General features: G+C 64.4%; 57 protein-coding genes (2 of these 57 only partly in view). 25 read left to right on the forward strand and 32 right to left on the reverse strand.

Annotated features, from left to right (window positions below; genetic code table 11):
• Positions 1-204, reverse strand: the start of a protein-coding gene (locus EPO50_RS01745) for an ABC-F family ATP-binding cassette domain-containing protein (protein ID WP_296340916.1). 1,608 nt of this gene lie to the left of the window's left edge; only the first 204 of its 1,812 coding nucleotides appear in the window; its start codon is at positions 202-204; the stop codon falls past the left edge of the window.
• Between the two features lie 66 nt (positions 205-270).
• Here EPO50_RS01745 and EPO50_RS01750 point away from each other — a divergent pair, with 66 nt between their 5' ends.
• On the forward strand, positions 271-1,221 hold the full coding sequence (locus tag EPO50_RS01750) for a hypothetical protein (RefSeq protein WP_296340917.1): 951 nt from the start codon (positions 271-273) through the stop codon (positions 1,219-1,221).
• Complete coding sequence (locus tag EPO50_RS01755; RefSeq protein WP_296340918.1) at positions 1,193-1,564, forward strand: DUF1491 family protein; 372 nt, start codon at positions 1,193-1,195, stop codon at positions 1,562-1,564. Before EPO50_RS01750 ends, EPO50_RS01755 begins: the two co-directional genes overlap by 29 nt.
• A 6-nt stretch (positions 1,565-1,570) precedes the next feature.
• On the opposite strand, the gene EPO50_RS01760 is transcribed toward EPO50_RS01755, so the two are convergent.
• The 15 genes from EPO50_RS01760 to EPO50_RS01830 all read right to left on the reverse strand — a co-directional run bounded on the left by EPO50_RS01760 (position 1,571) and on the right by EPO50_RS01830 (position 15,223).
• The gene (locus tag EPO50_RS01760; protein WP_296340919.1) at positions 1,571-2,449 is read right to left on the reverse strand and encodes a M23 family metallopeptidase; all 879 of its coding nucleotides are present in this window, start codon (positions 2,447-2,449) and stop codon (positions 1,571-1,573) included.
• Between the two features lie 62 nt (positions 2,450-2,511).
• Positions 2,512-3,144 carry a protein-L-isoaspartate(D-aspartate) O-methyltransferase gene (locus EPO50_RS01765; protein ID WP_367268022.1) on the reverse strand — a complete coding sequence of 211 codons (633 nt, stop codon included), beginning with the start codon at positions 3,142-3,144 and terminating at the stop codon, positions 2,512-2,514.
• Between the two features lie 30 nt (positions 3,145-3,174).
• Complete coding sequence (gene surE, locus EPO50_RS01770) at positions 3,175-3,972, reverse strand: 5'/3'-nucleotidase SurE (RefSeq protein ID WP_296340921.1); 798 nt, start codon at positions 3,970-3,972, stop codon at positions 3,175-3,177.
• The gene (gene serS, locus EPO50_RS01775) at positions 3,969-5,255 is read right to left on the reverse strand and encodes a serine--tRNA ligase (protein WP_296340922.1); all 1,287 of its coding nucleotides are present in this window, start codon (positions 5,253-5,255) and stop codon (positions 3,969-3,971) included. The genes surE and serS overlap by 4 nt, the downstream gene beginning before the upstream one ends.
• A gap of 2 nt (positions 5,256-5,257) precedes the next feature.
• Positions 5,258-6,058 carry a twin-arginine translocase subunit TatC gene (gene tatC / locus EPO50_RS01780; RefSeq protein WP_367268019.1) on the reverse strand — a complete coding sequence of 267 codons (801 nt, stop codon included), beginning with the start codon at positions 6,056-6,058 and terminating at the stop codon, positions 5,258-5,260.
• Between the two features lie 70 nt (positions 6,059-6,128).
• Positions 6,129-6,566: a Sec-independent protein translocase protein TatB gene (tatB, locus tag EPO50_RS01785; RefSeq protein WP_296340923.1), complete on the reverse strand. Its 438-nt coding sequence runs from the start codon at positions 6,564-6,566 to the stop codon at positions 6,129-6,131.
• A gap of 53 nt (positions 6,567-6,619) precedes the next feature.
• Positions 6,620-6,877: a twin-arginine translocase TatA/TatE family subunit gene (locus EPO50_RS01790; protein ID WP_296340924.1), complete on the reverse strand. Its 258-nt coding sequence runs from the start codon at positions 6,875-6,877 to the stop codon at positions 6,620-6,622.
• A 111-nt stretch (positions 6,878-6,988) separates the two neighbouring features.
• On the reverse strand, positions 6,989-8,134 hold the full coding sequence (scpB, locus tag EPO50_RS31480; protein WP_367268020.1) for an SMC-Scp complex subunit ScpB: 1,146 nt from the start codon (positions 8,132-8,134) through the stop codon (positions 6,989-6,991).
• Complete coding sequence (locus tag EPO50_RS01800; RefSeq protein WP_296340925.1) at positions 8,131-8,991, reverse strand: ScpA family protein; 861 nt, start codon at positions 8,989-8,991, stop codon at positions 8,131-8,133. The genes scpB and EPO50_RS01800 overlap by 4 nt, the downstream gene beginning before the upstream one ends.
• A gap of 54 nt (positions 8,992-9,045) precedes the next feature.
• On the reverse strand, positions 9,046-10,077 hold the full coding sequence (gene nagZ / locus EPO50_RS01805; protein WP_296340926.1) for a beta-N-acetylhexosaminidase: 1,032 nt from the start codon (positions 10,075-10,077) through the stop codon (positions 9,046-9,048).
• 10 nt (positions 10,078-10,087) lie between these two features.
• A complete protein-coding gene (locus EPO50_RS01810; RefSeq protein ID WP_296340927.1) occupies positions 10,088-10,870 on the reverse strand; it encodes an SPOR domain-containing protein in 783 nt (260 codons plus the stop codon).
• Positions 10,871-11,017: 147 nt separating this feature from the next.
• Positions 11,018-12,760: an arginine--tRNA ligase gene (argS, locus tag EPO50_RS01815; RefSeq protein ID WP_296340928.1), complete on the reverse strand. Its 1,743-nt coding sequence runs from the start codon at positions 12,758-12,760 to the stop codon at positions 11,018-11,020.
• A gap of 58 nt (positions 12,761-12,818) precedes the next feature.
• Positions 12,819-13,994 (reverse strand): deoxyguanosinetriphosphate triphosphohydrolase, encoded by a 1,176-nt coding sequence (locus EPO50_RS01820; protein WP_296341007.1) that lies wholly within the window; start codon positions 13,992-13,994, stop codon positions 12,819-12,821.
• A 66-nt stretch (positions 13,995-14,060) separates the two neighbouring features.
• Positions 14,061-14,492, reverse strand: a complete 432-nt coding sequence (locus EPO50_RS01825) for a universal stress protein (protein WP_296340929.1) — start codon at positions 14,490-14,492, stop codon at positions 14,061-14,063.
• Between the two features lie 5 nt (positions 14,493-14,497).
• Positions 14,498-15,223 (reverse strand): TerC family protein, encoded by a 726-nt coding sequence (locus EPO50_RS01830; protein ID WP_296340930.1) that lies wholly within the window; start codon positions 15,221-15,223, stop codon positions 14,498-14,500.
• 121 nt (positions 15,224-15,344) lie between these two features.
• On the opposite strand from EPO50_RS01830, the gene gpt reads away from it, so the two are divergent.
• Genes gpt through EPO50_RS01855 form a run of 5 tightly spaced genes read left to right on the forward strand, consistent with a single transcriptional unit; the run spans position 15,345 to position 20,816 of the window.
• A complete protein-coding gene (gene gpt / locus EPO50_RS01835) occupies positions 15,345-15,848 on the forward strand; it encodes a xanthine phosphoribosyltransferase (protein WP_296340931.1) in 504 nt (167 codons plus the stop codon).
• The gene (locus EPO50_RS01840; protein WP_296340932.1) at positions 15,845-16,858 is read left to right on the forward strand and encodes an NAD(P)-dependent alcohol dehydrogenase; all 1,014 of its coding nucleotides are present in this window, start codon (positions 15,845-15,847) and stop codon (positions 16,856-16,858) included. The genes gpt and EPO50_RS01840 overlap by 4 nt, the downstream gene beginning before the upstream one ends.
• 15 nt (positions 16,859-16,873) lie before the next feature.
• The gene (locus tag EPO50_RS01845; protein ID WP_296340933.1) at positions 16,874-17,848 is read left to right on the forward strand and encodes a tripartite tricarboxylate transporter substrate binding protein; all 975 of its coding nucleotides are present in this window, start codon (positions 16,874-16,876) and stop codon (positions 17,846-17,848) included.
• Between the two features lie 9 nt (positions 17,849-17,857).
• Complete coding sequence (locus EPO50_RS01850) at positions 17,858-19,894, forward strand: bifunctional aldolase/short-chain dehydrogenase (RefSeq protein ID WP_296340934.1); 2,037 nt, start codon at positions 17,858-17,860, stop codon at positions 19,892-19,894.
• 37 nt (positions 19,895-19,931) lie between these two features.
• The gene (locus EPO50_RS01855) at positions 19,932-20,816 is read left to right on the forward strand and encodes a TauD/TfdA family dioxygenase (protein ID WP_296340935.1); all 885 of its coding nucleotides are present in this window, start codon (positions 19,932-19,934) and stop codon (positions 20,814-20,816) included.
• Between the two features lie 6 nt (positions 20,817-20,822).
• On the opposite strand, the gene EPO50_RS01860 is transcribed toward EPO50_RS01855, so the two are convergent.
• Together EPO50_RS01860 and EPO50_RS01865 are read right to left on the reverse strand one after the other, a co-directional pair.
• Positions 20,823-22,400 carry an FAD-dependent monooxygenase gene (locus EPO50_RS01860; protein WP_296340936.1) on the reverse strand — a complete coding sequence of 526 codons (1,578 nt, stop codon included), beginning with the start codon at positions 22,398-22,400 and terminating at the stop codon, positions 20,823-20,825.
• A gap of 11 nt (positions 22,401-22,411) precedes the next feature.
• Complete coding sequence (locus tag EPO50_RS01865; protein ID WP_296340937.1) at positions 22,412-23,053, reverse strand: glutathione S-transferase family protein; 642 nt, start codon at positions 23,051-23,053, stop codon at positions 22,412-22,414.
• Positions 23,054-23,117: 64 nt separating this feature from the next.
• On the opposite strand from EPO50_RS01865, the gene EPO50_RS01870 reads away from it, so the two are divergent.
• On the forward strand, positions 23,118-24,146 hold the full coding sequence (locus EPO50_RS01870) for an aldo/keto reductase (RefSeq protein ID WP_296340938.1): 1,029 nt from the start codon (positions 23,118-23,120) through the stop codon (positions 24,144-24,146).
• A gap of 10 nt (positions 24,147-24,156) precedes the next feature.
• Positions 24,157-24,993: an amidohydrolase gene (locus EPO50_RS01875; protein ID WP_296340939.1), complete on the forward strand. Its 837-nt coding sequence runs from the start codon at positions 24,157-24,159 to the stop codon at positions 24,991-24,993.
• On the opposite strand, the gene EPO50_RS01880 is transcribed toward EPO50_RS01875, so the two are convergent.
• Entirely contained in the window at positions 24,983-25,447 is a 465-nt protein-coding gene (locus tag EPO50_RS01880) for a CHRD domain-containing protein (protein ID WP_296340940.1), read from the reverse strand. The genes EPO50_RS01875 and EPO50_RS01880 overlap by 11 nt on opposite strands.
• Before the next feature lie 47 nt (positions 25,448-25,494).
• Positions 25,495-27,240, reverse strand: a complete 1,746-nt coding sequence (locus tag EPO50_RS01885; RefSeq protein ID WP_296340941.1) for an NAD(P)/FAD-dependent oxidoreductase — start codon at positions 27,238-27,240, stop codon at positions 25,495-25,497.
• A 66-nt stretch (positions 27,241-27,306) separates the two neighbouring features.
• On the opposite strand from EPO50_RS01885, the gene EPO50_RS01890 reads away from it, so the two are divergent.
• The 4 genes from EPO50_RS01890 to EPO50_RS01905 all read left to right on the forward strand — a co-directional run bounded on the left by EPO50_RS01890 (position 27,307) and on the right by EPO50_RS01905 (position 30,893).
• Positions 27,307-28,446 carry an amidohydrolase family protein gene (locus tag EPO50_RS01890; RefSeq protein ID WP_296340942.1) on the forward strand — a complete coding sequence of 380 codons (1,140 nt, stop codon included), beginning with the start codon at positions 27,307-27,309 and terminating at the stop codon, positions 28,444-28,446.
• A 1-nt stretch (position 28,447) separates the two neighbouring features.
• Complete coding sequence (locus EPO50_RS01895; protein WP_296340943.1) at positions 28,448-29,296, forward strand: DMT family transporter; 849 nt, start codon at positions 28,448-28,450, stop codon at positions 29,294-29,296.
• A gap of 11 nt (positions 29,297-29,307) precedes the next feature.
• Positions 29,308-30,510: a pyridoxal phosphate-dependent aminotransferase gene (locus tag EPO50_RS01900; protein ID WP_296340944.1), complete on the forward strand. Its 1,203-nt coding sequence runs from the start codon at positions 29,308-29,310 to the stop codon at positions 30,508-30,510.
• Between the two features lie 80 nt (positions 30,511-30,590).
• A complete protein-coding gene (locus EPO50_RS01905; RefSeq protein ID WP_296340945.1) occupies positions 30,591-30,893 on the forward strand; it encodes a plasmid stabilization protein in 303 nt (100 codons plus the stop codon).
• A gap of 11 nt (positions 30,894-30,904) precedes the next feature.
• Here the strand turns inward: EPO50_RS01905 and EPO50_RS01910 are convergent, their stop codons facing one another.
• On the reverse strand, positions 30,905-31,354 hold the full coding sequence (locus EPO50_RS01910) for a hypothetical protein (RefSeq protein ID WP_296340946.1): 450 nt from the start codon (positions 31,352-31,354) through the stop codon (positions 30,905-30,907).
• A 116-nt stretch (positions 31,355-31,470) separates the two neighbouring features.
• Here EPO50_RS01910 and EPO50_RS01915 point away from each other — a divergent pair, with 116 nt between their 5' ends.
• The gene (locus EPO50_RS01915; RefSeq protein ID WP_296340947.1) at positions 31,471-31,848 is read left to right on the forward strand and encodes a hypothetical protein; all 378 of its coding nucleotides are present in this window, start codon (positions 31,471-31,473) and stop codon (positions 31,846-31,848) included.
• Positions 31,849-31,857: 9 nt separating this feature from the next.
• Here the strand turns inward: EPO50_RS01915 and EPO50_RS01920 are convergent, their stop codons facing one another.
• Both EPO50_RS01920 and EPO50_RS01925 read right to left on the reverse strand, forming a co-directional pair.
• A complete protein-coding gene (locus EPO50_RS01920) occupies positions 31,858-33,384 on the reverse strand; it encodes an AMP-binding protein (protein WP_296341008.1) in 1,527 nt (508 codons plus the stop codon).
• Positions 33,385-33,494: 110 nt separating this feature from the next.
• Positions 33,495-34,130 (reverse strand): TetR/AcrR family transcriptional regulator, encoded by a 636-nt coding sequence (locus EPO50_RS01925; protein ID WP_296340948.1) that lies wholly within the window; start codon positions 34,128-34,130, stop codon positions 33,495-33,497.
• Positions 34,131-34,207: 77 nt separating this feature from the next.
• Between EPO50_RS01925 and EPO50_RS01930 the strand changes: the two genes are divergently transcribed.
• The 3 genes from EPO50_RS01930 to EPO50_RS01940 are packed head-to-tail and all read left to right on the forward strand — an operon-like array spanning position 34,208 to position 36,890.
• Positions 34,208-35,344, forward strand: coding sequence for an acyl-CoA dehydrogenase family protein (locus EPO50_RS01930; RefSeq protein WP_296340949.1), 1,137 nt, complete (start codon positions 34,208-34,210; stop codon positions 35,342-35,344).
• Between the two features lie 11 nt (positions 35,345-35,355).
• Positions 35,356-35,745 (forward strand): OB-fold domain-containing protein, encoded by a 390-nt coding sequence (locus tag EPO50_RS01935; RefSeq protein ID WP_296340950.1) that lies wholly within the window; start codon positions 35,356-35,358, stop codon positions 35,743-35,745.
• 2 nt (positions 35,746-35,747) lie between these two features.
• Entirely contained in the window at positions 35,748-36,890 is a 1,143-nt protein-coding gene (locus EPO50_RS01940; protein ID WP_296340951.1) for a thiolase family protein, read from the forward strand.
• A 9-nt stretch (positions 36,891-36,899) separates the two neighbouring features.
• On the opposite strand, the gene puuE is transcribed toward EPO50_RS01940, so the two are convergent.
• A complete protein-coding gene (puuE, locus tag EPO50_RS01945; protein WP_296340952.1) occupies positions 36,900-37,817 on the reverse strand; it encodes an allantoinase PuuE in 918 nt (305 codons plus the stop codon).
• 79 nt (positions 37,818-37,896) lie between these two features.
• Between puuE and EPO50_RS01950 the strand changes: the two genes are divergently transcribed.
• Positions 37,897-39,138 (forward strand): Zn-dependent hydrolase, encoded by a 1,242-nt coding sequence (locus EPO50_RS01950; RefSeq protein ID WP_296340953.1) that lies wholly within the window; start codon positions 37,897-37,899, stop codon positions 39,136-39,138.
• 10 nt (positions 39,139-39,148) lie between these two features.
• The gene (locus tag EPO50_RS01955) at positions 39,149-40,303 is read left to right on the forward strand and encodes a M20 family metallopeptidase (protein ID WP_296340954.1); all 1,155 of its coding nucleotides are present in this window, start codon (positions 39,149-39,151) and stop codon (positions 40,301-40,303) included.
• Between the two features lie 24 nt (positions 40,304-40,327).
• Here the strand turns inward: EPO50_RS01955 and EPO50_RS01960 are convergent, their stop codons facing one another.
• The 4 genes from EPO50_RS01960 to EPO50_RS01975 form a co-directional block, all read right to left on the reverse strand.
• On the reverse strand, positions 40,328-40,591 hold the full coding sequence (locus EPO50_RS01960) for a DUF2798 domain-containing protein (protein ID WP_296340955.1): 264 nt from the start codon (positions 40,589-40,591) through the stop codon (positions 40,328-40,330).
• Between the two features lie 174 nt (positions 40,592-40,765).
• Positions 40,766-41,683 carry a peptidoglycan-binding protein gene (locus tag EPO50_RS01965; RefSeq protein ID WP_296340956.1) on the reverse strand — a complete coding sequence of 306 codons (918 nt, stop codon included), beginning with the start codon at positions 41,681-41,683 and terminating at the stop codon, positions 40,766-40,768.
• A 121-nt stretch (positions 41,684-41,804) separates the two neighbouring features.
• Positions 41,805-43,472, reverse strand: a complete 1,668-nt coding sequence (locus EPO50_RS01970) for an AMP-binding protein (protein ID WP_296341009.1) — start codon at positions 43,470-43,472, stop codon at positions 41,805-41,807.
• Positions 43,473-43,523: 51 nt separating this feature from the next.
• Complete coding sequence (locus EPO50_RS01975; protein ID WP_296340957.1) at positions 43,524-44,381, reverse strand: crotonase/enoyl-CoA hydratase family protein; 858 nt, start codon at positions 44,379-44,381, stop codon at positions 43,524-43,526.
• 67 nt (positions 44,382-44,448) lie between these two features.
• On the opposite strand from EPO50_RS01975, the gene EPO50_RS01980 reads away from it, so the two are divergent.
• Positions 44,449-45,357 carry a PhzF family phenazine biosynthesis protein gene (locus EPO50_RS01980; RefSeq protein WP_296340958.1) on the forward strand — a complete coding sequence of 303 codons (909 nt, stop codon included), beginning with the start codon at positions 44,449-44,451 and terminating at the stop codon, positions 45,355-45,357.
• On the opposite strand, the gene EPO50_RS01985 is transcribed toward EPO50_RS01980, so the two are convergent.
• Both EPO50_RS01985 and EPO50_RS01990 read right to left on the reverse strand, forming a co-directional pair.
• Positions 45,354-46,325, reverse strand: coding sequence for a hypothetical protein (locus tag EPO50_RS01985; RefSeq protein WP_296340959.1), 972 nt, complete (start codon positions 46,323-46,325; stop codon positions 45,354-45,356). The two genes, EPO50_RS01980 and EPO50_RS01985, sit on opposite strands and share 4 nt — an antisense overlap.
• A 71-nt stretch (positions 46,326-46,396) precedes the next feature.
• The gene (locus tag EPO50_RS01990; protein ID WP_020694359.1) at positions 46,397-46,870 is read right to left on the reverse strand and encodes an Lrp/AsnC family transcriptional regulator; all 474 of its coding nucleotides are present in this window, start codon (positions 46,868-46,870) and stop codon (positions 46,397-46,399) included.
• A 94-nt stretch (positions 46,871-46,964) separates the two neighbouring features.
• On the opposite strand from EPO50_RS01990, the gene EPO50_RS01995 reads away from it, so the two are divergent.
• From EPO50_RS01995 to EPO50_RS02010, 4 genes are read left to right on the forward strand one after another with little or no spacing between them, the layout of a single operon-like run.
• On the forward strand, positions 46,965-49,310 hold the full coding sequence (locus EPO50_RS01995) for a transketolase (RefSeq protein WP_296340960.1): 2,346 nt from the start codon (positions 46,965-46,967) through the stop codon (positions 49,308-49,310).
• Between the two features lie 9 nt (positions 49,311-49,319).
• Positions 49,320-50,414 carry an S-methyl-5-thioribose-1-phosphate isomerase gene (mtnA, locus tag EPO50_RS02000; RefSeq protein WP_296340961.1) on the forward strand — a complete coding sequence of 365 codons (1,095 nt, stop codon included), beginning with the start codon at positions 49,320-49,322 and terminating at the stop codon, positions 50,412-50,414.
• Between the two features lie 11 nt (positions 50,415-50,425).
• Positions 50,426-51,211: an enoyl-CoA hydratase/isomerase family protein gene (locus EPO50_RS02005; RefSeq protein WP_296340962.1), complete on the forward strand. Its 786-nt coding sequence runs from the start codon at positions 50,426-50,428 to the stop codon at positions 51,209-51,211.
• Positions 51,212-51,243: 32 nt separating this feature from the next.
• Positions 51,244-52,119 (forward strand): PhzF family phenazine biosynthesis protein, encoded by an 876-nt coding sequence (locus EPO50_RS02010; RefSeq protein ID WP_296340963.1) that lies wholly within the window; start codon positions 51,244-51,246, stop codon positions 52,117-52,119.
• An 18-nt stretch (positions 52,120-52,137) separates the two neighbouring features.
• Here EPO50_RS02010 and EPO50_RS02015 read toward each other — a convergent pair whose 3' ends face one another.
• Positions 52,138-53,046: a LysR family transcriptional regulator gene (locus EPO50_RS02015; protein ID WP_296340964.1), complete on the reverse strand. Its 909-nt coding sequence runs from the start codon at positions 53,044-53,046 to the stop codon at positions 52,138-52,140.
• 109 nt (positions 53,047-53,155) lie between these two features.
• Between EPO50_RS02015 and EPO50_RS02020 the strand changes: the two genes are divergently transcribed.
• Positions 53,156-54,352 (forward strand): MFS transporter, encoded by a 1,197-nt coding sequence (locus EPO50_RS02020; protein ID WP_296340965.1) that lies wholly within the window; start codon positions 53,156-53,158, stop codon positions 54,350-54,352.
• Between the two features lie 30 nt (positions 54,353-54,382).
• Here the strand turns inward: EPO50_RS02020 and EPO50_RS02025 are convergent, their stop codons facing one another.
• On the reverse strand, positions 54,383-56,001 hold the 3' portion of the coding sequence (locus EPO50_RS02025; protein ID WP_296340966.1) for an adenylate/guanylate cyclase domain-containing protein. 190 nt of this gene lie beyond the right edge of the window; only the last 1,619 of its 1,809 coding nucleotides appear in the window; the start codon falls outside the window, past its right edge; it ends in the stop codon at positions 54,383-54,385.

Here is a 56,001-nt window from a genome sequence, read left to right on the forward strand (position 1 = left end):
GCCGGGTTGGGCGAAGCGCGTGCCCGAATCCGCAATCGGTTCGCCCGCCAGAATGCGCAGCAGAGTCGACTTGCCGGCGCCGTTGCGGCCGATCAGCGACAACCGCTCACCGGGCGCGATCGAAAGCTCGACGCCGTCGAGGATCGTCTGGCTGCCCAGCCGGTAGCGGATGTCCTGGAGTGCGAGAAGGGGCGGTTCGGCCATGAGGGTCGGTCTCTTGCCGGATGCCGACCGAGTGGGCAAGGGCAACCGGCAGCGGTAGGATCACGCATGCTGCGGGTCGTGGGGGAACCAAGACGTATCGACCGCGCCATCAAACGCCTGCAGGGCGCGTTGAAAGGCGTCCCTGCGCGCAGCGTGCGGCTCACCTGGCGTGGCGGAGAGCTACGCGCCACGATCCACTGGGCCCGTGACGATTCCTTCTGGTGGGCCATTGAGTCGCGACGGGCGAATGACGGCAATGCGGCCCGGCACGCGCTGCTCCTTGGGCATGCACCCGATCCGCCGACCAGGCGCGAAAGCATCACCTGCGAGATCAACCTGCCATGCGCCGGCGCCGACCGGAGGGTGGCGGGCATTGTCGTGGCGGACGACAGCGGCGCACTCTATCTCGCCCATTCCGGCCGTATGGGAGGCGCGCGGCCCGGCCAGCGCAAATCGGGTTTCCGCGACTTCCTGGACGATGGCGTGTGGCGGCAGGTCACCTGGCCGGACAGCAAGACCTCGGAGGCGTTGATCGTGGCGCCGCTCGCCAGCCCGCGACTGACCCGCCTGCTTGGCCAGTTCGTCGACTCGGTGCGCCGTTTCAAAGCCGGCGAGTCTTCCCGCGCTCACCTCAATCTTTGCGTCGAGCCGATGCAGGGCGATTCGACGATGACGGCCTGCGACCGCCGGCTGGTGGACGCAGCGCTACACGAAGAACTGGCCAAACGCGGCCTGTTCGGTGGTGCGCACGATCTCTTCTCACTGAAGGGCGAGCGGCCGCAGCCGCTGTTCGCCCTCGTGACCGATGGTCGGGCTGACGAGCTGGCGCTCGCGGTGGGCTCGTTATCGCTTGCCTCGGCGCGCAGCGGGCCCGATATCAGGCCCATCCTGATCGCACCGGCCGCGCTGGCCGACGGCGATGCGGCTCTCAACGCGCTCCCCTTCGCCTGTGTGCGCTTCCGCTGGCGCGGCGCGCGTGCTGTGTTCGATGGATTGGACGACGCGCTGGAAGGATGACGAGCCGATGGTGATGGGCCTGACGACCGGACTTTGGGTCAGCGCACAGGTGCGCCTGTGCGATCGTGCGTTCATTCCCGCGGCCGTCGTGCGGCGCGGTGACCCCGATGCCGGCACGGTGCTCCTGAAGATCAATCGCTTCGAAGCCGGCGTGACGGTCTACACCCAGGCCAGCACCTTCGACGACGAACCGGCCTGGAGCCGTGGCACTGGACTAGCGCCGGTCTCCGAACCAGACGCCGACGCCTACATCGCGCGCCAAGTGGCCCGCGATCCCGACCTCTGGGTCCTCGAAATCGAGGACCGCAAGGGTGAATACAAGATCGACGGAAAGGTCGTCTGACGCCGCTTATTGTGCCGGCAGCACCGTCGTGGGATCGATGGTCTTGCCGGAGCGGCGAACCTCGAAGTGCAGCTGAGGTTCGGCCGAACCACCGGAATTGCCGACCTTGGCGATCGCCTGGCCCTTCTTCACGGTGTCGCCCTTCTTGACCAGCAGCGCCTCGTTGTTGCCGTAGGCGGTGATGTAGCCGCCGGAATGCTCGACCAGCAGCAGATTGCCCATCTTGGCGACCTCGTTGCCGGCATAGATGACCTTGCCGCTATCGGCGGCCTTCACCGTCGTGCCCTTGGCGGCGGCGATGTCGATTCCGTCGTTCCTCTGGCCACCCGACGTGCCGTAGCTCGAGACGACCTTGCCGTTGACCGGCCAAGCCATCCGCTGCGGCGGGGTAGCCGGCACGGTGACGGAATGTGCCGCCGGCGCGAGCGGCGTCGGCTCGCCGGCGGGCGCTGCGGAGCGTGGTGCTTCGCTCCCGCCGGGCGCCGCCAAAGCCTCTCGCTTGACGGGTCCAGGCGCGCTGGGATTGGCCGCGGCGGTCTGGGTGGTGGCCGCAGTCCCGACATTGTCGGCCACGAAGCGAGCACCCGGCATCTGCAGGGTCTGGCCCGCCTTCAGCGTGTAGGGCTGCTTGAGATTGTTGCGGTCGATGATTGTCTGGCTCGACACGCCATAGCGCTGCGACAGGCTCTCGACCGTGTCCTTGTCCTTCACGACATAGACCGGGACGGCATTGGGACCGGCCGCTGAGCCGGGATACTCCATGGTGCCCTCACGGGCGCCCATGACGGTATTGCAAGCGCCGAGCGCGACAGACAGCACCGCCATTGTACCCAGCGTGCGCAGCCAGCCCGCCCATCGCGAGGGGAAGCGAGGGGCTCTTTTCATGAATCCAGTTTACTGCATCACGATTCCGGCGGGAATCGGGCCAATGACGATTTTCGGCCGCTTTATCCCTGCCCCAGCACCGGCAACGGACCGGTGACGAGCGGCACGAAACGCACCGGCATCAGCGTGTCGCGTTTCAAGCCGCTCTCGCTCTTGACGATGCGCTCGACGACCTGTGCGGTCGGATCGCGGCCCACCGGCACGATCAGAATGCCCCCCACGGCGAGCTGGTCGATCAGCGCTTGCGGCCGTTCCTCGGCAGCTGCCGTAACGATGATGCGGTCAAATGGCGCCTGGCCGGGCCAACCCTTGCTGCCGTCGTTGATGTCGACCACGACATTGTAGATGCCGAGATTGAGCAGCAGCCGCTCGGCTTCCTTCGAGAGCGGCTTGAAGCGCTCGATCGAGTAAACCCGCCGCGCCAGCTTGGCGAGCACGGCAGCCTGGTAGCCCGAGCCGGTCCCGATCTCGAGCACCTTCATGCGCGGGCCCACGCGCAACGCCTCGGTCATGGCGGCCACGACCAGCGGCTGGCTGATGGTCTGGCCGAAGGCAATGGGCAGCGCCGTGTTCTCCCAGGCGCGCTCGGCGAAGGTCGGCGATACGAAACGCTCGCGATCGACCGAGGCGATCGCCGTCAGCACGTTCTCGTCCGCGATGCCCGAGTTGCGCAGTTCGGCAATCAGGCGCTGCATGGCCGGGACGTTCACGGCGCCCGCCTCGCCCTACTCTGCCTTCGCGGGGGCCGGCTCGAACTCGGCGACGAGCTTACGGCGCATCGCCTCGTGGGTGAGGTCGAGGTAGAGCGGCGTCACGGAGACGTAACCGGCGCGAACGGCGGCGATGTCGCTCGCCTCGTCGATCTCGCGCTCCTGTGGCGTGTAGCCGATCCAGTAGTAGGACCCGCCGCGCGGATCGTGGCGCTCGATGATGTAGCCGCCGAAGCCGCGATTGCCCTGGTGCGTTGCCCGGATGCCCTTCACCGATCCTGCGACGACGTCGGGGAAGTTGATATTGACCAGCACGTTGCGTGGCCAGTCCATGGCGAGGACGCGGCGCGCCACGGCGGCGCCATGGGCGGTGGCGGTGCCCCACTTCACGGGATGGTCGTGCGTATAGGCCTGGCTGAAGGCAATCGACGGCAGGCCGAGCAGGCACCCTTCCATCGCAGCCGCGATCGTGCCGGAATAGGTCACGTCGTCGGCAATGTTGGTGCCACGATTGACGCCGGACAGGACGATGTCGGGCTTGCGATCCTTCAGCAGATGCTTGACCGCAAACAAGACGCAGTCGGTCGGCGTACCCTCGATCGCGTACTTGCCGTCGCTTACTTCGCGCGACCGGATCGGCCGCGACAAGGACAGCGAATGGCCGGCGCCGCTCTGATTGACCTCGGGCGCCACCACCCAGACATCGCTGGAAAGCTGCTCGGCGATCTCGATCAGGGCCTGTAGGCCGGGCGCGTGGATACCGTCGTCGTTGGTGACGAGGATACGCGCCTTGGCGAGATTGACCGCGTTCACTTCTTGGCCACGCCGGCGGCGATCGTCTCGACGCCGCGCATGTAGGGGCGCAGTGCGTCGGGGATCGTCACCGAGCCGTCCTCGTTCTGATAGTTCTCCAGCACGGCGATCAAGGTGCGGCCGACCGCAAGGCCCGAGCCGTTCAGAGTGTGCAGGAACCGCGTGCCCTTGCCTTCCTTGGGGCGGTAGCGGGCGTTCATGCGGCGCGCCTGGAAGTCACCGCAGTTCGAGCAGCTCGAAATCTCGCGATAGGCGTTCTGACCCGGCAACCAGACTTCGAGGTCGTAGGTCTTGCGCGCCGAAAAGCCCATGTCGCCGCTGCAGAGCGTCATCGTGCGATAGGCAAGGCCTAGCCGCTTCAGCACTTCCTCGGCCGATGCGGTCATGCGTTCGTGCTCGGCTTCGGAGTGCTCAGGCGTAGTGACGCTGACGAGCTCGACCTTGGGAAATTGATGCTGGCGGATCATGCCGCGCGTGTCCTTGCCGGCAGCGCCCGCCTCGGAGCGGAAGCAGGGCGTGAACGCGGTAAAGCGCAGCGGCAGGTCCTTCTCGTCCAGCACCATGTCGTTCACCAAGTTGGTGAGCGAGACCTCGGCCGTGGGGATCAGCCAGAAGCCGTTGTCGGTGCGGAACATGTCCTCCGCGAATTTCGGAAGCTGGCCGACGCCATAGACCGCGGCATCCTTCACCAGCATCGGCGGATCGATCTCGGTGTAGCCATTCACTTCGGTGTGCAGGTCGAGCATGAACTGCGCGATCGCCCGCTCGAGCCGCGCCAGCCGGTTCTTCAAAAAGACGAAGCGCGAACCGGAAATCTTGGCGGCCTGTGCGAAATCCATCTCGCCCAGCGCCTCGCCCAGCGCCACATGGTCCTTGGGCTGGAAGCTGAAATTGCGCTGGTTGCCATGACGGCGAACCTCGACATTGCCGTGCTCGTCGTTGCCCGTCGGCACCTCGTCGGCCGGTATATTGGGCAGGATCTCGAGATGGCGCTTCAATTCCTCGTCGAGATGCTGCGCCTCGGCCTCGCCTTTCTTCAGCCCCTCTTCCAGGCTGGCAACTTCGGCCATGAGGGTGTCGGCGGGCTCGCCCTTGCGCTTGGCGATGCCGATCTGCTGGCTGAGCGCCTTGCGCTTGGCCTGCACAGCCTCGCTCTCCGAAATGGCGGCGCGACGACGCTTGTCGATCTCCAGGATACCGGCCGAAGCCGGCACGAGACCACGGCGCTGCAGGCCCTTGTCGAAGGCGTCGGGATTCTCGCGGACGAAACGTATGTCGTGCATGACTAGGAGCTGGCCGCCTCGTCGGCTTTCTTCTTCTCGGCTTCCTCGGCTGCCTTTTCCTCTCTCGCGCGCTTCCGCTCGATCCAGCCGCCGATCAGGATGCTGATCTCGTAGAAGGCCATCAAGGGAATGGCGAGCGCGATCTGGCTCACCACATCGGGCGGAGCCAGGACGGCCGCGATGACGAAGGCGATGACGATGGCGTAGCGGCGCTTGGACTTGAGCCCTTCGCTGGTGGCGATCCCGACCTGGATCAGCAGGGTCAGGAGAACCGGCACCTCGAAGGCAAAGCCGAAGGCGAAGACGAGTTGCAGGATGCGCTCTAGATAGTCGGACGATCTCAGCGTCTTCTCGATGTCCGGCGGTGCGTACTGCGTGAGCATGAAATTGATCACGTAGGGCAGCACGACATAGTACATGAGCGCGCAGCCGGCATAGAACATGAACGGCGTGGCGACCAGGAAGGGCACGAAGGCGCGCTTCTCGTGCCGATAGAGGCCAGGCGCCACGAACAGCCAGATTTGAACCGCGATCAGCGGGAAGCCGACGATCAGCGCAACGAACGCCGACAGCTTCACGGTGACGAAGAAGAACTCGAAGATGTCGAGGACGACAACCTTGTAGCCGTCGGCAATCGCCGGCTGCATCAGGAACGAAAAGATCGGCTTGGCGAAGTAGAACGTGACGAAGAAGACGGCGAAGAAGCAGACAAGGGCATAGATCAGGCGTTTGCGCAGCTCGACCAGATGATCGAGCAGCGGCATCGGCTTGTCGTCTTCAGGTCCGTCGTATGCCTGGGTCACGGTACGCTTCGCAGCATGGGAGCCGCGTTATGCCGTCCTTTGGCACTCGATTCAAAGCGCTATTTGGCACTCAGCCGACCGCAGCGGCCTTCGCCGGCTTCTCTTCGACTGCAGGTACGGGCGCAAGTACGGGCGGCGCAGCAGGCTCAGCCGCGATTTGAGGCGCGGATTCGGGCTCGGCCAGGGGATTGTCGATCTGGGCCTTCACCTCGGCGATCGCCTTTTCACCTTCGGCGACACCTTCTTGAATGAGGCTCTTGATCTCCTTGGTGGGATCAAGCGACTGCAAATCGAGGCCGGGCGCCGACTCGAGCTGCTTCTTCACCTCGTCGAGCTCCGACTGGCGGACCATCTCATCGACGTGCCCACGGAATTCCGACGCCATGCCGCGCATCTTGGCCATCCACTGGCCCCAGCTGCGCAACAGCTTCGGAAGCTCCTTGGGGCCGATGACGACAAGCGCCACAACGGCAATGACCAAGAGCTCAGGACTGTCGATACCGAACATCGGCGTTCAGACCCTGCCGCAGCAACGCGCCGCGGCCCACTCCGGACGTGCTCTCAGACCTTCGCATCCTGGTGGACCTGGCCACCCGGCGGCGTAGTGGTGGCCTGAGCCGAGATCGGCTTGGCCGCGTCGCCTGGCTGCTGATTGGCTTGCGCCGGCGGCGTCTCTTCCTGCGCACCGACGCCCTTCTTGAAGGCCGACAGGCCCTTTCCGAAGTCGCCCATGAGCTGCGAGATCTTGCCGCGACCGCCGAACAGCAGCAGCACGACGGCCAGCACGATTAGCCAGTGCCATATGCTGAAGCTACCCATGTGAAAATGCTCCCAAGAATTTCTACGATCGGCGTGTCGTGTTCACGAGTGCCGATTATGGCACTCGCGTCGAAGTCCCGGCAACCGGTCGAATAAGGTTCTATTGGGGCGTTAGCGCCCCGTCTCCTCGGTGGCGAGAGGCTCGACAGCCTCCTCTTCCGTCGGTTCGAGCGGCAGATCCGGCTCCTCAGGACGGAATATGGGGGGCTGGGAGCGCGGGTCCAAGAGGCCAGCGGCCTTCAGCTCCTCCTGCCCCGGCAGGTCGTCGAGGCTCGGCAGGCCGAAATGTTCGAGGAAGAAGTCGGTGGTGCCCCAGGTCACGGGCTTGCCCGGCGCACGCCGGCGGCCCATCGGCTTGATCCAGTTCTGCTCGAACAGCAGGTCGAGCGTGCCCTTGCTCAGGCCAACACCACGAACCTGCTCGATCTCTGCACGAGTCACCGGCTGGTGATAGGCGATGATGGCCAATGTCTCGACCGAGGCGCGCGACAGTTTGCGCGTCACCGGCCGCTCGATCTTGAGCTTCTCGGCCAGGTCAGGCGCCGTACGGAAGGCATAGCCACCCGCCACCTTCACCAGATTGACACCCCGGTTGGCGTAGAGCTCGGCCAGATCGGCCAGGAGCCGAGCCACGTCGGCGTCGTTGGGCAGGCGTTCGACCAGATCCTTTTCATCAAGTGCCTGGGTGCCAGCAAAGAGCAGCGCCTCGAGCAGGCGCAGGTGCTGGGCATGGTCGGGTGAAACGACGTCGGTGACCTGGCCTGCGGCCGCGGCGGCTACGGCTGCACCCGCAGCGGCGGCAATCACGGTCTCGGCCTCTACAGGCGTGGTTTCCGTGGTTTCGGCTTCCGAGGCCTCCTCTACGACGGCCTTTTCGCCATCCTCTTCGTCCTCGTCCTCTTCTTCGTCCTCGTCATCATCGTCGTCATCGTCCGAGTCGTCATCGTCCGAGTCGTCATCATCCGACTCCTCGTCATCATCTTCATCGGAATCGTCGTCGTCCGACTCGTCTTCATCCTCGTCCGAGTCATCGTCTTCATCGTCCGACTCGTCATCGTCATCGTCGTCATCGTCGTCATCATCGTCTTCGTCGACGCCCTGCCGCTTCTTGGCAGCGGCCAACTCCTCGTCCTCGGGCAGATCGCCGGCGACGACTTCGGCCTCCGATGCAGGCTCGGCGATCACCGCCTCCTGTTCCTTCGGCTCTTCGACGGCGGTCGCTTTGTTTTCTTGATCTGACATATCGGGAACCGTCACCGTTGCTCGGTACGTTTACGCAAATGAATAGGGCCAAAGCGCTCGGTCTGTCGCAGCTCGATCTGGCCATCCTTGGCCAATTGCAGGCCTGCCACGAAAGTCGAAGCGAGGGCCGAGCGGCGCTTGTTCGGATCGGTAAGGCCGGCCGGGAGGAAGGCTTCGAGAGTCTGCCAGTCGATAGCGATGCCCAGCATCCGGCCCAGGCGCTCCGCGGCCTCCTCGACCGAGAAGAACTGCATCGGCGCGATCTGGTAGGTGTCGGCATCCTTGGGCCGCACCTGATGTCCGTAAGCCTGCAGTAGGTCGTAGAGCTTCACGTCCCACACGGCGCGACGGACGACGATGACGCCCTCGGGCTGACCGCGCGAGAAGATGTCCTTGCCTAGCTGAGGCCGCGCCATCAGGCGGGCGCCGGCTTCCTGCATCGCTTCCAGGCGGCGCAACTGCCACTGCAGGGCATCGGCCATCTCCTGGCCCGACGGTTCTTCGCCAGCCGGCGGCTCCGGCAGCAGCAGGCGCGACTTCAGGTAGGCAAGCCAGGCCGCCATCACGAGATAGTCGGCGGCCAGTTCCAGCCTGAGGCGGCGGGCCTGGGCCACGTGCGCCAGATACTGATCGACCAGCGCCACCATCGAGATGCGCCGCAGATCGACCTTCTGATCGCGCGCCAGGGTGAGGAGCAGATCGAGCGGGCCTTCGAAGCCCTCGAGATTGACGATCAGTTCGCCCTCGCCCGGCGCAATGACGTCGGGCCCGGCGGCGTTGAAGCCGTCGGTGGCCGGTGCCGTTTCAGCAGGCGCAGCGGGCGCGTCGGCGACCGGAACGTCTTCGGGGGGCGGGCTTGCAGGCTCGTTCATGTAGCCCCGGTTTAGTCTAGTGGGCCTGCCTGCCGCCACTGGATTTGGCCCGCCTTATCCCCATTCGGGCAGGAGTTCGGTGAGCCTTTTTGCAGCATCGGCGAGCCCTTGGCGGCCGGCCGGATCACTGTGGCGGGCGAGAAAGGCCCGGCCTGCGTCGACACGGCGCCGGGCGAGGTCGGTCATCGGCCCGATGCGACCAGCAATCTCGACCATTTCCGCCATTCGGCCATTGCAATGCAGGGCGATATCGCAGCCCGCAGCCAGCGCGCGGAAAGCCCGATCCCCCAACGAACCGCCCAGCGCCTGCATGGAAAGGTCGTCCGATAGCAGCAGCCCTTCGAAGCCGATATGGCCGCGGATGATATCCTTCACGCTGCGCGCCGATACCGTGACGCAGTCCTTGGCGTCGATCGCCTCGAAGAGGAGATGCCCGGTCATCGCCCAAGGCAGGTCGGACAGGAGCTTGAAGGGGACGAAGTCTGTGCGCTCCAGCTCCGCCCGCGAGGCCGTCACCGTCGGCAGCGCATCGTGGCTGTCGACCGTGGCGCGGCCGTGCCCCGGAATGTGCTTGATCACCGGCATCACGCCTTCGGCCAGCAGGCCTTCGGCGGCAGCGCGCCCCAGCGCCGCCACCGGCTCCGGGCGATCGGCATAGGCACGGTCGCCGATCACCGCATGGGTCTCGGGAAAGGCGATGTCCAGGACAGGCACACAATCGACGTCACAGCCGACCGACCTCACATCGGCGGCCAGCAGGCGCGAGTTGAGCTTCGTCGCCTCGAGCCCGCGCTCAGGGTCCCGCGCATAGAGTTCGCCCAAAAGACGGGCCGGTGGCGCCTTGCGCCAATGCGGCGGGCGCAGCCGCGCCACACGACCACCCTCCTGGTCGATCAGGATGGGCGCTTCTGCCCGCGCCACCGAGGACCGCAGGTCGTCAGCCAATCGGCGCGCGCGTTCCGGTGTGTCGAAATTGCGCGCAAAGAGGATGAAGCCCAACGGATCGGCGTCGCGGAAGAAGGCGCGCTCATCGGGCGTCAAATCGGGACCGGCGCAGCCGAAGATCGCGGCGCGCTGCGCACTCATGGGCAAGGTGTCACCGTGCGGGAGGAACGGAGACGCAGTCGGTCTTGCGCGACTTGAGGTTGGCGCAGACGCTGTGGGCCTGCTTCTCATCGAGCGGGCCTGCCTGGACGCGATACCAGACGCCCCTGTCGCCGAGATCGACCTTCACCGCCTGCATGCGCAGGTTGGACAGCACGTCGCCATGGGCGCTTTGCAGGCGTGCCCAGGTCGACTTGGCGACGTCTTCGCTCTTTACCGAAGCGATCTGCACCCGCCAGCCACCGGTCGGACCGGACATATTCTCGATCAGGCTCGCGATGCTGGGTCCGCTCTCGCTGGTCGGCGTTGTCGAGGCCGGTTGCACATTAGGCAGATTGTTTTGACCCTTAGCGTCAGCCGGCGGCGGCGTCGGCCCCATCACGGCTGAAGCCGGAGGATTGGGCTGCAATGGCGTCGGCGCCTTGGCGACCTCGGCTTCCGGCGGCTTGGGCGCAGCCGGGGTCGGCAGACCGTTGGCCGGCAGCCTGGGCGTCACCGCCACGGGGAGCAGCTTCTCGGGCTGGCTAGGCACCGCACCGGGGGCGATGCGGTTGAAGACTTCCTTGTCCTGGTTGGGCGGCACGAGGCCGCCGGCATTCTCAGGCTTGATCCGGGCCGGCGTGGTCGGCGCCTGCACGACCAACGGCTCCAGGCCCCGGCCACCGGCTTTGACGTCCTGATTATGCGCCCACCACACGACCGAGCCGAAACTCGCGATCGCGGCGACGGAAACCATGACCGTCAGGATCTGGCCGCGGCGTCTATTGACGCGCATGAGCAACGAGTCCCGCGGCGGCGGCGGAATCGAATCTGGTTCGTGCGCGACGGGCCGGGGCGGTGGATCGAGCCGCACGGCAACCGACTCACTCGGTCGGTAGATCGTAGGTCCGTCGCCGGAGGGGGACCGGCGGATGTGCATTCGTTATCTCATTTCCTCGACGGGTGTTACGCCGAAGACCTTTAATCCCGATCCTATCACAAATCCGATTCCCTGTACCAACGCCAGACGCGCCCGGGTGAGATCGGGATCACCCTCGACCACGAAACGCAGACCTGGCTCCTCACGACCGCGATTCCAATGGGCATGGAAAGCAGCAGCGAGGTCGTAGAGATAGAAGGCGATGCGGTGCGGCTCATGCGCCACCGCTGCGGCCTCCACCTGACGCGGCCACTGGGCGATCATACGGATCAGCGCCAGCTCGCTGGCATCAGCCAAACGGTCGAGCGGCGCAGTGCCCAACCCATCGACCGCAATGCCGGCAGCACCTGCCTGTCGCATGACAGAGCGCGTGCGCGCATGGCCATACTGGACATACCAAACCGGGTTGTCGCGTGACTGTTCGGTGGCCTTCACCAGATCGAAGTCGAAGGGCGCATCGTTCTTGCGGGTCAGCATCGTGAAGCGCACGACGTCGGGACCGACTTCATCCAAAAGATCGCGCAAGGTGACGAACGTGCCGGCACGCTTGGACATGCGCACGAGCTCGCCATTTCTCATGACACGCACGAGCTGGCAGAGCTTCACATCGAGCTCGCCCTGCTTCTCGGTGATGGCGCTGACCGCCGCCTTCATGCGCTTGACGTAGCCGCCATGGTCGGCGCCCCACACGTCGATCATGTCGCTGAAGCCGCGACGGAACTTGTCGTGATGGTAGGCGATATCGTTGGCGAAGTAGGTCCAGCTTCCGTCCGACTTCTTGAGCGGCCGGTCGACCTCATCGCCGAACTGCGTCGCACGAAAGAGCGTCTGCTCGCGATCCTCCCAGTCGTCCGGCTTCTTGCCCTTCGGCGGCTCGAGCTGCCCCTGATAGATCAGGTCCTGGCGGCTGAGTTCCTGAAAGGCGCGATCGACGGCGCCGCTTTCGACCAGAGCACGCTCCGACGAATAGACGTCGATGTTGACGCCCAGCGTCGCGAGATCGGTTTTGATCTCGGCCATCAAGGTCGCGATGGCGAAGGCGCGCATCTCCGGCAGCCAGTCCGCCTCGGGCTTGTCGATCCAGCGTGCGCCGTCACGCTTGGCGATCGCCGCGCCCACGTCCTTCAGGTACTCGCCGGGATAGAGGCCTTCGGGAATCGCCGTGATATGATCGCCCAACGCTTCCCGGTAACGCAGGTAGGTCGACTGGCCGAGCTTGTCGACCTGAGCACCGGCGTCGTTGATGTAATATTCCTTGGTGACGGCATAACCCGCCTTCGCCAACAGATTGGCCAGCGCGTCGCCCACGACGGCGCCACGCGCATGCGCCACGTGGAGCGGGCCGGTCGGATTGGCCGAGACATACTCGACGTTCACCTTGGCGCCCTGCCCCATCGTCGAGTCGCCATAGGCAACGCCTGCCTCGAGGCAATCGCGCAGGCGCTCCCGCCAGAAGCCGTCGGCGATCTTGAGATTGAGGAAGCCCGGCCCCGCCACGGCGCCGTCGACCACGTCCGGGTTGGCTTTGAGGCGGCCCAGCAACGCCTCCGCGATGTCACGCGGCTTCTTGCCCGCGGCCTTGGCCAGCACCATGGCGGCGTTGGTCGCGATATCGCCATGGGCGGCGTCGCGTGGCGGTTCGGCCGTAATGGCCGAAAAATCGAGCTTTTCCGGCAATTCGCCGGCGGCCTGCATGGATGTCAGCGCCGAGACGATTTCGCCGATGAAATGACGGTAGGGATTCATGGGGCGGGTATTGCCGAAACGGCGCCCCTTGTCATCCATCCCCTAGAGCCATCCGCCCTTACTCGTAGAGGTCGAACAGCCGCCGATGTTCATCCAGAGCGAAACGGTCGGTCATGCCGGCAATATAGTCCGCAACAACGCGGGCTTTTGCCTGAATCGAGGCCTGTTCGGCCTTCTCACGCCAGGGCGACGGAAGGCAGTTGGGCTCGGTAAACAGCAGTTCGAACAGATCGACGACGACCCGGCGCGCCTTGGAGTGCGAGCGGTTGAGCTTCCAATGCTCGTACATGCGCTTGTAGAGAAAGGCCTTCACCGTCTTGTCGGTCGCCGCCATTCGATCGGAGAAGGCCACCACAGGACGGCCGAGCATACGGATATCGGCCACCGACTTCGGCTGCGCTTCCTTCAGGCGCCGACGCGTCTCCGTCAGCACATCCTCGACCATGGCGTTGATCACGCGGCGTACCGCCTCGTGGATCAGCCGCGTCTGGTCGATAGCGGGATACTTTTGGCGGACAGTCGCGAACATCTCGCCGACCAGCGGTAGTTCGAGCAGATCCTTGACCTCGAACAGCCCGGCCCGCAGCCCGTCGTCGATGTCGTGGTTGTTGTAAGCGATGTCGTCGCTCAGCGCGGCGACTTGCGCCTCCGGCCCTGCATGGCCGTGAAGTTCGAGATCGTGGTCCCGGCAATATTCGACGATGGCGGCAGGCAGCTCCTCGAGCGCACGCCCCTGCTTCAGCAGGGGGCCATTGTGCTTCACCACCCCTTCCAGGGTCTCCCAGGTGAGGTTCAACCCGTTGAACTCGGCGTAGCGGTCCTCGAGCTTGGTGAGGATGCGCAGCGTCTGGGCGTTATGGTCGAAGCCGGCATAGGGCTTCATCACGCCATGCAGCGCTTCCTCGCCGGCATGACCAAAAGGCGTGTGCCCAAGATCGTGCGCAAGCGCCACCGCCTCGCCGAGGTCTTCATCGAAGCGCAGCACACGACAGATGGTGCGGGCGATCTGGGCCACTTCGAGCGAATGAGTGAGGCGCGTCCGATAATGGTCGCCCTCGTGATAGACGAAGACCTGGGTCTTGTGCTTCAGGCGCCGGAACGCCGTCGAATGGATGATGCGGTCGCGATCCCGTTGGAACGGGCTGCGGCTGGAAGACTCGGGCTCGGCATGCAGGCGGCCGCGACTCTGCCACGGCAGGGTCGCATAGGGCGCCAGCGCCTCGCGTCGCCACATCTCCTCGCCCACGCTTCGCGACCCTCCTTGTAGGGGCGCGTTTTTACGCCGTCCGGGCCCGGATGGCTACTTTACGAGGGTAACCGGCACCTTGGAGTGCGCGATCACATCCTGCGCCACAGAGCCCAGCAGGACGCCGGCGAGGCCGGTATGGCCGCGGGTACCGATGACGACCAGACCGGCGTCGAGCTTCTTGGCGAAGTCCGCCACGATTTCGCCCTGACGCCCGACACCAATATGGGTCTTTGCGGTGAGGGACGCCTTCTTGGCGATGGCGACGGCCGAGGCCACTGCTTTCTCGCCTTCCTCGCGGTGATGGGCGTCGATCTGGTCGCGCGAGACGAACGCCGACACCGCGCCGCTCACCCCATGCTGGACGTTGATCAGGTGCAGCTCCGCCGCGCAGCCGGCAGTGATCAGATCAATGGCATGCTGCGTGGCGCGATCGGAATAGGCCGAACCGTCGACCGCGACGAGGATTGCTTTCATCTTGGCCATGGCAGCTACTCCTTGCTCTTTTCAGTGGCGAGATCGACAGGCTCCGCGTGTCGGCGCTGTCTGGCTCGATGCTGCAGGAAATACCCAACGACAACGACGAGGATCGCGCAGCCAATCTCGAGAATGGTCTTGGCATGCGGGGTGAGCGCAGCGAGCTTGTCGGCATAACCCGGATCGGTCGCCAGCACTTCGCCAGCGATCCAGCCCAACAGAGCGCCGCCGGCCACGACGATGACCGGGAACCGGTTGAGCAGCGCCATGATCAGGGTAGCGCCGAAGATGATGAGCGGGATGCTGATCAGCAGGCCGAGCACGATGAGCGTCGTGTCGCCCTTGGCCGCCGCGGCAATGGCGATGGCATTGTCGAGGCTCATGACGGCATCGGCGATGATGATGGTACGGATGGCGCCCCAGACGGAACCCGCGCCCTTGACGCCGTCGCCATGCTCCTCTTCTCCCTGCACCAGCTTGATGCCGATCCAGAGCAGTAGGAGGCCGCCAGCCAACTTCAGGAAGGAAATCTGCAAGAGCTGATCGACGATCAGCACGAAGATGATACGCAGGATGATGGCGCCGGCGCTGCCGATCAGGATGGCCGGCTTCTGATGCTTCTTCTCGAGATTCCGGCAAGCGAGCGCGATGACCAGCGCGTTGTCACCAGACAGGACGATGTTCACCAGGATGATCTGGGTGAGGCCGCTCCAGAAAGCGGGCGTAAGCTCAAATCCCATTGTTCTGCAGTCTCCGTCCCGATTATCCCTATGGGGTATGCTTCTACGCGCCGGCCGAAGGTGTTAGTGCAGCGTCTGCCAGGGGGCAAGCCAAACCGGACACGGCCGAGGACGAAATCGCATGGCGAGCAGCGCAGGCTACAACAAGATGTTCCCCGTCTCATGGACGGAGCTGCATCGTGACGCACGTGCGCTCGCCTGGCGGCTGGCGGATCTGGGGCCCTTCAAGGGGCTAGTCGCCATCACCCGCGGCGGCCTCGTGCCGGCCGCCATCGTGGCCCGTGAACTCAATCTCCGGCTGATCGATACGGTTTGCTGTTCGACCTATGACCGTATGGAGCGCGGCGCCAAGGTCGAGCTCCTGAAAGGGACTTCGGCCGAGCAGGATAAGGGCAAGGACTGGCTGATCGTCGACGACCTCGTTGACACAGGCGTCACCGCACGGGCGGTACGGGCAATGCTGCCCGAGGCGCATTTTGCCACAGTCTATGCAAAGCCCGCCGGCCGGCCGACGGTCGACAGCTTCATCACCGAAGTCAGCCAGGACACGTGGATCCTGTTCCCCTGGGATCAGGAGGCCGTCATGGCGAAGACCATCATCGAGCTGAAAGGCAGTGGCCAATGAAGTGCTACGTGATCCCGGCCCCCAAAGGCATCGATTCGCTCACCCTCGTTGACCGGCCCGCCCCCACACCGGGTCCGCGCCAGGTGCTTGTCCGGGTGCGCGCGACCTCGCTCAACTACCGCGATCTCCTGACCATCGAGGCGCAGTACGCCCGCTCTGCCCCCAAGCCGGACCTTATTCCCTTGTCGGACGGGGCCGGCGAAGTGGTCGCCGTGGGTCCTGGCGTCAGCCGCGTGAAGGTGGGCGATCGCGTCGCCGGCTGCTTCATGCAGAAGTGGGTCGGCGGCAACATAGACGACTCAGCCATGGCCTCGGCCATGGGTGGCGCCATCGATGGCATGCTGACCGAGCTTGCAGTTCTGGAAGAGGACGGCGTGGTGAAGCTGCCGGCCGGCATGAGCTTCGAGGAAGGCGCCACCCTGCCCTGCGCCGGCCTCACTGCCTGGCATGCACTGGTCGAGATCGGCAATCTCAAGGCCGGTGACATCGTGCAGATCCAGGGCACCGGCGGTGTCTCCATCTTCGCCCTGCAGTTCGCCAGGATGTTCGGCGCGCGCGTGATCGGAACCTCGAGCTCAACGGCCAAGGCCGAGCGGCTGAAGAAGATGGGGGCCGAGGCGGTCATCGACTACAAGGCCACGCCTGATTGGGACAAGGAAACGCTGAAGCTGACCGGTGGACGCGGCGCCGACGTCACAGTCGAGGTCGGCGGTGCCGGCACGCTTCCCCGCTCCTTCATGGCAACGCGGCTCGGCGGCAGGATCGCTGTCATTGGCCTGCTCTCGGGCATGGCGACGCTCGATCCCATGCCGATCCTGCGTCGGAACCTGCGCGTGCAGGGCCTCTATGTCGGCAGCAAGCAGATGTTCGAGGCGATGAACCGCGCCATCGAGGCCAATGGTCTCAAGCCCGTCATCGACAAGGTGTTTCCTTTCGCCGAAGCGAAAGCGGCCTACCAGCATCTCAAGAGCCAAAACCACTTCGGCAAGATCGTCATCTCTCACGCCTAGGAAGCGCACGTCACCATGATCAAGCGTCGTCTGTTCAGCGCCAGCCTGCTCGCTGCGCCCTTCGCAAGGCCCGCGTTCGCGCAGACCTGGCAACCGTCCGGCCCCATCAAGATGATCGTGGCGTATCCGGCCGGCGGCCCGACCGACGTCATCGCGCGCATCGTCGCCGCCGACATCTCCGGCCCGCTGGGCCAGCAGGTCGTGGTCGAGAACATCTCGGGCGGCGCTGGCGCCATCGGCACGCGCACCGTCGCCAAGGCAAAGCCCGACGGACAGACGATCACGTTCGGCAACAACCAGACGCACGGCAACAACATGTTCATGTTGAAGGAGCCGGGCTACGACGCGGTGAAGGATTTCGCGCCGCTGGCCGGCGCCGGCGCCTTCGAACATGTCTTCGTCGTGCGCAACGACCTGCCGGCCAAGAACATTCAGGACGTGATCGCCCTGGCCAAGGCCAAGCCCGGCGAACTGAACTACGGCTCGACCGGTATCGGCTCGGGCTCGCACCTCTCGACCGAGCTCTTCATGGCGCGCACCGGCACCAAGATGACCCACGTTCCCTATCGCGGCGCGTCGCCGTTGGTGCAGGACCTGGTCGGCGGTCGCATCGACCTCTCCAATTCGACGCTCCCGAGTGTGCTGGCCCAGATCAAGTCCGGCCAGATTCGCGCCGTGGCGCTGGGCAGCCCCAAGCGCAACCCGCATCTTCCTGAGGTCGCGACGCTGGAGGAACAGGGTGTAAAGGGCGCCAACGCCGCCTCCTGGGCCGCCTTCTTCGCGCCGGCCGGCACGCCGCAGCCGATCCTCGACCGCCTGTCGGCCGAGATCCTGAAGAGCCTCAAGAAGCCCGAGACCATCGAGAAGATCGACAAGCTCGGCTTCACCGTCGAGCCGCGCGACCCTGCGCAGTTCAAGCCCTATCAGGCGCAGGAGATCGCGACCTGGGTGCAGATCGCCAAGGATGCCGGCATCCAGCCGGGGGAGTAAGGCTTCGGCATGGAAAACCTCTGGTCCGACGACGACGCAAAGGCAGCGATCGCACGGCACGCGGCGAAAGGCATCAACGAGGACCTGGCGTTGCGCGTCTACACAACGCGCCTGCTGGGCGGCGAGCCGCGGCTGGTGCTGCATGGCGGTGGCAACACCTCCGTCAAAACGCGCATGGCCGACATCACCGGCGCCCAGGTCGACGTGCTCTGCGTCAAGGGTAGCGGCTGGGACATGGGCACGATCGAAGCGCCCGGCCTGCCGGCGGTACGGCTCGGCCCACTCGGCGAGCTGAAGGGGCTGCAGGCGCTCTCCGACGAGGACATGGTGAATGTCCAGCGCACCAACCTGCTCGACAGCAAGGCGCCCAATCCGTCGGTCGAGACGCTGCTGCACGCCTTCCTGCCGCACAAGTTCATCGACCACACGCACTCCAACGCCGTGCTGTCGCTTACCGACCAGCCCGACGGCGAGGCGCTGGCAGCCGATGTGTTCGGCAAGCGCGCGGCACTGGTGCCGTACGTCATGCCGGGCTTCGCACTCGCCAAGAAGACCGACGAGATCGCGCGCGCGAACTCCGACGCAGAAGGTCTGGTGCTGTTGAAGCACGGCATCTTCTCGATGGGCGCGACGGCCGAAGAGGCCTACGTGCGCATGATCGACCTGGTGACTTTGGCCGAGAAGCGGCTCGCCAAGGAAACGCGCAAGATCTTCCCGGGCGTGACTCTGCCGAAGGAGATTGCCTCGGTCGCCGAGGTAACGCCGATCCTGCGCGGGCTCCTGTCGTTGCCGGCCAAAGACGGCGGCCGCGAGGCGGCACAGCGCTTCGTGTTCGAGTTCCGCACAGGTCCGGAAATCCTGGCCTATGTCGGCGGCAAGGAGATCACCCGCTACAGCCAACAGGGCCCTGTGACGCCCGACCATGCGATCCGCACCAAGGGCGTGCCGCTGATCGCGCCGGCGCCGCAGGCGGGCAAGCTCGATGTCTTCGCTACGGAAGCGAAGGCCGCACTCGACGCCTATGTTGCCGACTATCACGCTTACTTCGCGCGCCATAACGCCAAGCAGATGCCGCCGAAGAAGGAACTCGATCCGATCCCGCGCGTCGTGCTGGTGCCGGGCTTGGGCCTGTTCGGCGTCGGCAACAGCTCGAAGGATGCCAAGATCGCCGCCGACCTCGCGGAGACGACCGTGGCGGTCGTCGCCGATGCCGAGCGCCTTGGCCGCTACGAGTGCATCCCCGAGCCGGACATTTTCGACATCGAATATTGGTCGCTGGAGCAGGCCAAGCTGGGCGCTGCGGCAGAGAAGCCGTTGGCGCGGCGCATCGTGGCGGTGACGGGCGGCGGTTCGGGCATCGGCGCGGCCACGGCCGCTGCCTTCGCCCGCGAGGGCGCGGAAGTCGTCGTGCTCGACCGCGACGTCTCCAAGGTCAAAGGCTTCGCGATCGCCTGCGACGTGACCGATCTCAAGTCTGTGCGTGCCGCCTTCGACAAGATCGCCGCGACCTATGGCGGCGTCGACATCGTGGTGTCCAACGCGGGCGCCGCGTGGCAGGGCAAGATCGGTGAGGTCGACGAGGCGATCCTGCGTCAGAGTTTCGAACTCAACTTCTGGGCCCATCAGAGCGTGGCGCAGAACGCCGTTCGCATCATGAAGGCGCAGGGGCTGGGCGGTTGCCTGCTGTTCAACGCCTCCAAGCAAGCGGTCAACCCCGGCGCCGACTTCGGACCCTATGGGCTGCCGAAGGCCGCGACCCTGTTCCTCAGCCGCCAGTATGCACTCGACTACGGCGCCGATGGCATCCGCTCCAACGCCGTGAATGCCGATCGGATCCGGTCGGGTCTGCTAACCGACGAGATGATCGCACAGCGGTCCAAGGCACGCGGCCTCAGCGAAGCCGACTATATGGGCGGCAACCTGTTGGGCATCGAGGTGACCGCCGACGACGTGGCACAAGCCTTCGTTTCGCTGGCCAAAGCGGCGAAGACGACGGGCGCTGTCATCACCGTCGACGGTGGTAACATCGCGGCGGCTCTTCGCTAAGGCGGCCACTGGCGGGGAGCCCATATGGGAGGCTCCGTTGCCAATCGAGACACATCCCCTCCACCGCCACATCGGCGCGACGATGACCGGCGTCGACGTGCGCCGGCCGCAGACGGCCGACGACGTCGCCGCCATCGAGGCTGGCATGGACAGGCACGCCGTGCTCGTGCTGCCCGGCCAGGATATCGACGACCAGCAGCAGCTCGCATTCACGCGCAATTTCGGTCCCTTGCAGGAAGGTGCCAACACCACGCTGACGGCGACCACTCTGCGTCTCGGCGCTGCATTCGCTGACGTCTCCAATCTCGACAAGGACAACCAGCGCCTGGAGCGCAACGACCGTCGCCGCATGGCGGCGCTGGGCAATCGGTTGTGGCACTCCGATGCCACGTTCCGGATCGTTCCCGCGCGCTATTCGCTGCTGAGCGGCCGCATCACCACGACCAACGGCGGCAACACCGAGTTCGCCGACATGCGCGCGGCCTACGATGCACTCGACCCGGCAACCAAGGACGAGATCGAGGATCTCGTCTGCGAGCACTCCCTGATCTACTCGCGTGGTCAGCTCGGCTTCACCGACTTCACCGACGCGGAGCGCCACAGCATGCGGCCGGTGCTGCACCGTCTCGTGCGCACGCATCCCGTCACCGGGCGGAAGTCATTGCTGCTGTCGGCGCATATCGGCGCCATCGTCGGCTGGCCGCGGCCCGAAGCCATGTCCTTCATCCGTGACTTGATGGAACACGCCACACAGCCCGAGTTCGTCTACGCCCATCGCTGGACGCGGCACGACTTCGTGATCTGGGACAATCGCACGACCATGCACCGCGTGCGCCGCTTCGACGATCTCAACATCGTGCGCGATATGCGCCGCACCACGACCATGAGCGAAGGCCCGACGGTGGCGCAGCAAGCGGCGTAGCGGCAATCAGCCGGATATTCGATCGAGATATGTGACGAGGCCGGCGTCCCGGTACGACTTACCGCGCCAGCCGATGTATCCGTCGGGCCGGATGAGGAAGGCCGCTGCAACGGAACCATAAGTGTGTGCAACTGAGTTTTCGACGTCGCGGTAAAGGGCGATGCCCGCCTGCTCATTCACGCCTTCTTCCTGAACGATGCCGACGATCCGTAGGGGAATTCGGGAACGGCTGGAGATCTTGCGTGTGAACGCCGCAAGGTCCGGCGCCTCCTCGCGCCCAAGGTGAACGAGAAGGACATGCTCCGTGCCACGCAGGACATCGAACAGGCGCACGGGAAACCCAACGCCCTGACGCCTCAACCCGGTGCTATCGGGCGCGCGATCGCCGGCAACCGGACCAGCGTCGACAGGACCGGCATCGTCCTGAATCCAGGCAGTACCGTTGTAGGATATGCGGACCTGCGTATCGGCCAGACGATCCGGCTTCGCGTCGCGACCATGGCTCTCGTTCGCCGCGCGCGTGCGGGCGACGACATCGGCGCCGACGGGGCGGCGTTCGGCCTCGTAGCTGTCGAGCAGCTTTTCCGAAGCCGCGCCGCCAAGCACCAGCGCGAGCTTCCAGGCAAGGTTGTAGGCATCCTGAATGCCGGTGTTCATGCCCTGCCCGCCGGTCGGCGGATGGATGTGTGCCGCATCGCCCGCCAGGAAGGCACGGCCGCGGCGATACTGGGCGGCAAGCCGCATGCTGATGCGGAACATCGACGACCAGCGCAGATCCGACAGGCGGGGCTTGTCGGGAATCAGACTATCAGCAACGGCCTGGATGTCGCCGAGCCCGGGACCGCGAGCCTCCGACTGGATGCCGTGGTCGGAACCACCACTTTGCGCCAACTCCGACGGGGCGATCATCGACACCCGGTAACGGCCGGGCTCTGGCAGGGGAATGGCGACGAACATGTCCGGCGCCGCGTTATCGACGAGGCGCAACGCACGCAACGCCATCCCACGCGGCAAGTCCCAGGCGACGTGGACGTCGCCCAGCATGAACGTCATGGGCATCGCTTCGCCTTCGAAAGCAATGCCGAGCGCGTGACGCACCGTGCTGTGCGCGCCATCGCAGCCGATCACGTATCGGAAGGTCGCATTTTCCGTGCCACCGTCGAGGCGTTCGAGCCTGGCTGAGATGCCCTTCTCATCTTGCTGCAACGAGTGCAGGCCCGTGCCGCGCTCGACGGTAATGCCGAAGCGGCCGAGATGGCGAGCGAGCAGGCGTTCGGTCTCGTATTGCGGCAAGCCGAGCTGCGAATAAGGCAGATCCGACAGATCCTGATGGGCGTCGTTGGGCGGATGGCCATGAATGATCGACCGAAGGCCCTCGATCCAGAGTCCGGCGTCGATCATTTCGCGGGCGATACCCATGTCGTCCCACACTTCGAGCGTGCGCGGCGTAACGCCGATGGCGCGGCAATAGGGCGAAGGCTTTTCGAGACGATCGACAATGCGGCACCGCACACCATGCCGCGCGAGTTCGGCCGCCATCGTCAAACCAACCGGCCCGGCGCCAACGACCAGCACATCGACCATGGACCAGTCTCCTATCGTCCGTTGATCTCGGTATCCTTCTTCGGGATGAGATCGTAGGGCAGCGCAAAGCCTGGCATTGCCATCAAACGATCGCGCCAGGCGGCGAGGTTCGGGCGCGCGTCGAGCGACAGGCCGCCTTCCGCCGCGAACACCATGCGGCCCCAGCAGCCGATATCGGCGATCGAGCAGGCATCACCCACCAACCACTCGCGACCGGCGAGCGACTTGTCGGCGAAATCGAGCGCGGCTTCGGCCTGGGGCCGGAAGAAGTTCACGATCTCGGGTGAGACATCCGGGCGAAAGCGGGCGAAGTGACGAACGCGCGCCACGTTGGTGATCGCGTCGTTCTCCCAGGAGAGCCACTCGCGCGCCTGCCAGCGGTGCTGCTCCGTCTTCGGCTCGAAATGGCCCGTGGCGCGCGCGAGATAGTCGAGGATCACATTCGACATCACGATCGTCAGGCCACGGTGGCGCAACACCGGCACCTGGCCGTAGCGATTGATCGCGAGATGCGCGGCCTCCTTCTGCACGCCGTTCTTCAGGTTGACGGTGCGGAAGGAAAACGGCAGCCCCGAGAGCGCCAGGAAAAGCATCGGCTTGTAGCTCGAGCTGGACGTGAAACTGCCGTGCAGAACGAGACGGTCGTCGCTCATGGGGGCTCCTATGGCCTTGCCGGGGTGCCTTTCGTACTCTGTCGCGTCTGTGGAGGAAACGAACATGACAGCGCTCAAGCGCCGCAAGGTCGGACGGACAAATCTGGAAGTGACGGAACTTGGACTAGGCGGCGCGCCCATGGGTGGCTTCCGAGCGACCATATCCGATGCTGAAGCGGTGACACTCACCGACTCGGGCTACGACGCGGGCATCCGCTACTTCGACACTTCGCCCTTCTATGGCTATGGCCGCAGTGAGTTGCGCATGGGCGCCGCGCTGCGCGAGAAGCCGCGGGAGAGCTATGTGCTCTCGACCAAGATCGGCCGCATCCTGCACGTCCGTAAACCGGGCGAAGCGCTGCCCAAGGAATTCCGCGAGAACGGCCTGCCGGGCTTCGTGCCGCAGTTCGACTACACTTACGATGGCGTCATGCGCTCGCTGGAGCATTCGCATCTCCGGCTCGGCATCGATCGCATCGACATTGCCTTGATCCATGACGTCGACTTCTGGACCATCAAGGACCGGGCCATCCTCGACGAGCGCTTCAAGACGGTCATGGACTCCGGCTTTCGTGCCCTCGACGAGCTGCGCAAGGCCGGCATCATCTCGGCCATCGGCGTCGGCATCAACGAGGCCGACACCAGCACGCGGTTCGTCAAGGCTGGCGACTTCGACTGCATGCTGCTGGCCGGCCGCTACACCCTGCTCGAGCAGGGCGCCCTCGAAGAGTTCCTGCCGGAATGCCAGAAGCGCGGCGTCTCCGTGATCCTGGGTGGCCCGTACAATTCGGGCATCCTCACCGGAAACGTGCAGGCAGGCGCCACGCACGACTATGTGGCAGCACCGGCCCACCTGATCGAGAAAGCACAGAAGATCGAGGCGGTGTGCCAGCGCCACAAGGTACCGCTCGGCGCCGCGGCGATGCAGTTCCCACTCTTCCACCCCGCCTTTTGTTCGGTGATCCCCGGAGCGCTCAGCGTCGCGGAAGTGCAGCAGAACGTGGCGCACATGAGTGCGAAGATTCCCATCGAGCTGTGGTCGGAGCTGAAACGCGAGAAGCTGCTCGACCCCGCCGCCCCCACGCCGAACTGAGAGAGCCGCCATGAAGATCGTCGACGCGCAGGTCCATATCTGGTCGCAGACCATCACGCCGCCGAGCGGCCTGCATCGCAAGGTCTCCAGGTTCACCGCGGAGGAATGCCTCAAGGAAATGGACGAGGCCGGCGTCGATGCCGCGCTGATCCATCCCCCCTACAGTTGGGATCCGGACTCCGGTGCCGTGGCCCTCGCTGCCGCAAAGAAATACCCCGACCGTTTCGCCGTGATGGGCCAGTTCGCGCCCGACAAGCCGGAGAATCGCAAGCTGATCCAGGGTTGGCGCAACCAACCTGGCATGATGGGCCTGCGCTGGGCGCTGCTGTCGGATCAGGAGCAGAAGAAGCTGCACGACGGCTCGCTCGACTGGGTCTGGCCGGCCGCCGAAAAGGAAGGCCTGCCGGTCGCCATGCTGGGCGGCCTGTTCCTCGACACGTTCCGCGACATCGCGGAGCGCCATCCGAACCTCAAGCTGATCCTCGATCATTGCGGGCTCAACCGGCACGGCCAGGACGAGGCAGCCTTCATCCATCTCGACAAGCTCGTGGCGCTAGCCAAGCTGCCCAATGTCGCGATCAAGGCAACAGGTGCGCCCCACTATTCGACCAAGGGCTATCCCTTCCGGAACATTCAGGACGGACTGCACCGCATCTTCGACGCCTTCGGCCCGAAGCGCTTCTTCTGGGGTACCGACATCACCCGCATGCAATGCAGCTATCGCCAGTGCGTTACCTTCTTCACCGAAGAACTGCCATGGCTCAAAGGCCGCGACCTCGAAGATGTGATGGGGCGCGGTCTCTGCGACTGGATCGGCTGGAAGCTGGAGACGCGCGCTACTTCTTGAGCGGCACGATCTGCCCGCGGATCTCACCGTCGGGATATTTTTCCGTCATGACGTTGACGTACCAGCGGCCAGCCAGAACCTCGTCGGCCTGCTGCTTCGTCAACGTTACGCCATCGCTGATCGTCGAGCGGTCGGCGTAGAACGGCACGTTGATCGGCGCGACCTGCTGGGCGTTCTGCCCCACCGGCGCCGGACCGTGGAGATAGGCCATCGTCACCGGCCCACTCAGGCCCGCCACGTTGAGACGATATTCCAGCACCTTGGTCGAGGGTCGATAGACCGCCTCGAACCAGCCGCCGCCCTTGGTCTCGACCGGCGGCACTTGGCTGGCCCCGTTCAGGGTCGCGCGAAAGTCGGTCTTGGGGACTCTCGGCTCACCCAGATTGAGGGAGCAGCCTGAAGCGGTGAGCAGGAGGCCCAAGACCAGGGCCGAGCGGCGTAAGGAGCGATGCATGCGTCCTCAGTCTACGTCGCTCACGGCCCGAATATCTCCCCCGATAATCACGCTTTGTGATGGACCGGCGCGCGGCCATAGACCGGCGTCGGCAGCCCTTCCAGGCGGGCCTTGAGCTGCAGGCCGAGGAAAATAGAGTACAGCCGCGACTGCATCAGGTTGCCGCCATGGAACCAGAGGTTTTCCTGCGCCGTCGGCTTCCACATGTTGCGCAGCTCGCCTTCCCAGGGTCCGGGATCCTTGGCCGTACCCGATCCGAGGCCCCAGCATTTTCCGACCTTGTCGGCGACTTCCGGCGAGATCAGTTCAGCCGCCCACTGGTTCATCGAACCATAGCCCGTGGCGTAGACGACGAGATCGGCGTTGAGCGTGCTGCCATCGTTGAGAACGACCGAGTCCTCGGTCATGCGCGCGACCTCGACACCCGACCGGAGCTTGATGCGGCCGCTGGCGATCAGGTCGGAAGCGCCGACGTCGATGTAGTATCCAGAGCCGCGACGGAGATACATCGGCCCGATACCGGTGCCATCCTCGCCGAAGGTCAGCATGAAGCCCGCTGCTTCCAGCCGCGCGTAGAAGTCTGCATCCTCCCGCCGGATCTTCTCGACCGTCGCCTGGGAGAAAGTCGGCAAGGCTCCGTAGGGTACTGACGCCGTCGTGAGGTCGGCGATCTCTGTCGTGATCCCCGAGGCCACCGCCTCTTCGGAGTAGTACGGCCGATAACGTGCCAGGGTCTCGGCGCGCACGACCAGCGTTGGCGAGCGCTGCAGGAGCGTTACATCGGCGCCATGCTCCCAGAGATCGGCGGCAATATCGTGCGCCGAATTGTTCGAGCCCACGACAACGCACTTCTTGCCGCTCCAGCCCTCGCCGCCGGCATGGCGGCTGGAATGATGCTGCGTGCCTCGGAAGGTCTCGCGCCCCGGAAAGTTGGGAATTTCAGCAAAGCCTGACATGCCGGTCGCGATGACCAGATGCTTCGGCCGCAGGGTCACATCCTTGCCGTCGCGATCGACCACGACGGTCCACTCACGCTTGGCCTCGTCCCACGACGCGCTCCGGCACGGCGACTTCGACCAGTAATCGAGTTCCATGATCTTGGTGTAGGACTCGAGCCAGTCGCCCATCTTGTCCTTGGGTGTGTAGATCGGCCAATGGTCCGGGAACGGCAGGTACGGAAGATGGTCGTACCAAACGGGATCGTGCAGGCAGAGCGACTTGTACCGGCTACGCCAGGCATCGCCCGGCCTCGGATGACGATCGACGATGAGTGTCGGCACACCGAGCCTCTTCAGCCGCGCACCGAGCCCGATACCGCCCTGTCCGCCGCCGACGATCAGCACGAAGGGTTGGCGATCATAGCCCAGCTCGCTGGCATCGGCGTGGCGGCGGTCGGTCCATGTCACGCGGTTCTGGATGGCGCCATGCTCGGTCCCGATCTCGCGTGACGGACCGCGCTTCTCCTCGAATCCCTTCAGCTCGTTCAAGGCGGTGAGCAGCGTCCAGGCTTTGCCGTCCTTCAGCCGGACATGGCCCGTACCGCGGCCCTGCGCCGTTTCGAAGGTGAACCAGCCGCTCCGCTCACCGGCCTTGAACGATTCCGGCCGCACATCGGCCAGACGTGACTTGAGCATGTCAGCAATCGCAGAGCGGCTCTCGAGCGTGGTGATGTTCCAGGTGAAGGCCACGAGATCGCGCCAGTAGCACTCCCCGGCGAACAGAGACGCAACGCCCTCGATATCGGAACGGTTCAGCGCAGACGCAAACTCGGCAAGCCACTCGGTCTCGTTCATTGTCTTTCCATTGCAGCGGTTCTGACGGCGGCGCACTCTAGAACAATCGCCCGGGAGGAACGAACGATGAAGTACGACGTCATTTCCGCCGATGGACATGTCGACCTGATCTGGCTGCCGCCGGATCTCTTCACGAAGAATGCGTCCACCTCGATGAAGGAGCGCATGCCCTATGTCGTCGACGGACCCAAGGGACCGGAATGGACGAGCATCAAGGGTGCGAAGTTCGGTCTGGTGAACGGCATGGGGTCGGCGGGCCGCGAATATGTACCGGGCATCATCCATCGCTCCGACCGCATGGCGTCGACCGGTCTCTACGATGACGGCAAGAAGGGCCTCCGTCGTCTCACCGACGTCGAGCTTCGCCTGAAGGACCAGGAACGCGATGGCGTGCAGGCCGAAGTGCTGTACGGCATCCTGGGCGCCAGCGGCCGGTTGAACGATCCCGAAGCCGCGACCGAAGTGCTGCGAATCTACAACGACTGGCTGCACGATTTCTGCAGCGCCGCGCCCGACCGACTGGTCGGCCTCGCCAACATTCCCAATCACGACATGGGGGTCGCGGTTGCCGAGGCGAGCCGCAACGCCAAGCGTGGCGTCAAAGGGTTCGACGTCGCCAACAAGCCCGACATGACACCGCTATGGGATCCGTTCTGGGAACCGCTGTGGCAGCTCGCGCACGAAACCGGCATCCCGATCCATTTCCACACGATCGGCGGCCGTTCGCCCGACACGAGCAAGATGCCGGTCTTCGTGCAGCGTCGTGCCTTTGCCGCTCACATCACCAACTTCCAGATGCACATGGGCTACATGCTCATGTCGCTTATCTTCAGTGGCGCCCCCGAGCGTTATCCCAACCTCAAGATCGTGATCGGCGAAGCTGGGCTAGGCTGGATCCCCTACGTGCTGCAGCACATGGACCTCGAATGGGAGGACCAGTTCAAGGACCTCGACCTCAAGATGAAGCCATCGGAATACTGGCATCGTCAGTTCTATGCGACCTACCAGACCGATCCGGTCGGTGTGCGTCTGTTCGACCTGCTGGGCGTCGATAACGTGATGTGGGGATCGGACTTCCCTCATCCCGACGGCATCTGGCCCGACTCGCAGGAGTTCCTGGACAAGGAGTTGAGCGGCGTCAGCGCCGACGTGCGCCGCAAAGTGACCCGCGACAACGCCGTGAAGCTCTACCAATTGGCGGCGTGAAGTGGCCCTTCCGGATGGAGCGGCGCGCACAGCCCTCCTGACGACCCTGGCGATGCTGGCCTTCGCCGGCAACTCGCTGCTCTGTCGCATTGCCTTGCGCGATACGACGATCGATGCGGCGAGCTTCACATCGATCCGGCTGGCATCGGGCGCCCTGATCCTGTTGCTGATCCTGCGTCGCCGCGGCGTGCGGCCACTCGCCGCCGGAAGCTGGCCGATGGCCGCCGCCCTGTTCGCCTATGCGATCGCCTTCTCCTTTGCCTATCGCGACCTCACCGCGGCGACCGGCGCGCTGCTGCTCTTCGGCGGCGTGCAGCTTACGATGACGAGCTATGGACTCGCCTCGGGTGAGCGCCTGTCGGGTCTGCGGCTGGTCGGCGTGCTGGTGGCTGTCGGCGGCCTCGTCTGGCTGCTGCTGCCCGGCCTCGCCGCGCCATCCTATCTCGCAGCCGCTTTGATGCTGGCCGCAGGCGCCGCCTGGGGCGTCTATTCGGTTCTCGGTCGCAGTGCGGGTGATCCGACGACGGCGACCGGTGGCAATTTCGTGCGGGCCGTCCCGTTCGCCGCCGCGGTGAGCCTCGCCGCAGCAAGCCATGCCAGCCCCGATCCGACCGGCGTTTTCTATGCCGTGCTCTCCGGCGCGGTCACGTCCGGCCTGGGCTATGTCCTTTGGTACGCCGTGCTGCCGGCGCTCTCGGCAACATCGGCGGCGACAATCCAGCTTTGCGTGCCAGCCATTGCCGCGCTGGGCGGGGTGGTGCTACTCGCCGAACCGATCACGTCGAGGCTGTTGCTGGCGTCGGCCGCGATCCTGGGCGGCATTGCACTTACGATCACCAGGAAGAACTGAAAGCGGGGAACATGTTCGAGGTTGCGGAGCGTCTGAAGAACGTGAAGGTGTCGGCGTCGGCAGCAATGACCCGCAAGGTCCGCGAGCTGCGCGCCCAGGGCGTCAAGATCGTGGGTCTTTCCTCTGGCGAACCCGACTTCCCCACCCCGCCGCATGCCATCGAAGCGGCTCACAAGGCAGCCCTCGCCGGCGACACCAAGTATCCGCCGCAGGATGGCGTGAAGCCCCTGAAGGAAGCCATTCGCACCAAGTTCAAGCGCGACAACAATCTCGACTATGCGCTGGAGGAAATCATGGTCTCCAATGGCAGCAAGCAGATCATGTACGACGCGCTGATGGCGAGCGTGAACCCCGGCGACGAAGTGATCATCCCCGCGCCCGGCTGGATTTCCTATGCCGACCAGGCCGTGCTGGCGGGAGCGACGCCGGTGCCAGTGTCGTGCCCCGAGAACAATCAATTCAAGCTGCGCGCCGAGGATCTCGACGCCGTGATCACGGCAAAGACCAAGTGGGTCGTGCTGAACTTCCCCAACAATCCAACCGGGGCCGTCTGTTCACGCGCTGAGATGCGCCAGATCTGCGACGTGCTGCTGAAGCACAAGCAGGTCATGGTGATGGCCGACGATGTCTACGAGCACCTGGTCTATGACGGTTTCGAGTTCTGCACGGTCGCGGAAGTCGAACCGGCGTTGAAGGATCGCACGCTGACTGTGAATGGTGCGTCCAAGGCCTATGCCATGACCGGCTGGCGTGTCGGCTTTGCCGGTGGCCCGCGCGCCATGATCGCGGCCATGACCAACATGCAGGGCCAGATCGGCTCGGGCATCTCGACCATCAGTCAGGCGGCGGCAACGGCGGCGCTGAACGGACCGCAGGAACTGTTGAAGGAGCGCGCTGCCGATTATCGCAAGCGCCGGGACAAGGTAGTGAACATGTTGCGCGCCGCGCCGGGGCTTACCTGTCACATGCCGGAAGGCGCCTTCTATGTCTTTCCCAACATCGCAGGCTGCATCGGCAAGACGACCAAGGGCGGACGCAAGCTCACCAGCGATACCGATTTCGTGACGGCGCTTCTCGAGGAGAAGCATGTCGCCACGGTGCAGGGAGCTGCCTATGGCATGAGCCCCTACTTCCGCATCTCTTACGCAACGGACATGGCAAGCCTTCGCGACGGCTGCACCCGCATCCAGGAGTTCTGCGCCGAACTGCACTGAAGGGTCTGGCGACGCACGCCGCAACCGTCCGAAACGATGCGGCGTTCCTCCATCAGGGGTTTCCTAATGAGGAGGAATCCATGCCACGCGGCGACAAGTCGAAGTACACGGGCAAGCAGGATCGCAAAGCCGATCACATCGCGAAGGGCTACGAGAAACGCGGCGTCTCGCACAAGGAAGCGGAGCGACGCGCCTGGGCGACAGTCAACAAGGAAAGCGGCGGCGGCAACAAGAGTGGTTCCGGCCGCGGCAAGAAGGACACGAAGGTTTCTTCGCGCAAGGGCGGCAAGCTGGGTGGTCGCGCCGCAGCAGCTCGACCAAAGGCGGCACGATCGGCATCGGCACGCAAGGCCGCCGCAACACGCAAGCGGCGGGCGGCCTGAGATGGCAATGATCAGAGTGAGTTGATTTCCTGGACCTTGGCAGGAATTCCAAGCTTGCGCGAGCAGAGCGGCCAGTGCCAGGACTCGCCGAGTTCGAAGATCATGTATGAGGCCAGCTTCATGGCCTTGTCGTAATCCTGCGCGGCGTCGATCGCCTCGCGGGCCGTCAACACCGTTCCATCATGTCGCTGCTGGTAGGTCATGTAGGTGCGCGCGGTGAACTGAAAGCGGCCATGATAGGCGCCACGTCCGCCGTAGATCGGCTGCGACTGCGGCCCCCAGCTTCCACTCTCGCACGTCGCAAGCTGCTGCATCACCTGCTCCTTGCGCTCGTCGATATCCTGCTGACGCGGATCGACGGCCGGTGCCGTAGCAGCGACTTGATGTTTGTTGGTGGTGCACCCACAACCGCCGAAGGCAGCCGCGAGAAGAACCGAGCAGGTTGTAGCGCGCAGAGTCACAACCGTTCATTGTTCTCACGATTCGATGGCCCGGGTAAACCCATCAATCCCGTCTCACCACAAAGACACAGCAGGGCCGAAGCAGGAACACGTCGGGAACTTTTAGAGATCACAATATGCGCAACTCGAACAACAAATTGAAAGACGGTCCCTTCACTGCACACTTCAAGGACGGCTCAGTCTCGGTGACAGGGCAGTATCGCGACGGCATGAAGACAGGAGCCTGGAAGTATTTCCTGCTGAATGGACGCTTGAAGGCGACCGGACGCTATGAAAACGATCTCATGATCGGGAAATGGAAGTGGTATCGCGAGAATGGCGAACTGATGCAGACCGGCTCGTTCACGGCAGGAAACAAATCCGGCACCTGGACACGCTATCGGCCAAACGGCGTGCTGCTCGACGAAGGCACTTTCGCGAACAACAAGAAGACCGGTGAATGGCGAAGCTTCGACGCTAACGGGAAACCCGCCAAGACGACTCGCTTCAAATAGGTAAACCCGCTAGCCGACCTGCCGCGACTGTCCTGCCCAGTACCTCGCGCGCAGAACTTTCTTGTCGACCTTTCCGACAGCCGTGAGCGGCAAACTCTCGACGAACTCGACCTGCTTGGGCGCATGCGTGCCACCCTTGCGATCCTTCACCAACTGCATCAGCGCCTCGGCTGCAGGTTGCGTACCGGCTTTGGCGACGATCAACGCTGCAACAGCCTCACCCCATTTATCATGTGGCACGCCGATCACCGCGGCCATCGCGACATCGGGATGCGAGGAAAGGACATCTTCGACTTCGCGCGGGAAGATGTTGAAACCGCCGCTCACGATCATGTCCTTCTTGCGATCGACAATGTAGAGGTATCCGCGCTCGTCGGCGCGCGCGATGTCGCCGGTGTGCAGCCAACCGCCCTTGAAGGTCTCCGCGGTCTGCTCCGGGCGCTTCCAGTACTGCTCCATCGCGTGCGGGGCACGCACGCAGATCTCACCTGCCTCGCCCGGTTTCACTTCCTCATTGTCGTCGTCGCGCAAGGTGACGCTGCAGGAAGCGATGGGGAAACCGCAGGACGCAAAGAGCTCTGGTCGCGCCGCATCGTGATCGGCCTTGCGCAGCACGCTCACCGGATAGCATTCGGTCTGACCATAGAGCTGACTGAACACCGGACCGATGCGCTCCAGCCCTTCGACCAGCCGCGTCGGCGACATCGGCGAGGCGCCATAGAGAATCAGCTCCAGCGAGGAGAGGTCGGTCTTCTCGAGTTTGGGATGATCCAGCATCACATAGATCATCGTCGGGACCATCAGCGTGAAGTTGATCTTCTCGCGCTCGATGGTCGCCAGGAATTTCTCAGAATCGAAACCCTTCAGCAGATGGATCGCGCCTCCCTTGAGCAAGGAGGGCAGCACTTTGGTGCCGGACACATGCGTGATCGGCGCCGCTGCAAGATAGCGCGGCATATCCGGAAACTCGAAATCGGCAGCGACCGAGATGGCCGAGGCAGCCGTCGAACGATGACGCCGGATCGCGCCCTTCGACTTGCCGGTCGTGCCGCCTGTGTAGTTGATGATGGCGTAGTCGTCGGCGTCGGTGAGATCGACGGGTGTTGCCTCTCCCACTTTCTCGGCGGCGGCCATCACGTTCCGGCCGAAGTCGGCCCGGCCCATCGTGAGGACGATTCCAAGTCGATCGGCTGCCTTGGCGGTGAGTTCTCCGCCGCGTTCAGCGTGGGTGTGTGAATCGACGATCAACGCGGTCGCGCCGGAGTCCTCGATCACGTCGAGATGATCGGCGAGAGCGCCCAAGGGATGCAGCCACGTGACGACGAGACCCAGACCCTGCGCTGCTACACCGGCGCACCAAGTTTCCGCGCTGTTGGCACTAAGGAATGCCGCCGTCTGCCCTTTGACGAGCCCTGCCGCGGCCATGGCCGCCTGCAGCCGGCCGATGAGCGACAGGGTGGCACGGTAGGTGAGACTGCCACCATCCCAGACGAACGCCCGGCGATCGGGAAAACGCGCCAATGCGCGCAGAGTCATCGTGGTGGCGGTCGGCGCCTGGGCGATAGTGTCGTTCACTTGGCATTCCCTCGCGATTTCATGGCCGACTTTCCGCCGGCTCTTTGATTGTCACAGTGTAGGCGCGCTCCTCATGGAGCAAAATTGCGTTTGAGCACGGCAATCAAACTGGCGCGCAGGGGTGGCAGATCGACATGGTCGGGATCGACCAGCCACTGTGCGACGATGCCGCGTACCGAGGACAGGATCAGAACAGACCAGGCCCTGACATCGATGTTGCGACGAATCTCGCCGTTGGCGATGCCGGCGCGGATGGCACTCTCGATTTCCTCGGCCGATTCCCGGTTGAGCCGGGCAATTGCCTGGGCCAGCGGAGGTTTGTGCAAGGCGCCAGCCAATACGGTGTGCAGGACCAGCAGCATGGTTCGGTCGGTGCCGCAGGCGTCGATGTAGAAGTCGATGCCGGCGATCAGATTGGCGAGGCCCCGACGACGCCGGTCGACACGAGTCCGCAACCCCGTAGAGAACCATTCGCGAATGTGATCGGCGACCGCCGACAGGAGATCGGCCTTCGATCCGAAATAATGTGCCGGCAGGCCGCGACTGTAGCCCGCGGCTTCGCCAGCGTCGGCCAAGGTGAATTCGTCGAGCCCCTTCTCAGCCACGAGCCGGACGGCCGCGTCGAGGATCAAACGCTCGGCTTCCTCGCGCCTTTCCGCCTGGGTGCGTCGCCGCCTTGGAGAGGCAACCGGAGCTACCGCCGTCATACGAAATCCCTCGCAGCTTGACAGCATCGTCTCAGATATTTATTTGTTGATCAACAAATATCTTAGAGGAAGCGACGATGCAACAGGCTCCGACCTACAACGCCGATCACGAACAGTTCCGCACCACCGTTCGCCGCTTCATCGACAAGGAGATCGCGCCCCACCACGCACAGTGGGAGAAGGACGGCATCGTGAGCCGCGATCTCTGGCGCAAGGCGGGCGCGGCCGGCCTGCTGCTGACCGACATCCCCGCCGAGTATGGCGGCGGCGGCGCGGATTTCCTGACGATCAACGTCATGGCCGAGGAGATGGCGCGCGGTGTGTACTCGGGGCCGGGCTTCCGCGTGCATTCCGACATCGTCTCCCGTTACATCCTCCACTACGGCAGCGAGGAGCAGAAGCAGAAGTGGCTGCCCCGCATGGCGACCGGCGACGTCGTGGGCGCCATCGCCATGACCGAACCCGGCACCGGCAGCGACCTGCAAGGGGTGCGCACGGTGGCGGTGCGCGACGGCGACGACTACGTCATCAGCGGCCAGAAGACCTTCATCACCAACGGTCAGCATGCCGACCTGATCATCGTCATCTGCAAGACCGACAGCTCGGCCGGCGCCAAGGGCGTCACCTTGATCCTGGTCGAAGGCGACCGCCCGGGCTTCAGCCGCGGCCGCAACCTCGAGAAGATCGGCCTCAAGGCGCAGGACACGTCCGAGCTTTTCTTCGAGAGCGTGCGCGTGCCCGTGACCAACCGGCTGGGCGACGAGGGTCGCGGCTTCATCTACCTGATGCAGGAGCTACCGCGCGAACGGCTGCTGATCGGCATCGGCGCCGTTGCCGCCATGGAAGCGGTGCTCGGCTGGACCCTGGACTACGTCAAGGAGCGCAAGGCCTTCGGCAAGGCGATCATCGACTTCCAGAACAGCCGCTTCAAGCTCGCCGAGGTCAAGACCGAGGTGAAGATCGCCCGCACCTTCCTCGACCACTGCACGGCACTGCATCTCGAGGGCAAGCTCGACGTGCCCACCGCCGCCATGTGCAAGTACTGGCTGACCGAGACCTACGGCCGCGTCGTCGACACCTGCCTGCAGCTTCACGGTGGCTACGGCTACATGTGGGAGTACCCGATCGCCCGCGCCTACGCCGACGCCCGCGTCGCGCGCATCTACGGCGGCGCCAACGAGATCATGAAAGAGATCATCGGCCGCAGCCTCTGAGCGGAGGACCCATGGAAACGCTCCTGAAGCCCACGCTCTACACGTCGGAAGGGGCGTTGCTGGGTGGCCGTTGCACCTGCGGCCACGTCTTCTTTCCCATGCAAGGCCACGGCTGCGAGGTCTGCGGCCGCCATGGCGCCGACCTGCAGCCCATGGCGCTCACGGGCCGCGGCAAGCTCCTTTCCTCGACTGTCGTGCATCTCCATGCCGACAAGGCGCGGGCCACGCCCTTCACCATCGGCAAGATCGCTCTCACCGACGGACCGGTCGTGCGTACCTTGCTCGTCGACCCAGTCCAGCAGATTGCCCCCGGCACGGAGATGGTGACGGCCCTCGTCCCGGTCGGGACCGGCGACGACGGCTCTGCGATCCTCGACCTGCGATTCAAGCCGGAGCACTGACCATGGCCAGGACATTGAAGGACCTGCGTCCCGTCTACGTGGTCGGCGTGGGCTGGCATCGCTACCAGAATCCCAGCGACACGCCCTACGTCACCCTGGGAGTCACGGCGATTCGTGAAGCGCTGGCCGATGCCCGCATCACATGGCCATCGGCGGAATCCGCCTACGTTGCCACCGCCCTGCTCGGCATGGCGTCGGGCCGGCCGATGCTGCGCCATCTCGGTGCCACCGGCATTCCGCTCTCCCATGTCGAAAATGCCTCGGCGTCGGGCTCGACGGCCTTCCGTCAGGCCTGCATCGAGGTGGCGAGCGGCCTCACCGACGTATCACTGGCGGTCGGCGTCGACAAACGCAATCCGGTACGGCGCGACAGCACCGGCATGGACAATCTTGCTGAAGACGCCATCGCGCAGTTCACGCATTTCTCGCTGCTGACCAACGAGTATGCTCATCGGCACAAGGTGAGCTTCGAAGACATCGCCCGCGTCGCGGTCAAGAACCACCGCAACGGCGCCAAGAACAGGAACGCGCAGCGGCAGCAGGAACGCTCCCTCGACGAAGTGCTGGGTGGCAAGAAGGTCGCCGGCTCCCTAACCGCCCTGCAATGCACACCCATCGGCGAAGGCGCCGCCGCGGCAATCGTGGCGTCGGAGGACGGCATCAAGCGGCTCGGTATCGATCCCGGTCGCGCGATCCGCGTGATCGGTTCAACGGCCCGCAGCGAGCGCGTCTATGCGGCAGGCCTGGGCTTCGACGCCGTGCTGACAAAGGAGACCACGGAGATTGCGCTGCAGGAGGCGCAGGTGTCGCCGCAGGACCTCGATATCATCGAGCTGCACGATGCATTCACGGTCGAGGAGCTGCACTACATCGAAAATATCGGCCTCTGCCCCGAAGGCCAGGGCGTGCATCTTCTCAAGGATGGCGCGCTCGATATCGGCGGGCGTTGCGCCGTCAATCCGTCGGGCGGGCTCATCGCCATGGGCCACCCGATCGGCCCGACCGGCATCGGCCAGATCGGCGAGATCACCTTGCAGCTTCGCGGTGAAGCCGGCGCCCGCCAGCATCCGAAGGCCCGGACCGGCCTCGCCCACATGGTGGGCGTCGGCGCGGTTTGTTACGTCCACCTGCTGCAGCGACCGTAGTTTCCTCGCTTACTTCTTGCCCTTGGCCGGATGAACCTTGATCCAGTGGCGCGCGATCTCCTCGCGCGTCGCCACCCAGACCTTGGGCTTCGAGGCGACATAGTCGAGGAAGCGCGCTAGGGTCGCCGCGCGGCTCGGCCGGCCGGCGAGCCGGCAATGCAGGCCGATCGACATCATCTTGGGGGTCTGCGCGCCTTCGGCGTAGAGCACGTCGAAACTGTCCTTCATCGCCTGCAGCCAGCCGTCACCCGAGCTGAAGCCCGGCGCGACGCTGAACTTCATGTCGTTGACTTCGAGCGTGTAGGGAATGACGAGGTGAGGCGTCTTACCGACGCTCACCCAGTAGGGCAGGTCGTCGGCATAGGAATCGCTCGAATAGAGGAAGCCGCCATGCTTGAGGACGGCGTCGAGGGTGTGCATGCCGAAGCGGCCCGTGTACCAGCCGACCGGCGGCTTGCCGGCTGAGGCGGTGATCGCCTTCACCGCCTTCTTCATATGGTCGAGTTCCTGCTCGAGCGTGAAATCCTTGTAGTTGATCCAGCGCCAGCCGTGGCTTGCGACTTCGTGACCGGCCTCGGCCATCGCCTTGCCGGCCGCCGGATTGAGCTCCAGCGCCCGACCTACCGCCCAGGAGGTGAAACGCATGTCGCGCTCCTGGAAGAGCCGCAGAATGCGCCAAAAGCCAGCCCGGCTGCCATATTCGTACATCGACTCGGTCGAGAGATCGCGTGCGCCCGCGAAGGACACGCCACCCGACGTCTCGGTCAGGAAGACCTCCGAGCCAGCGTCGCCATTCAGGATCGTATTCTCCCCACCCTCCTCGTAGTTCAGCACGAAGCTGACGGCGATGCGGGCATCTCCCGGCCACTGGGCGTGCGGCGGCTTGGGGCCATAGCCGATCAGGTTACGCTCGAGATGATTGTGCATGGAGGCCCCGGGGAATGCCGACGATTGAAGCCCGACTATGGCGCGGCTATAGCTCGCGCGACAAGCTTGAGGAGGCGAGATGAGCGCAGCAGGCGCAGTGCGCGAAGACCGTCTGTGGCAGCGGCACGTCGATATGGCGAAGCTGGGCGGCACGCCCAAGGGTGGTGTGAACCGTCAGGCCCTGTCGCCCGAGGACGCGGCTGCCCGCAACCTGCTCGCTTCCTGGGCAGAGGCACGTGGTTTCTCGATCTCGACCGACGCGATCGGCAATCTCTTCGTGCGCCGCGACGGCAACGATCCGAAAGCCCTGCCCGTGCTGAGCGGCTCGCACATGGACAGCCAACCAACCGGCGGCCGCTTCGACGGCATGTACGGCGTGCTGGCCGCGTTCGAGGCGCTGGAGGCACTGGAAGATGCCGGCGTGAAGACCAAGCGGCCGGTGATGGCGGTGGCTTGGACCAACGAAGAAGGCTCGCGCTTCCAGCCCGGCGCCATGGGCTCGGCGGTCTTCGCCGGCCACAACAAGCTCGACGAGATGCTCACGGTGAAGGACTGGAAGGGCGTCATGCTGAAGGACGCGCTGGCTGAGACTTTGGAGACCGCGCCGGCGCCAATGCGCGACGGCAAGCCGGGTTTCCCGCTCGATGGCTATGTCGAGGCCCATATCGAGCAGGGCCCGCGCCTCGAGAATGAGAAGAAGACGATCGGCGTGGTGACCGCCATCCAGGGCAGCCGTCGTTACATCGTCGAAACCCTTGGCGAGGAAGCGCATGCGGGCACCACACCGCGCGCCGCCCGCAAGGACGCCTTTGCCGCCGCCCTTCGCATGGCCCAGGCGATGTACGAGGCGACGACCGACAAGGACGACACCTTGCGCTTCACCATCGGCAGGGTGGATGTCAGCCCCGGTTCTCCGAACACCGTGCCGGGCAAGACGAGCTTCACCATCGACATGCGCCATCCTTCCGATGCCGTGCTCGACGCCCACGAAAAGAAGCTCCGCGAGATCGTGGCAACCAAGGCGGCGCCCTGCCCCGCCACCATCGAGCGCGTGATGGTGGTACCGCCGACCGACTTCGCTCCCATGGTGGTCGACCTGGTGCGCGCCAAGACCAATGCGCTCGGCCTCTCCAACATGGATATGCCGTCCGGCGCCGGTCATGATGCCATGCACATCGCGAGCCTCTGCCCGACCGGCATGATCTTCGTGCCCTGCGAGCGCGGCATCAGCCACAACGAGATCGAGAACGCGACCCCCTCCGACCTCGCCGCCGGCGCCCGCGTGCTGGTCGAGGTGCTGACCGAACTGGCCAACCGCTAAGGAACATTTGATGTCGAAGAAGATGCAGTCCGAACTCGTCGCGATCCTGTCCGATCTGATCGCGCTGCCGAGCCCCTACCCGCCCGGCACCTCGGTCGAAATCTGCGCCTACACCGCCAAGCGCCTGAAGAAGGCGGGCTACAAGGTGGAAATCGCGACCAAGGCCAAAGGCGTCGACAATGTCGTGGCGCGCATGAAGGGCAAAGGTAAAGGCCCGGTCATCGCCTTCAACGCCCATGTCGACACGGTGGGCGTCGGTGAACGCGCCAACTGGAAGAGCGATCCCTATAAGGCGTTAGTGAAGGGCGGCCTCGTCTATGGGTTGGGCGCCGGCAACTGCAAGGGCAGCATGGCGGTCCAGATCTGGCTCGCCGAGGAGATCGCCCGTCGCGGTGGTCCAGCCAAGGGCGAGCTGATCTTCACCTTCGTGGCCGACGAGGAAAACCTCGGACCCAACGGCATGGAGTATCTTCGCCAGAGCGGCAAAGTGCGGCCCGATGCGCTGATCCTGGGCGCGCAGACCGAGAACAACCTGATCGTCGCCGAACGCGGCGTGATGTGGGCCAAGATCACGACCAAGGGCCGCGCCGCCCATGCTGGCAACCCGGCGGCCGGTGACAACGCCATCCTGCGCATGATGCGCCTCGTCGGCGCGCTGCAGTCCTACTACGACAAGGCGCTGGCGCGGCGTGTCTCGGGCGCGATGAAGTCGACGGTGAACATCGGCATGTTCCATGGCGGCCACAACACCAACGTCGTGCCTTCAGCGTGCACGGTCGAGATCGACCGCCGCCTGCTGCCCGACGAGAAGGTGAAGGACGCTTTCAAGGAACTGAAGCGCGTCGTCGACGGTGTCGGCGAGCCGAAGGCGATGTACCAGGTCGAGTTCCTGACCGGCACTAACGGCTTCTTCGCGCCCGAGAACGGCGCCGCCGTCGGTGCCTTCGAAGCCGCGGTGAAGGCCCACAGCCGTCGCAAGGTGAAATTCCTGAATGCCACCGGCGTCAGCGACGGTCGCTACTACGCCGACGACGACATCGAGATCATCAATTTCGGTCCCGGTTCGGGTGTCCAAGGGCACGCCGCCAACGAGAGCGTGCCCATCGCCGAGATGGTCGATGCGGCCGAGATCCAGATGAATGTCGTGCAGCGCCTGCTGGGCTGACGGCCGCAGCCTCGCGGACTGGTACTAGCGGGCTGGCGTCTCGACGATCAGCCCGACCAGGCGCCGCACGATCGGCATCACCACGAGCAGGGTCGGAAAGGCCACGACCCAGGACAGGCCCCAGGCGCTCATCCACGTGCCGGCAAAGGTCGGGGCAAGTCCGATGCTGCGCGCTGTCGCGATACCAGAAACGACGAAGGTCATGACGATGGACAGCAGGAACGGCAGGACGATGCCGGCGTAACGTGACGGCAGGCGTCGGTAAGAAAACCAGGAATGCTTGCTCACGATTGAAGGTCTCACTGTAGGTCGTCGGCCGTGCTGCATCCGCCGGAAAGACCGGCTGCCCGGCCGAGGACCGGGTCAAGATGCGTTGCCTGACGTGAGACGCTTACGATCTTCGCAGTGAAGACGGACGCTAACTAAGCGTCTTGCGAGTGATTCGCAAGTGGGAAAGTTCCATCAACGCCCCAGAGACTGCAGCCATCGCTCGAAGTCTTGAGCCGCAGTCCGCAGGGGATCGAAAGGATCCGACGACCGAGTTGCGCCTGACGCGCGTGCAGGTCGTGCGGGGCGTTGGACAACTTGCGGCGCGACAACCTCGGGCGCTGGGTCCTGGCGAAGCTGTTCCAGCAACTGGCGGTCGATAGTGCCGGTCTGCGGCAGTTCCCTGTTCTGCTGGTAGTGCATGATGGCGGCTTGGGTCGTTCTCCCCGCGACGCCATCCAGCGGCCCGGGATTGAAACCAAAGGCGCGCAGTTTCGTCTGAATTTCCCTGATGTCGGCACGCTGCAATGGAGCCTCCTCCAGGCTCGATTCGGGGCGTACCTTTTCTACCTCTACGGCTGGTGCAAGGGCGGCTTGTGTAACTGCGGGCGTCACGACAGGAGGAGCGCTTGCCGCTGGCTCGGAAGCCGGCATTGAAACTGCCGTGGAAACCGCTGTGGGTCTCGACACCGGCGAAGGGGTCAGTATCGGCGCCACGGCAGCTACCTCGATGGGCTTGACGGGCGCCGTAGCGCGGGGGAGCGGTCGGTCGAACGGCGCGGCGATGAAAACGACGAGCCCGGTGATGCTTGCTGTGAGAGCGACGCCACCGACGATCTTCAGGATCGCTTTCAATCGACGGGTGCGTTCGAGATCGTACGCTTGGAGCGCGGCCTTGCGCGCTTCCGCTGTCATCCGCGAGTCATTTTCCGATTGTCCGGACACCCGCTCTTTCAGTTGTCGTGAGAGACCTGCAAGAGATTCCTTGAACTCCTCGTCGACCGGACCGTTGAGCTCCTTCAACAGTTTCCGCGCAGAGCGCTGCGCACCAGCTGGATCCGGCGTCGTCTTGCCCACTTCGGGTTTGGTGTTTGGCGTTTGATCGCCTGTCATCTCGCCACCCCGTTGCGCCCCTGTTTCAAGGGCGCGACTGTTGGCGTTCAACGGTGCAACAATAAGGACGTTGCCGTGACCATTCGGGGACCAACGGCGGCGAGGCTGGACGAGACGGCAGCTAAGCCGTCTTCTGCGCCGTCAGTCCGAGCTTGCTGATGGTCTGTTCGCGCATCACGAATTTCTGGATCTTGCCCGTGATGGTCATCGGGAACTCCGGCACGAACTCGATGTAGCGCGGGATCTTGTAATGGGCGATCTGGCCCTTGCAGAATTCGCGGATTTCCTCGGCCGTCGCCGCCTCGCCGTCCCTCAGCTTGATCCAGGCACAAACCTCCTCACCGTACTTCTGGTCGGGCACGCCGATCACCTGCACGTCCTGCACCTTGGGATGGCGATAGAGGAACTCCTCGATCTCGCGCGGATAAACGTTCTCACCACCGCGGATCACCATGTCCTTGAGACGGCCGACGATGTTGACGTAGCCCTGCTCGTCCATGATCGCGAGATCGCCGGTGTGCATCCAGCCTGCGTCGTCGACGGCTTCCTTCGTCTTTGCCTCGTCGTTCCAGTAACCCTTCATCACCGAATAGCCGCGGGTGCAGAACTCGCCGGTCTCGCCGCGCGGCACAGCCTTCCCTTCGGCATCGACGATCTTGATCTCGATGTGTGGCAGGACCTGACCGACGGTCGAGACACGCCGCTCGACCGGATCGTCGGTGGCACACTGGGTCGACACTGGCGAGGTTTCCGTCATGCCGTAGGCGATCGTGACCTCGTTCATGTTCATCTGGCTCTGCACACGCTTCATCACCTCGATGGGACATGGCGAGCCCGCCATGATGCCCGTGCGCAGGCTCTTGAGATCGAACTTCGCGAATTCCGGATGATCGAGCTGGGCGATGAACATCGTGGGCACACCGTAGAGTGCGGTGCAGCGCTCCTCGGAAACCGCCTGTAGCGTCGCCAGCGGATCGAAGGCCTCCGCCGGATAGACCATCGTCGAGCCGTGTGTCAGGCAACCGAGATTGCCCATCACCATGCCGAAGCAGTGATAGAGCGGCACCGGAATGCAAAGCCGATCCTCGGGCGTGAGCTTCAGACCCTCGCCCACGAAGTAACCATTGTTCAGGATATTGTGGTGGCTGAGCGTGGCGCCTTTGGGATAGCCAGTAGTGCCTGACGTGAACTGGATGTTGATTGCATCGTCGAACTGCAGCTTGGGCGCGAGATCGGCGATCCTGGCCTTCTCGACATTGCCTCCGGCCTTCGCGACATCGTCGAAGTTCAGCATGCCCGGCGTCTTCTCGGTGCCGAGCCGCACGATGTGCTTGAGGTGCGGAAGCTTCTTGTCCTTCACGAGATCCTGGACGATCTCGAGATAGTTCGAGGTCTTGAGCGCCGGCGCCAGGATCAGCGCTTTGCACTCGACCTTGTTCATGGCGTATTCGAGTTCGGCGCGCCGGTAGGCCGGGTTGACGTTGACCAGCACCAGCCCCGCTTTGGCGGTGGCGAACTGCGCCAGGGTCCATTCCGACGTGTTGGGCGACCAGATACCGACCCGATCACCACGCTCCAGGCCGAGCGTCAGCAGGCCGGCGGCGAGATCGTCGACCCGCCGGCCCAGTTCTCCCCAGCTCCACCGTACGTTCTGGTGGCGAACCACCAGCGCTTCCCGGTCGCGATAGGTCTCGACGGTGCGATCGAAGTAAGCGCCGATGGTCTCGCCGATCAGCTTCTTGTCGGAAACGCCGTGGTCGTAGGAAATCGGGGTGGAGATCTGGGTCATGCTCATGGTCCGAACCTTAAACAGGCTCGGCTCCGCCCTCAATTGCGGCCGTCAGTTGTTTCGCGGCGGCTTGCTGCCGGGGATCGGATCGCCGCTGTCGCGTTCCTGCACCGCCTGATGAAAGCCCTTCTCTTCGGCGCGCTGCTTGAACCAGATGCCTTCCGGCGAATGGCGCGTCATGCCGTCAAACAGCGTCGCCAGGGTCTGGGTCGTTCGCATTCCCATGTTCTCGAAGGCGCTGTTGATCGCGGTTTTCTGCATCCAGAGCTGATTCTTCGGCACGCCCTTCATCCGGTCCGCAAGCTTTTGCACCGCAGCATCGAGCTCGGCGGCTGGCACGGCCTGGGTGATGAGACCAATGCGCTCCGCTTCGCGGCCATCGATCAGGTCACCCGTGAAGAGCAGGCGCTTGGCCCGCTCCGCGCCAACCCGATAGACCCACATCATCGTCGTCGGACAGCCCCAGACGCGGGCGGGCGGATAGCCGATCTTCGCCTCTTCGGCCATCACCACCAGATCGCAGGACAGAGCGATATCGCTGCCCCCGGCGACGGCGTAACCGTGGATCTTGCAGATCGTCGGCTTGTAGCTGCGCCACAGCGACTGAAAGCACTGCGTATTGTGGTCCATGAGCTGGAAATCGATGAACGGATCCCAGGGCATCTCCTGGCTGCCGCCGGTGCCGCGCGGACGCTCGGCGGCATTCTTCAGGTCGTAGCCGGCGCAGAAAGCGCGGCCGGCGCCCTGCAGAACGATGACATGGACGAGATCGTCGCGGTTGGCTTCCTCGACCGCGGCCCGGATTTCGTCGGGCATCTCACGGGTGATGGCATTCAACCGGTCCGGTCGATTGAGGGTGATGGTGGCGACACGATCATCGCGACTGTAGCTGAGCGTCTGATAGGCCAAGGCTTTCTCCTTCCGTACCCAATTAATCTCGCGCAAGTACCGTGGAGCAAGCCGCTAGGCTCGGTCCATGAAACTCGAATTCACCACCGTCGACGTCTTCACTGACCGCCAGTTCGGCGGCAATCCGCTGGCAGTCATCACCAATGCGCAGGGTCTGTCGACCGAACGCATGCAGGCCATCGCTGCCGAGTTCAATCTCGCGGAGACGACCTTTGTGCTGCCGCCGAAGGATCCCAAGCATACGGCAGAGGTGCGCATCTTCACGCCCAAGGCCGAGATGCCGTTTGCCGGCCACCCCAATGTTGGCACGGCCTTCGTGCTGTCCCGCGCCGGCACGAGTTACGGCAAGCCGGTTACCGGCGATCGCCTGGTGTTCGAGGAGAAGGCCGGATTGGTGAACATGGATATCCGGCGTGAAGGCGGCGCCGTCGTGGCGACCCGGCTCGCCGCCCCCGTGCCGCTGAGTTTCGGCGAGGAGATTGCACCCGAGATCGTCCAGCGCGCCTGCTCGCTCGACGCGGCGGCCCTGAAGCTCGACGTCCATCGTCCGATCGTTGCCTCGTGCGGGGCGCCGCTGCTCTTTGTCGAGCTTGCCTCGCGCGAGGCGCTGCGTTCGGCGGCACCGCGACTCGAGGTCTTCGCCCGCGAGCTGCCGCGCGATCGGATCGTGGGCATTCATCTCTATGTCCAGGCGCCGGAGGGGGCGGTCGACGTGCAGACCCGCATGTTCGCACCCGAGCACGGCATTCCCGAGGATCCCGCCACCGGTGCCGCCAATGTCGCGTTGATCGGCCTGCTCACGCACCACCGGCCGGAAACCGATCTCACCTTCGATCGGACGATCGGCCAAGGTTTCGATATGGGCCGGCCGAGCGTGCTCGAAGCTTCTGCCGAGAAGAAGAACGGCAAAGTCGTCGCGACCTATATCGGCGGACGATGCGTATCGATGATGAGCGGGACGATCGAGCTCGCCTAGGGACGCTTGCCTAGCGCCATCAGCTGGTCGGCAAATTCAGTCAGGCGTTCGGAATCAGAGACACTGCGCACCCGGTTTGCGGCGTCGCTCAATGGCCCGGACAGGTCGCAGCCCTTGCCCGTCAGCCATTCGATGTTGGGCAACTGCCTTTCGAGATCGATGGCGACACTGATGTAATCGGACCTCGTCTTTGCAATCTTCGCCGCTTCCGCCTGGAGCGCGTCGCGGTAGGCCGCGCACACAGCGGAGGGTTCGATGTCGAGCGCCCGGAGTTGGGACAGGTCGTCGAGCCTGTCCTCCCCGAGCAGCTGAACGGCATCGGCAGTCCGCGTCTTGACCAGCCTCGCCCCCGCCAGGGCCTGGCGATGGTGCATGGCACCGGGGGGCAAATCTTCGAGATAGTCGCGGAGGTGCGAATCCGGACCGAGCTTGGCGAAGCGTGCGGCGTCGGCTGCATCGGCTTCCTCTACGCGCTTCTTCTCTTGCTCCTCCCATGTCTTGCGCTCGGCGGCCTGCGCGGCCTCCCGTTCCGGATTGGGCATATATTCAATGGTGGTCAGCACCAGCGGCACGATCGTCAGAACAACGATGGCGCCGCCCAGAATCGCCGTCGTCGGCACTGGCGGCAGTGTGTTGTGCCAGCCGACCATTCGCGCCCAGAAGGCGTAGAGTGCCAGGAGCAACGGCAAGAGCGCCGGCACGACGGCCAGCCAATCGCCATAGCGATCGTTGTAGAGGCCCATGGCGGAGGCAGCCGCAATTGCCGACAGCGGCAGGAATACGATAGCGGCTGCGGTGGCATAGGACGGCATTGCGCCGCGCAGGACGGCGATCGCGAACATCGAGGCCAGCACGATCCAGAGCACCAGCCCTTGGATCACCGCGAATCCCAACGACATGCCACGGCCTGCCAGGTCGCTGCTGCGCGCGGTCAATACGTTGGCAATGAAGGGGCCGTAGAGCAGCACCGCCAGGACAAACAGGATCGTCATGCCCCAGGGAAAACCTGGGGTAGTAGTCGGAGTGGCCATTGCCCTTCTTAGCGGCCCGATACCGAAAGAGGCAATGCCGTGCCCTGCTTCACGGGACGCAGCGCGAAGGAGCTGCGGATTTGGGCAATGCCGGCGATCTTGGTGAAGTCCATCACGAAGCGCTCATAGGCTTCGAGGTCGGGCACGACGACCCGCAGCAGGTAGTCGCTATCGCCGGTCATCAGGTAGCACTCCATCACTTCGGGGCGCTCGGCTGCTGCCCGTTCGAAATCCTTCAATGCCTTTTCGACCTGGGTGGAAAGCGACACACTCATGAAGACATTGACCGAGAGGCCGACCGATTTGGCATCGAGCTGCGCCGCGTACCCCTTGATGACGCCCGCCTCCTCGAGCGCCTTGACCCGCCGCCAGCACGGCGACGAGGAGAGGCCGACCTGCTCGGCGAGGTCGGCATTGCTCAGGCGGCCGTCGTGCTGCAGCCGCTCGAGAATGCGCCGGTCGATGGCATCTAGGGAGATCATTGCTTGAAATGCCATATTTCAGGATAAATCTACCCTATACAGCCTGTTTTGCGATCCGAACGCAAGGACCTTCCAGCGCGCGAGGCGTATGCCGATGGCTATGACCACTCTCGCCCCCATCCAGCGTCTTCGCCTGCTGCGTGAACTGGAACGCAAGGTGCTGTGGCTCAGCGCCTGGACGATCCATCACGCCAATCATCTGCGGCCCAATCGCGATGGGCTGAAGGTCGGCGGCCACCAGGCATCGTGCGCGTCGTTGGCGACGGTCATGTCGGCGCTCTATTTCTCGGTGCTGCGGCCGGAGGATCGCGTGGCGGTGAAGCCCCACGCCTCGCCGGTATTCCACGCCATCCAGTATCTGTTTGGCCATCAGACGCGCGAGAAGCTGGAACGCTTCCGGGCGCTGGGCGGCGCGCAGTCCTATCCCTCCCGCACCAAGGACATAGACGACGTCGACTTCTCAACCGGCTCGGTCGGGCTGGGCGTCGCCATGACGCTCTTCTCCTCGATCGTGCAGGACTATGTGCGGCTGAAGAATCTGGGCGACGGGGAGCGGCCGACCGGGCGCATGGTCGCGCTGGTCGGTGACGCCGAGCTCGACGAGGGCAACATCTTCGAAGCATTGCTCGAAGGCTGGAAGCACGACGTCCGCAATCTCTGGTGGGTGATCGACTACAACCGCCAGAGCCTCGACGGCGTGGTGAACGACCGCCTGTTCGGCCGCATCGGCGAGATGTTCGAGCTGGTGGGCTGGCGCGTCGTCACCCTGAAGTACGGCAAGCTGCTGGAGACGGCCTTTGCCCAACCGGACGGCGAACAGCTTCGGCAGTGGATCGACGACTGCCCCAACTCGCTCTATTCGGCGCTGGTCTTCAAGGGCGGCGCCGGCTGGCGCGAAGCGCTGACGCGCGACCTCAATCAATATCCCGGCGTCAGGCGCATTCTGGAGCAGCACGACGATGCCGCGCTGCATCGCCTGATGACGAACCTTGCCGGTAACGACATGCAGGCCGTGCTCGACGCCTTCGAGGGCGTGAACGACGACACGCCGACCTGCTTCATCGCCTACACCATCAAAGGCCAGGGCCTGCCCTTCGCCGGTCACAAGGACAATCACTCGGGCCTCATGACCCTGGACCAGATGGCAGGTTTCAAGAAGGGCATGGGTATTGCCGACGGCCAGGAATGGGAGAAGTTCGCCGGCCTCGCGGCGGCACCCGCCGAACTCGAGCCCTTCCTCGATGCCGCGCCGTTCAACGCTCAGGGCAAGCGGCGGACTACCGCGCCGCAGGTCGCCATCCCGGCTGCCCTCCCGCGTCCCACCGACAAGAAGTCGAGCACCCAGGAAGGCTTCGGCAAGATCCTGAATGCCATTGCGGCCGAGGACAGCGAACTCGCGCGGCGCATCGTCACCACTTCCCCCGACGTCACGGTCTCGACCAACCTCGGTGCCTGGGTGAACCGGCGCGGCCTGTGGGCCCATACCGAGGCCGAAGACGTGTTCCGCGAGCTGAAGGTCGTGTCGGCCCAGCTCTGGCGTAAGACGCCACGCGGCCAGCACATCGAGCTGGGCATAGCGGAGAACAACCTGTTCCTGCAGCTCGCCGCGATGGGGCTCAGCCATCAGATCTTCGGCGCCCGTCTGCTGCCGATCGGAACGCTCTACGACCCGTTCATCGCACGCGGCCTCGATGCGCTAAACTACGCGTGCTACCAGGACTCGCGCTTCATGCTGGTGGCCACGCCCTCAGGCGTGACGCTTGCCCCAGAAGGGGGCGCCCATCAGAGCATCCACACGCCGCTGATCGGCATCGGCCAGCCCGGCCTGCTCTCCTACGAGCCGACCTATGTCGACGAACTCGCGATCCTGATGCGGCATGGCTTCGACTACATGCAGCAGGACAAGGGCGGTTCGATCTATCTTCGCCTTTCGACGCGCAGCTTGCCCCAGCCGGAACGCACCCTGTCCACCGAACAGGAAGCCGACATCGTGAATGGCGCGTACTGGTATGCGCCGCCTGAGTCCGGCGCGGATGTAGCGGTCGTCGCCATGGGGGCCGTCACGCCGGAAGCGATCGCAGCGCATGAAAGCGTCGCACGCGATTTCGCCGGCGCCGGCCTTCTGGTGCTGACCTCGCCGGACCGCCTGCATGCCGATTGGCTAGCCGCCCAGCGTAATCGCGGCCGTACGGCTGGCCTCGTCGATCGCGGCGCGAGCCCGATCGAACGGTTGCTGGCGCCGCTGTCGCGCGATGCACGGATCGTGACGGTACTGGACGGCCACCCGCTGGCGCTTTCCTGGCTGGGGTCGGTGCGTGGCCAGAGGGTCGTGCCGCTGGGGATCGAGAATTTCGGCCAATCCGGCGACATTCCCGATCTCTACCGGACCTACAAACTCGACAGTGCGGCAATAATCGACGCGGTGGCGCGCGCCATCTAAAATGGCGGCGTGAAAGTAGACGGCACCCCTTACCGAACCATCTGGCTCGGCGCCGACGGCACGACCGTCCAGGTGATCGACCAGACCCTGCTGCCCCACCGTTTCGTGGTGCGCGACCTCAAGACGATGGAGGACGCCGAGCAGGCGATCCGCACCATGATCGTGCGCGGCGCCCCGCTGATCGGCGCTGCCGCGGCCTATGGCATGGCGCTGGCCATGGCGACGGATTCGTCCGACGCCATGCTGGCGCGCGCCTACACCGTGCTGATGGAATCGCGGCCGACCGCCGTGAACCTGCGCTGGGCGCTTGACGATCTGCGCGCCCTGCTGGCGCCGCTGCCTGCCGCCAAGCGGCGTGAAACCGCTTATCGGCGCGCGGCCGAAATCTGCGACGAGGATGTCGAGATCTGCCGGCGCATCGGCGAGAACGGCCTTGGCCTGATCCGTCGATTGAAGCCCAAGGGCAACCGCATCAACGCGCTGACGCATTGCAATGCCGGCTGGCTGGCCACGGTCGACTGGGGCACGGCCCTGGCGCCGATCTATCAGGCGCACAATGCCGGCATCCCGATCCATGTCTGGGTCGACGAAACGCGGCCGCGTAATCAGGGTGCCAGCCTGACGGCCTGGGAACTCGGCAAGCATGGCGTGCCGCATACGGTGATCGCCGATAATGCCGGCGGCCATCTGATGCAGCATGGCCAGGTCGATTTTGTCATCACTGGCACCGACCGCACCACGCGGCGTGGCGATGTCTGCAACAAGATCGGCACCTACCTGAAGGCGCTGGCGGCGCACGACAATGGCGTGCCGTTCTATGTCGGCCTGCCCTACCCCACGATCGACTGGACGATCGAGGACGGCGTACGTGAAATCCCGATCGAGGAACGCAGCGCGCGCGAGGTCTCGCACATCACCGGCCGCACCGAGGCAGGCGACATGGCGACCGTCCAACTCCTGCCCGACGGCAGCCCCGCCGCCAATCCGGCGTTCGACGTCACGCCGGCGCGGCTGGTAACGGCGTTGGTCACAGAGCGTGGCGTCTGCCCGGCGAGTGAAGCCGGGCTGCTCTCGCTCTATCCCGAGCAGTCACAGGCCGCATAGGCAGCCATCCAATGGCCGAGGCTCCTTCGTTCATTCGTGCCTCGACTGTCCGTCATGTCGGTTGGCTCGACTTCAATCGGCCGCCGGTCAACGCCTTCAATCACCAGATGGTCGAGGAAACCCGCGACGCCATCGCGGCGGCGCTTGCCGATCCCGAGATACGCGTGATCGTGCTAGGGAGTGCCGTCGACAGCTATTTCAGCGCCGGCGCCGATTTGAAGGTCTTCAAGGGCATGACGGGTGACGGCATGCGCAAGTGGGCGCTGCTCACCCATGAGATCGTCCGTTTGCTGCGCTCGTCGCCCAAGCCCTTGCTGGCAGCGATCCGCGGCACGGCGGTCGGCGGCGGGCTGGAGATGACGCTTCATTGCGATCTGCGTTTTGCCGCGGCCGATGCCAAGCTCGGCCAGCCCGAAATCCGCATCGGCTTCATTCCGCCGATCGCTACTACCCAGGCGCTGGTTCGCCTGATCGGTCGGCCGAACGCGATCCGCTATCTCTACGATGGCAGTCTGGTGTCGGCCGAGCAGGCGCTGCGTTGGGGGCTGATCGACGAGCTTGTCGCCCCGCAGGATTTGCGCATGCGAGTGCAGGCCTACGGCGAAGAGCTGGCCGCCAAATCACCTGCAGCCCTTGCCGCCATCAGGCGGACCGTGACCCTGGGCGGCGGCATGAGCTTCGACGAGGGCATGGCCTACGAGCTCGAAGCCGTTGTCGATCTTGCCGACGGTCCCGACTTTGCCGAAGGCGTGGACGCGTTCCTCGCCAAACGCCCGCCGGCCTGGCGGCGCGACTGACCCAAAGCCTCAGCCTTCAGGATCATCCATCGATGACATCGGTCGACCACGTCAACGTCTTCACGCACCAGGGAAAGGGCGGCAATCCCTGCCCGCTCGTCGTCGATGCCAAGGGCATGAGCGGCGAGCAGATGCAAGCCGTCGCGCGCAAGCACGGCCATGAATCCGGCTTCGTGTTGCCGGCGGAATCGGAAGACTTCGATCTGACCCTGCGTTTCTACGTGCCCAACCATGAGATGGAGATGTGCGGGCACGCGACCGTCGGCGCGTTGTGGCTCCTGGCTCGCAACAGCCTCCTGTCGAAGACGACAGTACGCATCGCCACCCGGAGCGGCCCCGTCACCGGCTTCCTGAGCAAGGGAACCGATGGCATGCCCAAGGTCGAGATTACCCAACCGGCCGGGCGCGTTGGTGCGCTGACGACCGAGCAGACGAACGACGTCCTGCACGCTCTCGGTATTGGGCGCGATGCCCTCGCAGATCTACCGCTGCACAACGCCGTGACGTCGAGGACCAAGACTCTGGTTCCGATGAAGGATGTCGACCGGCTCAATGCGCTCGTCGCCGATCCGGCGCGGGTAGAGGCCGTCTGTCGTCGCATCGGCTCCACTGGCTTGTATCCTTACACCATCCGGGACAAGGGCGAACGGACCTTCGAAGCCCGCCAGTTTCCGCGATCTTCCGGCTACCCCGAAGATGCAGCGACCGGCATAGCGGCCGCTGCCCTGGCATTCGGCCTACTGGCCGACGCGACGATCGACCGTAATGACCGACTGATCCGAATCTTCCAGGGGCGAGCCATGGGTCAGCTTTCCGAAATCCATGTGCGCATCGGCTTTGCTGACGGCCAGGCGATCGGCTGCCTGCTTGGAGGTGCCGTGACGCCGGCCGACATGGACGAGCCCTGACAAAGGGTTGTCGGCGGGCTATTCGGCCAACCGCACCGTCTCGACGAGGTAATCGAGAAAGGCCCTGACGCGCGCGGGCAAGTAGCCACCCTGGCCAAGAAAGACTGCGTGTACGGGATCGGTATCACCTGGATTGCAGTTCTCCAGCACCGGGATCAAGCGTCCTGCCTTGATGTCGGCAGCCACTTCGTACCAAGCCAGTCGCGCCAGACCGAGCCCGTTCAGGACGAGCTGTCGCAGGGCCTCGCCGTTGCTTACCTGCGCATTGCCGGCCACAGGCAAGTCAATGCGTTTGCCATTGCGCACCAGTGGCCAGACATCTACCGAGCGGACGAAGCCTAACCCGAGCCGATTATGCCGCTCCAGCTCGGCGGGCGACTTCGGCGTGCCGTGCCGCGCGAAGTAGCTCGGTGCACCCACGATGACCCGGCGCGTCTCCCCCAGCTTGCGGGCGAGCAGGCTGGAACTCTTCAGCGGGCCGGTGCGGATCGCCACGTCGGTCCGCTCGACGATCAGGTCGACCGTCGTGTCGATCAAGGTGAGGTCGACAGTGATGTCGGGATACCGGTCGAGGAACTTCGGCAGCGACGGCAGCAGGAAGTGGACGCCAAACGGCACGTTGGCATTGACTCGCAGCCGTCCGCTGGGCGTTTCGTTGGCTGCCACTCCGCGCTCTGCCTCGCCGAGATCGGCGAGGATGCGAACACTACGCTCATAAAAGAGCGTGCCTTCGGGCGTGAGCTGGAAACGGCGCGTCGAACGGTTGATCAGCCGGGCACCCAGCCGGTGCTCCAGGCGGCTAACGAGCTTGCTGACTGCCGAAGGGCTCATGCGGAGCGACCGCGCCGCCGCGGAGAAGCCGCCGCGATCGACGACCTGGGCAAATACCTCCATCTCCCCGGACCGGTTGATCTCGCGCAGGCTCATTGTGATTTCAATTCATAAGTCATGTTCTGAAAGGAAGTCTACGTCACAGGGCAGCAGCACACCATTTCGTCCCTTCCAAACCTTGTTTGCCCACGGAAGGTCGTCCGCCATGCCGCTTGCCCTCTATGCCCTGACTGCCGGCGCGTTCGGCATTGGCGTCACCGAATTCGTCATCATGGGCCTCCTGCTGGAGGTCAGCACCGATCTCGGCGTTTCGATCCCGGCGGCCGGGCTCCTGATCTCCGGCTATGCACTGGGCGTCGTCGTGGGCGCTCCCGTGATGACGGTCATGACGCGGCGCTGGCCCCGCAAGACCGTGCTGCTCACCCTGATGTTGATCTTCACCCTGGGCAACGCGGCCTGTGCCCTCGCTCCGTCCTATGCCTCCCTGATGATGGCGCGAGTCGTGACGGCCTTCGCCCATGGCACCTTCTTTGGCGTGGGTTCGGTGGTCGCCACGGGCCTCGTCGCGGCCGACCGGCGCGCCTCGGCCATCGCCGTCATGTTCACCGGCCTCACGGTCGCCAACATCCTGGGCGTCCCCTTCGGCACCTGGCTCGGCCAGATGCTGGGATGGCGCGCCACCTTCTGGGCCGTGACCTTGGTCGGCGTCGTCGCCATGGCGGTGATTGCACTCTTCGTCCCGCGCGGCACATCGGCCCCGGAAGAGGGTGACTGGCGTAGCGATCTCCGCGCCCTGGCGCGGCCGCCGGTGTTCCTCGGCCTCCTGACCACGGTCCTGGGCTTCGGCGGTCTGTTCGCCGTCTTCACCTACATCGCCCCTATCCTAACTCAGATCACCGGATTCGAGGACGCGGCCGTGTCGCCGATCCTGCTCGTCTTTGGCGCCGGCCTGATCGCCGGCAACCTGATCGGCGGCCGACTGGCCGATTGGCGGCTGGTGCCGAGCATCCTGGGAAGCCTTGCAGTCCTTGCCGGCGTGCTGGCACTGATGACCTTCGCAATCCATGACCGGATTGCGGCTGTAGCCTTTATCGCCCTGCTGGGCGCAGCTGCCTTCGCCACGGTGCCGCCCCTACAGATGTGGGTGCTGGAGAAAGCCGTCGGCGCCGGCCAAAGCCTCGCCTCCAGCTTCAACATTGCCGCCTTCAATCTCGGCAACGCCGCCGGTGCGTGGCTGGGCGGCTTCGTGATCGATCGCGGGCCGGGTCTCGGCGCCGTGACCTGGGTTGCCGCGTTGGTGCCCCTGTCCGCCATGCTCGTTGCCTTGCTGGCGTTAAGGCTCGACAGCCGAAATCGTCAAAATGCCGACGTCGTCCCGGCAACGTCCGGCGCTTGCGACTAGCAATGCGCCCGATCGCAGAGGCGCGGGTTCCTACTCAGGAATACCGGCGCGGAGCAGACCATCCCTGTATCTTTCACGGTCCTGCGGCCTGCGCAGAGGAAGCATTGGAACAAGCGTAGTGACCCGAGCCAATGGATCGAGTTCCAGGACTCGCGACGCTGCCGCCTTGGCGTGATCGAGCTGGCCGCTCAGGGCGCCACTGATTGCAATCATCCGCCAGGCTGGCAAGAAACTGGGAACCTCTCCAACGGCCTTCCGGGCCAGTTGCATCGCATCGTCGTAGTGCCCGGCAAAGAACGATGCGAATGCGACGGCTGTCTTCATCTGCATGACATTGGGATCGCGAGGACTAAGACGCAGTGACCGCTCGAGATGCTCAAGCGCCACTTCGGGCTCCCCAAGATAGATCTTCACCCAACCACTGAAGTGCCAGCCCAGAGCGAAGTTCTGATTGAGGATCAGACCTCTCTCGATGAGGTCGGCCCCCACCTCCAGCTCCTCGGCAACATAGGCGAGATTGAAGCCGGCGACCGTCAGCGACCAGGGATCGTCCTGGCTAGCCAATTCGATGGCCCGACGCGACAGCCGTATCGCCTCCGCGCTCTCCGCCGCGACGTCGGTCATCCAACGGCTCTGCTTTCGAAGCGTGTAACACATGCCGGCCAGGGCATAGGCAGCCGCAAAGTTCGCGTCCAACCTGATCGCCTCATAGAGCATGGGCAACGCCGCTTCGTGCGCCGACTTGGTCCATTTGTAGGTATTGGCCAGCGCACGCAAGTAATGATCGTAAGCATGCAGGCTGTCTGTCGGCTTTCGCTTGGCTCGTTCGATTTCGGCGACTCGCAGTTGCGGGACGAGTTCGCAAGCGACACTCGCGGCCACACGATCCTGAAGCTCAAAGACACCGTCGAGCGAACCATCGAATCTCTCCGCCCAAAGGTGCGTACCTGTTTCGCAGTCGATCAACTGCCCTGCGATACGTATTCGTTCTCCAGACTTGCGTACGCTTCCTTCGAGAACATATCGAACGCCCAATTCGCGGCCTACCTTGCTTATGTCGATGGAACTATCCCTGTACGTGAACGACGAGTTGCGAGAGATCACGAGCAAGGACTTGAAGCGGGAAAGCGCCGTAATGATCTCGGTCACCATGCCATCGGCAAAGTAATCCTGCTCGACGTCGCCGCTCAAATTCCGGAAGGGCAGGACCGCCACCGACGGCTTGTCGGAAAGAATCACCGGCGGCTCTGTCGGCGCACTCGGGACCGCTGGAGTCCACTCGACAGCCTTTGACGACGCCGTCGACCAGTCGCTTGATTTCCATTTTACGGTGAACGCCTCCACCGGTTGATGGATGTTCTTGAGAGAGAGCCTTCCCGCGTCTTCAAAACTGGCCTTGAGCCGACGCGCTACCGCATCGTAGATGCTGCGGGACACCAAGATCCCTCCGACAGGCGCTGCGGCTTCGAGTCGGACTGCTACGTTGACGCCATCTCCATAGAGGTCCTCGTCGTCAACGAGCACGTCTCCGAGATGCAAGCCGATACGCAGCGAAAGCGGATGACTTTCGAGAGCGCTTTTCTCTGCCCCTGTCGCGGTTTGCTGAATCTCAATAGCCGCGCTCAGTGCTTCAACGGCGCTGGGAAAAT

The organism is Reyranella sp. (assembly GCF_004297405.1).
In the GTDB taxonomy this organism is placed as follows: Bacteria; Pseudomonadota; Alphaproteobacteria; order Reyranellales; family Reyranellaceae; genus Reyranella.

Bases quoted from the DNA above. Each gene is read 5' to 3' on its own strand.
- EPO50_RS01750 (WP_296340917.1), top strand. From the start codon at position 271: ATGCTGCGGGTCGTGGGGGAACCAAGACGTATCGACCGCGCCATCAAA.
- EPO50_RS01755 (WP_296340918.1), top strand. From the start codon at position 1,193: ATGGATTGGACGACGCGCTGGAAGGATGACGAGCCGATGGTGATGGGC.
- EPO50_RS01760 (WP_296340919.1), bottom strand. From the start codon at position 2,449: ATGAAAAGAGCCCCTCGCTTCCCCTCGCGATGGGCGGGCTGGCTGCGC.
- EPO50_RS01765 (WP_367268022.1), bottom strand. From the start codon at position 3,144: ATGCAGCGCCTGATTGCCGAACTGCGCAACTCGGGCATCGCGGACGAG.
- serS (WP_296340922.1), bottom strand. From the start codon at position 5,255: ATGCACGACATACGTTTCGTCCGCGAGAATCCCGACGCCTTCGACAAG.
- tatB (WP_296340923.1), bottom strand. From the start codon at position 6,566: ATGTTCGGTATCGACAGTCCTGAGCTCTTGGTCATTGCCGTTGTGGCG.
- EPO50_RS01790 (WP_296340924.1), bottom strand. From the start codon at position 6,877: ATGGGTAGCTTCAGCATATGGCACTGGCTAATCGTGCTGGCCGTCGTG.
- EPO50_RS01800 (WP_296340925.1), bottom strand. From the start codon at position 8,991: ATGAACGAGCCTGCAAGCCCGCCCCCCGAAGACGTTCCGGTCGCCGAC.
- nagZ (WP_296340926.1), bottom strand. From the start codon at position 10,077: ATGAGTGCGCAGCGCGCCGCGATCTTCGGCTGCGCCGGTCCCGATTTG.
- EPO50_RS01810 (WP_296340927.1), bottom strand. From the start codon at position 10,870: ATGCGCGTCAATAGACGCCGCGGCCAGATCCTGACGGTCATGGTTTCC.
- argS (WP_296340928.1), bottom strand. From the start codon at position 12,760: ATGAATCCCTACCGTCATTTCATCGGCGAAATCGTCTCGGCGCTGACA.
- EPO50_RS01820 (WP_296341007.1), bottom strand. From the start codon at position 13,994: ATGTGGCGACGCGAGGCGCTGGCGCCCTATGCGACCCTGCCGTGGCAG.
- EPO50_RS01825 (WP_296340929.1), bottom strand. From the start codon at position 14,492: ATGGCCAAGATGAAAGCAATCCTCGTCGCGGTCGACGGTTCGGCCTAT.
- EPO50_RS01830 (WP_296340930.1), bottom strand. From the start codon at position 15,223: ATGGGATTTGAGCTTACGCCCGCTTTCTGGAGCGGCCTCACCCAGATC.
- gpt (WP_296340931.1), top strand. From the start codon at position 15,345: ATGGCGAGCAGCGCAGGCTACAACAAGATGTTCCCCGTCTCATGGACG.
- EPO50_RS01840 (WP_296340932.1), top strand. From the start codon at position 15,845: ATGAAGTGCTACGTGATCCCGGCCCCCAAAGGCATCGATTCGCTCACC.
- EPO50_RS01845 (WP_296340933.1), top strand. From the start codon at position 16,874: ATGATCAAGCGTCGTCTGTTCAGCGCCAGCCTGCTCGCTGCGCCCTTC.
- EPO50_RS01850 (WP_296340934.1), top strand. From the start codon at position 17,858: ATGGAAAACCTCTGGTCCGACGACGACGCAAAGGCAGCGATCGCACGG.
- EPO50_RS01860 (WP_296340936.1), bottom strand. From the start codon at position 22,400: ATGGTCGATGTGCTGGTCGTTGGCGCCGGGCCGGTTGGTTTGACGATG.
- EPO50_RS01865 (WP_296340937.1), bottom strand. From the start codon at position 23,053: ATGAGCGACGACCGTCTCGTTCTGCACGGCAGTTTCACGTCCAGCTCG.
- EPO50_RS01870 (WP_296340938.1), top strand. From the start codon at position 23,118: ATGACAGCGCTCAAGCGCCGCAAGGTCGGACGGACAAATCTGGAAGTG.
- EPO50_RS01875 (WP_296340939.1), top strand. From the start codon at position 24,157: ATGAAGATCGTCGACGCGCAGGTCCATATCTGGTCGCAGACCATCACG.
- EPO50_RS01880 (WP_296340940.1), bottom strand. From the start codon at position 25,447: ATGCATCGCTCCTTACGCCGCTCGGCCCTGGTCTTGGGCCTCCTGCTC.
- EPO50_RS01885 (WP_296340941.1), bottom strand. From the start codon at position 27,240: ATGAACGAGACCGAGTGGCTTGCCGAGTTTGCGTCTGCGCTGAACCGT.
- EPO50_RS01890 (WP_296340942.1), top strand. From the start codon at position 27,307: ATGAAGTACGACGTCATTTCCGCCGATGGACATGTCGACCTGATCTGG.
- EPO50_RS01900 (WP_296340944.1), top strand. From the start codon at position 29,308: ATGTTCGAGGTTGCGGAGCGTCTGAAGAACGTGAAGGTGTCGGCGTCG.
- EPO50_RS01905 (WP_296340945.1), top strand. From the start codon at position 30,591: ATGCCACGCGGCGACAAGTCGAAGTACACGGGCAAGCAGGATCGCAAA.
- EPO50_RS01915 (WP_296340947.1), top strand. From the start codon at position 31,471: ATGCGCAACTCGAACAACAAATTGAAAGACGGTCCCTTCACTGCACAC.
- EPO50_RS01920 (WP_296341008.1), bottom strand. From the start codon at position 33,384: ATGACTCTGCGCGCATTGGCGCGTTTTCCCGATCGCCGGGCGTTCGTC.
- EPO50_RS01925 (WP_296340948.1), bottom strand. From the start codon at position 34,130: ATGACGGCGGTAGCTCCGGTTGCCTCTCCAAGGCGGCGACGCACCCAG.
- EPO50_RS01930 (WP_296340949.1), top strand. From the start codon at position 34,208: ATGCAACAGGCTCCGACCTACAACGCCGATCACGAACAGTTCCGCACC.
- EPO50_RS01935 (WP_296340950.1), top strand. From the start codon at position 35,356: ATGGAAACGCTCCTGAAGCCCACGCTCTACACGTCGGAAGGGGCGTTG.
- EPO50_RS01940 (WP_296340951.1), top strand. From the start codon at position 35,748: ATGGCCAGGACATTGAAGGACCTGCGTCCCGTCTACGTGGTCGGCGTG.
- puuE (WP_296340952.1), bottom strand. From the start codon at position 37,817: ATGCACAATCATCTCGAGCGTAACCTGATCGGCTATGGCCCCAAGCCG.
- EPO50_RS01950 (WP_296340953.1), top strand. From the start codon at position 37,897: ATGAGCGCAGCAGGCGCAGTGCGCGAAGACCGTCTGTGGCAGCGGCAC.
- EPO50_RS01955 (WP_296340954.1), top strand. From the start codon at position 39,149: ATGTCGAAGAAGATGCAGTCCGAACTCGTCGCGATCCTGTCCGATCTG.
- EPO50_RS01965 (WP_296340956.1), bottom strand. From the start codon at position 41,683: ATGACAGGCGATCAAACGCCAAACACCAAACCCGAAGTGGGCAAGACG.
- EPO50_RS01970 (WP_296341009.1), bottom strand. From the start codon at position 43,472: ATGACCCAGATCTCCACCCCGATTTCCTACGACCACGGCGTTTCCGAC.
- EPO50_RS01980 (WP_296340958.1), top strand. From the start codon at position 44,449: ATGAAACTCGAATTCACCACCGTCGACGTCTTCACTGACCGCCAGTTC.
- EPO50_RS01990 (WP_020694359.1), bottom strand. From the start codon at position 46,870: ATGATCTCCCTAGATGCCATCGACCGGCGCATTCTCGAGCGGCTGCAG.
- EPO50_RS01995 (WP_296340960.1), top strand. From the start codon at position 46,965: ATGGCTATGACCACTCTCGCCCCCATCCAGCGTCTTCGCCTGCTGCGT.
- EPO50_RS02005 (WP_296340962.1), top strand. From the start codon at position 50,426: ATGGCCGAGGCTCCTTCGTTCATTCGTGCCTCGACTGTCCGTCATGTC.
- EPO50_RS02010 (WP_296340963.1), top strand. From the start codon at position 51,244: ATGACATCGGTCGACCACGTCAACGTCTTCACGCACCAGGGAAAGGGC.
- EPO50_RS02015 (WP_296340964.1), bottom strand. From the start codon at position 53,046: ATGAGCCTGCGCGAGATCAACCGGTCCGGGGAGATGGAGGTATTTGCC.
- EPO50_RS02020 (WP_296340965.1), top strand. From the start codon at position 53,156: ATGCCGCTTGCCCTCTATGCCCTGACTGCCGGCGCGTTCGGCATTGGC.